Source organism: Neorhizobium sp. P12A (assembly GCF_008365395.1).
In the GTDB taxonomy this organism is placed as follows: domain Bacteria; phylum Pseudomonadota; class Alphaproteobacteria; order Rhizobiales; family Rhizobiaceae; genus Rhizobium.
Window position 1 is genome coordinate 790,443 of sequence record NZ_QOVX01000002.1, and the last position, 56,706, is coordinate 847,148.

The 56,706-nt window shown below is 59.8% G+C and carries 50 protein-coding genes and 1 riboswitch (1 of these 51 cut by a window edge); of the genes, 28 read left to right on the forward strand and 22 right to left on the reverse strand.

Features of this window, described 5'->3' with window-relative positions:
- Both DTW90_RS09860 and DTW90_RS09865 read right to left on the reverse strand, forming a co-directional pair.
- Positions 1 to 272, reverse strand: partial view of a ribonuclease HII gene (locus DTW90_RS09860; RefSeq protein ID WP_132521510.1) — the 5' portion only. Its footprint begins 403 nt before the window's first position; 272 of the gene's 675 nt are visible here — the first part of the coding sequence; its start codon is at positions 270 to 272; the stop codon falls past the left edge of the window.
- A gap of 114 nt (positions 273 to 386) precedes the next feature.
- Positions 387 to 1,544 (reverse strand): PA0069 family radical SAM protein, encoded by a 1,158-nt coding sequence (locus tag DTW90_RS09865; RefSeq protein ID WP_132521512.1) that lies wholly within the window; start codon positions 1,542 to 1,544, stop codon positions 387 to 389.
- Between the two features lie 141 nt (positions 1,545 to 1,685).
- On the opposite strand from DTW90_RS09865, the gene DTW90_RS09870 reads away from it, so the two are divergent.
- Complete coding sequence (locus DTW90_RS09870) at positions 1,686 to 2,204, forward strand: glycosyltransferase (RefSeq protein ID WP_132521514.1); 519 nt, start codon at positions 1,686 to 1,688, stop codon at positions 2,202 to 2,204.
- Between the two features lie 2 nt (positions 2,205 to 2,206).
- Here the strand turns inward: DTW90_RS09870 and moaB are convergent, their stop codons facing one another.
- The 4 genes from moaB to DTW90_RS09890 form a co-directional block, all read right to left on the reverse strand.
- Entirely contained in the window at positions 2,207 to 2,755 is a 549-nt protein-coding gene (moaB, locus tag DTW90_RS09875; protein WP_132521516.1) for a molybdenum cofactor biosynthesis protein B, read from the reverse strand.
- Entirely contained in the window at positions 2,755 to 3,669 is a 915-nt protein-coding gene (locus tag DTW90_RS09880; RefSeq protein WP_132521518.1) for a 4-(cytidine 5'-diphospho)-2-C-methyl-D-erythritol kinase, read from the reverse strand. The genes moaB and DTW90_RS09880 overlap by 1 nt, the downstream gene beginning before the upstream one ends.
- Positions 3,670 to 3,675: 6 nt before the next feature.
- Positions 3,676 to 5,520 carry a tetratricopeptide repeat protein gene (locus DTW90_RS09885; protein ID WP_132521520.1) on the reverse strand — a complete coding sequence of 615 codons (1,845 nt, stop codon included), beginning with the start codon at positions 5,518 to 5,520 and terminating at the stop codon, positions 3,676 to 3,678.
- A 122-nt stretch (positions 5,521 to 5,642) separates the two neighbouring features.
- Positions 5,643 to 6,659: a polyprenyl synthetase family protein gene (locus DTW90_RS09890; RefSeq protein WP_132521522.1), complete on the reverse strand. Its 1,017-nt coding sequence runs from the start codon at positions 6,657 to 6,659 to the stop codon at positions 5,643 to 5,645.
- A gap of 108 nt (positions 6,660 to 6,767) precedes the next feature.
- On the opposite strand from DTW90_RS09890, the gene DTW90_RS09895 reads away from it, so the two are divergent.
- From DTW90_RS09895 to DTW90_RS09910, 4 genes are all read left to right on the forward strand, one after another.
- On the forward strand, positions 6,768 to 6,998 hold the full coding sequence (locus DTW90_RS09895) for a DUF2007 domain-containing protein (RefSeq protein WP_132521524.1): 231 nt from the start codon (positions 6,768 to 6,770) through the stop codon (positions 6,996 to 6,998).
- Positions 6,999 to 7,007: 9 nt separating this feature from the next.
- On the forward strand, positions 7,008 to 7,787 hold the full coding sequence (locus tag DTW90_RS09900) for a methyltransferase (RefSeq protein ID WP_149337958.1): 780 nt from the start codon (positions 7,008 to 7,010) through the stop codon (positions 7,785 to 7,787).
- Positions 7,788 to 7,883: 96 nt separating this feature from the next.
- On the forward strand, positions 7,884 to 8,747 hold the full coding sequence (locus DTW90_RS09905) for a S49 family peptidase (RefSeq protein WP_149337960.1): 864 nt from the start codon (positions 7,884 to 7,886) through the stop codon (positions 8,745 to 8,747).
- Between the two features lie 16 nt (positions 8,748 to 8,763).
- A complete protein-coding gene (locus DTW90_RS09910; RefSeq protein ID WP_149337962.1) occupies positions 8,764 to 8,955 on the forward strand; it encodes a hypothetical protein in 192 nt (63 codons plus the stop codon).
- A 31-nt stretch (positions 8,956 to 8,986) separates the two neighbouring features.
- Here the strand turns inward: DTW90_RS09910 and DTW90_RS09915 are convergent, their stop codons facing one another.
- A complete protein-coding gene (locus DTW90_RS09915) occupies positions 8,987 to 9,301 on the reverse strand; it encodes a type II toxin-antitoxin system RelE/ParE family toxin (RefSeq protein WP_149337963.1) in 315 nt (104 codons plus the stop codon).
- Positions 9,291 to 9,581: a ribbon-helix-helix domain-containing protein gene (locus DTW90_RS09920; RefSeq protein WP_149337965.1), complete on the reverse strand. Its 291-nt coding sequence runs from the start codon at positions 9,579 to 9,581 to the stop codon at positions 9,291 to 9,293. The genes DTW90_RS09915 and DTW90_RS09920 overlap by 11 nt, the downstream gene beginning before the upstream one ends.
- A gap of 102 nt (positions 9,582 to 9,683) precedes the next feature.
- Between DTW90_RS09920 and DTW90_RS09925 the strand changes: the two genes are divergently transcribed.
- From DTW90_RS09925 to DTW90_RS09960, 8 genes are all read left to right on the forward strand, one after another.
- The gene (locus tag DTW90_RS09925; RefSeq protein WP_149337967.1) at positions 9,684 to 10,646 is read left to right on the forward strand and encodes a glycine--tRNA ligase subunit alpha; all 963 of its coding nucleotides are present in this window, start codon (positions 9,684 to 9,686) and stop codon (positions 10,644 to 10,646) included.
- 228 nt (positions 10,647 to 10,874) lie between these two features.
- On the forward strand, positions 10,875 to 11,324 hold the full coding sequence (locus tag DTW90_RS09930) for a hypothetical protein (RefSeq protein WP_149337969.1): 450 nt from the start codon (positions 10,875 to 10,877) through the stop codon (positions 11,322 to 11,324).
- 130 nt (positions 11,325 to 11,454) lie between these two features.
- The gene (locus DTW90_RS09935) at positions 11,455 to 12,006 is read left to right on the forward strand and encodes a LemA family protein (protein ID WP_149337971.1); all 552 of its coding nucleotides are present in this window, start codon (positions 11,455 to 11,457) and stop codon (positions 12,004 to 12,006) included.
- Between the two features lie 108 nt (positions 12,007 to 12,114).
- Positions 12,115 to 13,377, forward strand: a complete 1,263-nt coding sequence (locus tag DTW90_RS09940; protein ID WP_149337973.1) for a 3-phosphoshikimate 1-carboxyvinyltransferase — start codon at positions 12,115 to 12,117, stop codon at positions 13,375 to 13,377.
- A gap of 58 nt (positions 13,378 to 13,435) precedes the next feature.
- Positions 13,436 to 15,364, forward strand: a complete 1,929-nt coding sequence (locus DTW90_RS09945; protein ID WP_149337975.1) for a DUF2207 domain-containing protein — start codon at positions 13,436 to 13,438, stop codon at positions 15,362 to 15,364.
- A gap of 170 nt (positions 15,365 to 15,534) precedes the next feature.
- Complete coding sequence (locus tag DTW90_RS09950) at positions 15,535 to 15,990, forward strand: DUF559 domain-containing protein (RefSeq protein WP_149337976.1); 456 nt, start codon at positions 15,535 to 15,537, stop codon at positions 15,988 to 15,990.
- A 1-nt stretch (position 15,991) separates the two neighbouring features.
- Complete coding sequence (gene glyS, locus DTW90_RS09955) at positions 15,992 to 18,169, forward strand: glycine--tRNA ligase subunit beta (RefSeq protein WP_149337978.1); 2,178 nt, start codon at positions 15,992 to 15,994, stop codon at positions 18,167 to 18,169.
- Between the two features lie 54 nt (positions 18,170 to 18,223).
- On the forward strand, positions 18,224 to 18,988 hold the full coding sequence (locus DTW90_RS09960; protein WP_149337980.1) for a DUF695 domain-containing protein: 765 nt from the start codon (positions 18,224 to 18,226) through the stop codon (positions 18,986 to 18,988).
- Positions 18,989 to 19,106: 118 nt separating this feature from the next.
- On the opposite strand, the gene DTW90_RS09965 is transcribed toward DTW90_RS09960, so the two are convergent.
- From DTW90_RS09965 to purD, 3 genes are all read right to left on the reverse strand, one after another.
- Positions 19,107 to 20,936 carry a methyl-accepting chemotaxis protein gene (locus DTW90_RS09965; RefSeq protein WP_132521554.1) on the reverse strand — a complete coding sequence of 610 codons (1,830 nt, stop codon included), beginning with the start codon at positions 20,934 to 20,936 and terminating at the stop codon, positions 19,107 to 19,109.
- Between the two features lie 309 nt (positions 20,937 to 21,245).
- The gene (locus DTW90_RS09970) at positions 21,246 to 21,686 is read right to left on the reverse strand and encodes a plant virulence effector HPE1-like domain-containing protein (protein WP_149337982.1); all 441 of its coding nucleotides are present in this window, start codon (positions 21,684 to 21,686) and stop codon (positions 21,246 to 21,248) included.
- A gap of 122 nt (positions 21,687 to 21,808) precedes the next feature.
- A complete protein-coding gene (purD, locus tag DTW90_RS09975; protein ID WP_149337984.1) occupies positions 21,809 to 23,080 on the reverse strand; it encodes a phosphoribosylamine--glycine ligase in 1,272 nt (423 codons plus the stop codon).
- Between the two features lie 172 nt (positions 23,081 to 23,252).
- Between purD and DTW90_RS09980 the strand changes: the two genes are divergently transcribed.
- Positions 23,253 to 25,565: a Tex family protein gene (locus tag DTW90_RS09980; protein WP_132521560.1), complete on the forward strand. Its 2,313-nt coding sequence runs from the start codon at positions 23,253 to 23,255 to the stop codon at positions 25,563 to 25,565.
- A 143-nt stretch (positions 25,566 to 25,708) separates the two neighbouring features.
- Positions 25,709 to 26,968, forward strand: a complete 1,260-nt coding sequence (locus DTW90_RS09985; RefSeq protein WP_132521562.1) for a cyclopropane-fatty-acyl-phospholipid synthase family protein — start codon at positions 25,709 to 25,711, stop codon at positions 26,966 to 26,968.
- 92 nt (positions 26,969 to 27,060) lie between these two features.
- Here the strand turns inward: DTW90_RS09985 and DTW90_RS09990 are convergent, their stop codons facing one another.
- A complete protein-coding gene (locus tag DTW90_RS09990; RefSeq protein ID WP_132521564.1) occupies positions 27,061 to 27,489 on the reverse strand; it encodes a hypothetical protein in 429 nt (142 codons plus the stop codon).
- 420 nt (positions 27,490 to 27,909) lie between these two features.
- Between DTW90_RS09990 and DTW90_RS09995 the strand changes: the two genes are divergently transcribed.
- Together DTW90_RS09995 and ubiA are read left to right on the forward strand one after the other, a co-directional pair.
- On the forward strand, positions 27,910 to 28,662 hold the full coding sequence (locus DTW90_RS09995; protein ID WP_245512653.1) for a MipA/OmpV family protein: 753 nt from the start codon (positions 27,910 to 27,912) through the stop codon (positions 28,660 to 28,662).
- Positions 28,663 to 28,724: 62 nt separating this feature from the next.
- Entirely contained in the window at positions 28,725 to 29,684 is a 960-nt protein-coding gene (gene ubiA, locus DTW90_RS10000) for a 4-hydroxybenzoate octaprenyltransferase (RefSeq protein ID WP_149337986.1), read from the forward strand.
- A 62-nt stretch (positions 29,685 to 29,746) separates the two neighbouring features.
- On the opposite strand, the gene DTW90_RS10005 is transcribed toward ubiA, so the two are convergent.
- The gene (locus DTW90_RS10005; RefSeq protein WP_132521570.1) at positions 29,747 to 30,313 is read right to left on the reverse strand and encodes a DUF6101 family protein; all 567 of its coding nucleotides are present in this window, start codon (positions 30,311 to 30,313) and stop codon (positions 29,747 to 29,749) included.
- 322 nt (positions 30,314 to 30,635) lie between these two features.
- Here DTW90_RS10005 and DTW90_RS10010 point away from each other — a divergent pair, with 322 nt between their 5' ends.
- The 3 genes from DTW90_RS10010 to DTW90_RS10020 all read left to right on the forward strand — a co-directional run bounded on the left by DTW90_RS10010 (position 30,636) and on the right by DTW90_RS10020 (position 36,500).
- Positions 30,636 to 32,867 carry a DUF1217 domain-containing protein gene (locus tag DTW90_RS10010; protein WP_149337988.1) on the forward strand — a complete coding sequence of 744 codons (2,232 nt, stop codon included), beginning with the start codon at positions 30,636 to 30,638 and terminating at the stop codon, positions 32,865 to 32,867.
- Between the two features lie 267 nt (positions 32,868 to 33,134).
- Entirely contained in the window at positions 33,135 to 35,945 is a 2,811-nt protein-coding gene (locus DTW90_RS10015; protein ID WP_132521574.1) for a DNA translocase FtsK, read from the forward strand.
- Positions 35,946 to 36,146: 201 nt separating this feature from the next.
- Positions 36,147 to 36,500 (forward strand): hypothetical protein, encoded by a 354-nt coding sequence (locus DTW90_RS10020; protein ID WP_132521576.1) that lies wholly within the window; start codon positions 36,147 to 36,149, stop codon positions 36,498 to 36,500.
- A 60-nt stretch (positions 36,501 to 36,560) separates the two neighbouring features.
- On the opposite strand, the gene DTW90_RS10025 is transcribed toward DTW90_RS10020, so the two are convergent.
- From DTW90_RS10025 to DTW90_RS10035, 3 genes are all read right to left on the reverse strand, one after another.
- The gene (locus DTW90_RS10025) at positions 36,561 to 37,985 is read right to left on the reverse strand and encodes an FAD-binding oxidoreductase (RefSeq protein WP_149337990.1); all 1,425 of its coding nucleotides are present in this window, start codon (positions 37,983 to 37,985) and stop codon (positions 36,561 to 36,563) included.
- Between the two features lie 10 nt (positions 37,986 to 37,995).
- Positions 37,996 to 38,970, reverse strand: a complete 975-nt coding sequence (locus DTW90_RS10030) for an L-threonylcarbamoyladenylate synthase (RefSeq protein ID WP_149337992.1) — start codon at positions 38,968 to 38,970, stop codon at positions 37,996 to 37,998.
- 66 nt (positions 38,971 to 39,036) lie between these two features.
- Entirely contained in the window at positions 39,037 to 39,648 is a 612-nt protein-coding gene (locus tag DTW90_RS10035) for a DUF6656 family protein (protein ID WP_149337993.1), read from the reverse strand.
- Positions 39,649 to 39,965: 317 nt separating this feature from the next.
- Positions 39,966 to 40,167, forward strand: a riboswitch (cobalamin riboswitch).
- A gap of 110 nt (positions 40,168 to 40,277) precedes the next feature.
- Between DTW90_RS10035 and DTW90_RS10040 the strand changes: the two genes are divergently transcribed.
- Positions 40,278 to 41,519 carry an aromatic ring-hydroxylating dioxygenase subunit alpha gene (locus DTW90_RS10040; RefSeq protein WP_149337995.1) on the forward strand — a complete coding sequence of 414 codons (1,242 nt, stop codon included), beginning with the start codon at positions 40,278 to 40,280 and terminating at the stop codon, positions 41,517 to 41,519.
- Between the two features lies 1 nt (position 41,520).
- Positions 41,521 to 42,612 (forward strand): hybrid-cluster NAD(P)-dependent oxidoreductase, encoded by a 1,092-nt coding sequence (locus tag DTW90_RS10045; protein WP_149337997.1) that lies wholly within the window; start codon positions 41,521 to 41,523, stop codon positions 42,610 to 42,612.
- Positions 42,613 to 42,624: 12 nt separating this feature from the next.
- On the opposite strand, the gene DTW90_RS10050 is transcribed toward DTW90_RS10045, so the two are convergent.
- Positions 42,625 to 43,623 carry a glycoside hydrolase family 25 protein gene (locus DTW90_RS10050; protein WP_149337999.1) on the reverse strand — a complete coding sequence of 333 codons (999 nt, stop codon included), beginning with the start codon at positions 43,621 to 43,623 and terminating at the stop codon, positions 42,625 to 42,627.
- 176 nt (positions 43,624 to 43,799) lie between these two features.
- Here DTW90_RS10050 and DTW90_RS10055 point away from each other — a divergent pair, with 176 nt between their 5' ends.
- A complete protein-coding gene (locus DTW90_RS10055; protein ID WP_132521590.1) occupies positions 43,800 to 44,279 on the forward strand; it encodes a BA14K family protein in 480 nt (159 codons plus the stop codon).
- Positions 44,280 to 44,356: 77 nt separating this feature from the next.
- Here DTW90_RS10055 and DTW90_RS10060 read toward each other — a convergent pair whose 3' ends face one another.
- On the reverse strand, positions 44,357 to 45,355 hold the full coding sequence (locus tag DTW90_RS10060) for a transporter (protein WP_132521592.1): 999 nt from the start codon (positions 45,353 to 45,355) through the stop codon (positions 44,357 to 44,359).
- Between the two features lie 208 nt (positions 45,356 to 45,563).
- Between DTW90_RS10060 and DTW90_RS10065 the strand changes: the two genes are divergently transcribed.
- The 3 genes from DTW90_RS10065 to DTW90_RS10075 all read left to right on the forward strand — a co-directional run bounded on the left by DTW90_RS10065 (position 45,564) and on the right by DTW90_RS10075 (position 50,170).
- Positions 45,564 to 47,342: an acyl-CoA dehydrogenase gene (locus DTW90_RS10065; RefSeq protein WP_149338416.1), complete on the forward strand. Its 1,779-nt coding sequence runs from the start codon at positions 45,564 to 45,566 to the stop codon at positions 47,340 to 47,342.
- Positions 47,343 to 47,351: 9 nt separating this feature from the next.
- Positions 47,352 to 48,110 carry a crotonase/enoyl-CoA hydratase family protein gene (locus tag DTW90_RS10070; RefSeq protein ID WP_149338001.1) on the forward strand — a complete coding sequence of 253 codons (759 nt, stop codon included), beginning with the start codon at positions 47,352 to 47,354 and terminating at the stop codon, positions 48,108 to 48,110.
- A gap of 233 nt (positions 48,111 to 48,343) precedes the next feature.
- Positions 48,344 to 50,170: a HAMP domain-containing methyl-accepting chemotaxis protein gene (locus tag DTW90_RS10075; RefSeq protein ID WP_149338418.1), complete on the forward strand. Its 1,827-nt coding sequence runs from the start codon at positions 48,344 to 48,346 to the stop codon at positions 50,168 to 50,170.
- 44 nt (positions 50,171 to 50,214) lie between these two features.
- Here the strand turns inward: DTW90_RS10075 and DTW90_RS10080 are convergent, their stop codons facing one another.
- Positions 50,215 to 51,183 (reverse strand): magnesium transporter CorA family protein, encoded by a 969-nt coding sequence (locus DTW90_RS10080; protein ID WP_132521598.1) that lies wholly within the window; start codon positions 51,181 to 51,183, stop codon positions 50,215 to 50,217.
- Between the two features lie 798 nt (positions 51,184 to 51,981).
- Between DTW90_RS10080 and DTW90_RS10085 the strand changes: the two genes are divergently transcribed.
- Complete coding sequence (locus DTW90_RS10085) at positions 51,982 to 52,401, forward strand: hypothetical protein (protein WP_149338003.1); 420 nt, start codon at positions 51,982 to 51,984, stop codon at positions 52,399 to 52,401.
- A 674-nt stretch (positions 52,402 to 53,075) separates the two neighbouring features.
- Here the strand turns inward: DTW90_RS10085 and DTW90_RS10095 are convergent.
- A complete protein-coding gene (locus DTW90_RS10095) occupies positions 53,076 to 53,996 on the reverse strand; it encodes an alpha/beta fold hydrolase (protein WP_132517991.1) in 921 nt (306 codons plus the stop codon).
- Between the two features lie 158 nt (positions 53,997 to 54,154).
- Here DTW90_RS10095 and DTW90_RS10100 point away from each other — a divergent pair, with 158 nt between their 5' ends.
- Entirely contained in the window at positions 54,155 to 54,616 is a 462-nt protein-coding gene (locus DTW90_RS10100; RefSeq protein WP_149338004.1) for a helix-turn-helix domain-containing protein, read from the forward strand.
- A 75-nt stretch (positions 54,617 to 54,691) separates the two neighbouring features.
- On the opposite strand, the gene DTW90_RS10105 is transcribed toward DTW90_RS10100, so the two are convergent.
- Both DTW90_RS10105 and DTW90_RS10110 read right to left on the reverse strand, forming a co-directional pair.
- The gene (locus DTW90_RS10105; RefSeq protein ID WP_149338006.1) at positions 54,692 to 55,942 is read right to left on the reverse strand and encodes a class I SAM-dependent RNA methyltransferase; all 1,251 of its coding nucleotides are present in this window, start codon (positions 55,940 to 55,942) and stop codon (positions 54,692 to 54,694) included.
- Positions 55,939 to 56,688: a TlyA family RNA methyltransferase gene (locus DTW90_RS10110; RefSeq protein WP_149338008.1), complete on the reverse strand. Its 750-nt coding sequence runs from the start codon at positions 56,686 to 56,688 to the stop codon at positions 55,939 to 55,941. The genes DTW90_RS10105 and DTW90_RS10110 overlap by 4 nt, the downstream gene beginning before the upstream one ends.
- Between the last annotated feature and the right edge of the window lie 18 nt (positions 56,689 to 56,706).

Below are 56,706 nucleotides of genomic sequence, written 5' to 3' on the forward strand. Positions count from 1 at the left end.
ACCGTTGCCGTCTGAATGATCACTTCGAACAGCTCTTCGCGTCGCTGTGCCGAAAGCTGCTTCGAATCGTTCAGGCCGTCGGGAATGCAGTCGGGATCGAGGATGACTGCAGCAGCGACTACAGGACCGGCCAGCGGCCCGCGCCCGGCCTCGTCAGCACCCGCGACAGGCCAGTGCCCGGCCTTGCGCGCGGAGAGTTCCAGCGTGAAATCCGGAACGAGAGGAACGTCCTCGAAAAGCAGAGGAGAATCGGGTGGCGTGCGACGTGTCATGCGGCGGACCCTCGCACGCCAGCCCGATCTCCTGCAAGCCCCCGGCATCAGGGCGGCGGTCCGGGGGCTATATCGCGGGCAGGGATTGGAACTACCCGCGAAACTTGAAGATTGTCAGAGCAGCGAAAGCTGCACGCCGCTGCCATTGGGCGGCACGAAGAGATCGTCGCGCAGATGGATGCTGCGGCGGGTCAGCCCCAGCCGCTTCACGGCCAATTCGAAGCGCCGGCTGATCTGCCAGGCATAGGGGCCCGCACCTTTCATGCGCTTGCCGAACTCAGCGTCATAATCCTTGCCGCCGCGCATGGAGCGGACCAGCGACATCACGTGCCGGTAGCGGTCGGGATAGTTCTGCAGCAGCCAGTCGCGGAAAAGCGGGCTCACTTCCAGCGGCAGCCGCAGCATCACATACCCGGCTTCCAGCGCGCCAGCTGCCTTGGCCGATTCGAGGATGCGCTCCAGCTCATGGTCGTTCAGCGCGGGGATCATCGGCGCTGCCAACACCGAGGTCGGAATGCCCGCCTCAGACAGCGCCTTGATCGCCTGCAGCCGTCGTGTCGGCGTCGCCGCGCGTGGCTCCATCGTCCTCGCCATCTTGCGGTCGAGCGTCGTAATCGATAGCGCCACGCGCGCGATGTTCTTCGCCGCCATCTCCTGCAGGATGTCGATGTCGCGGATTATGAGGGCCGACTTGGTGACGATCGAGACCGGATGATTGGCCCTGTTCAGCACTTCGAGGATCTGGCGCATCACCTGCCATTCCTTCTCGATCGGCTGATAGGGATCGGTATTGGTGCCGATGGCGATCACCTTCGGCTTGTAGCCGGGCTTGGCAAGCTCGCGCTCCAAGAGCTTCGGCACATCCGGCTTGGCAAACAGCTTCGCCTCGAAATCGAGGCCAGCGGAGAGCCCCATATAGGCGTGCGTCGGCCGCGCGAAGCAATAGATGCAGCCATGCTCGCAGCCGCGATAGGGATTGATCGAGCGGTCGAAGGAAATATCCGGAGAGGTGTTGCGCGTGATCGCCGTACGCGGCTTTTCCACCTGCACTTCCGTCTTGAAGGGCGGGAGGTCTTCCAGCGTCTGCCACCCGTCATCGAAGCTCTCGCGCTGCGAGGGCTCGAAGCGGCCGGTTGGGTTCAGGCCGGCGCCGCGACCGCGCCTGCGATCGACCTCGATCCTGAGGCCCGCCGCTGCGATCATGGCGTCGGCAACGTCTGCCGTGTTGGCAGGTGCAAATGCAGCCTGCCCCGCGAGGGACTGTGGGTTCATCGATAGCTCCAAGGCGGCGGATGCTGTTGCATCCCGTTTCGACCTTGATTAAATTCCTATCGAGAAAACGAGAACAATGCAAGAACAAAAAGCGGAAATCCGCCGCTGGCAATTAATTGGGCAACGCTCTATAAACAGGCAATGTTGACAGTCATTATCGAATGCCAGGATCAGGAACCCGAGCTGGCGCAGACATTGGCAGCCCTTGTGGCGGGCGCGGTAGAGGGCCTCGTCTGCGACGTCGTCGTGCTGGATCATGGCTCTGGCGACGGCACCGAGCGGGTGGCCGACGCAGCCGGCTGCCGCTTTTATTCTGAGTGGGATATCAAGGACATCCTGCACTCTGCCCGCGGCGAATGGCTGCTTCTGGTCGAGCCGGGCGCACGGCCTCAGGCCGGCTGGATCGACGAGATTGCCGAATACGTATCGCTGAACAAGGTGCCCGCCCGGTTCACGGCTTCGCGCGGCTATCGCCGGCCGTTCCTGAAGCGAATGGGCCGCGCGCGACCGCCGCTGGAACTCGGATTTCTGGTCTCCAAGCGTCAAGCGATCGCGACCGCGAAAACAGGAATGCGGCTTGCGGAATTCACCAAGGGACAAAAGGCGCGCAGGCTGTCGAGCGAGATGATCCCATCCTGGGTTGCCCGGGCCGCGAGATAGGGTCAGCTGCCGCCGCGTTTCAGGTGCTCGTCGAGCCGCGGCATGATCTCCACGAAATTGCAGGGCATGTGCCGGTAGTCGAGCTGCGCCTTAAGGATGCCGTCCCAGGCGTCCTTGCAGGCACCGGGAGAGCCGGGCAGCACGAAGATGAAGGTGGCGTTGGCAACGCCGCCGGTCGCACGGGACTGGATGGTGGCCGTACCGATCTTGTCATAGGAAATACGATGGAAAACCTCCGAGAAGCCGTCCATGCGCTTCTCGAACAGAGGCTCCAGCGCCTCTGGCGTGACATCGCGACCGGTGAAGCCGGTTCCGCCAGTGGTGATCACCACATCGACCGAATCATCCAGTGTCCAGGCCTCGACCTGCGTCCTGATCCGCACCTTGTCATCGGGGACGATGGCGCGGGCTGCGAGACGATGGCCGGCCTCTCCGATGCGCGCGACGAGTGTATCGCCGGATTTGTCATCGGCCAGGGTCCGGGTATCCGAAACTGTCAGCACTGCGATGCCGACAGGAATGAAGGCGCGCGATTCATTTGTATTTGCCATCATTCGTCTCCTGAAATCGTCTCCGTCGCCTGGAAATACCAGCCCGGCTTCTGCCTGTGAAGCAATTCCGCCGCGGTTTCCGCCCGCGCGCGACCCGCAAATATCCCAAAGCAGGTGGCGCCGGATCCCGACATGCGCGTCAGCAGCGCGCCTGATTCGCTGAGCATCCGGGAGATGGCGGCAATGTCGGCACAAAGCGTCCTTGCCGGCGCCTCAAGGTCGTTGCGCAAGCTGCCAACCACGTCGAGCCAATCTTGGCGGCGACGCTCCTGAAGCGGATCGAAATCGAATTTCGGGTTGTCCCGGCTTTCCAGCGCGCGGAACACGTCTGGCGTGGAGACACCCACGAGTGGGTTTCCGAGCACCAGCGACATGGATGGAAAACCGGGAAGCGTCATGATCTCTTCGCCGATACCACGCGCAATCAGCGGCCGGCTTGAAAGGCACATGGGTACATCGGCCCCGAGTTTCAGCGCGATCTCCGCAAGCTTTTCGCCGGGAAGCGTGACATTCCAGAGATGCATCAGGCCGCGCAGCGCCGCCGCTGCATCTGCAGACCCGCCCCCGATGCCCGAGGCAACGGGCAGGTTTTTTTCTAGATGGATATGGACCGCCGGCGTATCAAATCCCGCCGCCTGTACCGCATCCCGCAGCAGATCGCGTGCCTTCAGCACGAGATTGCTGCCGACAGGTGCGTCGGCTGAAAGCAGGGGTGCGAAACGCCCCGAAAGCGTGAATGAATCAGTCTTGGCACTGCGGAAGCCGAGGCGGTCGCCATGCCGTGTGAACGTCACCAGCATGTCCAGCAGATGGTAGCCATCCGCTCTCCGGCCCGTCACATGAAGGGCCAGATTGATTTTAGCCGACGCCTCTTCCGTCAGGTCGAAAGCGCCGGCTTCAAAGTCTGGCAACATGGAGCCTTAGGACTTCTTGTCGACAGCCGGTGGCGGCGTGGTGTCGGCGGGCGCCGGCTCCACCTGCTTCGACTTGTCGGCAGCCTTGGCGTCGTCGAGCGCTGGTAGTCCGTTGGCGATCTTTTCCTTGATCTTCGGAATATCTGCTTCTTCAGGTTGCGATGTCAGTGCGCGATTCCACTGATAGACCGCCTCGAGCTTACGCCCGACACGCCAATAGGCGTCGCCAAGGTGATCGTTGATCGTCGCATCGCCGGCCTTCAGCTGCGCTGCGCGCTCCAGTTCGTTGACCGAGTCGTCGAACCGGTTGAGGCGGAAATAGGCCCAGCCGAGCGAATCGACGATGTAGCCGTCATCCGGCTTCAGATCGACGGCCTTCTGGATCATCTTCAGGCCGTCGTCGAGGTTCTTGTTCATGTCGACCCAGGAATAGCCGAGATAGTTCAGAACCTGCGGCTGGTCCGGATTGAGCTCAAGCGCTTTCTTGAAGTTCGGTTCAGCCTGGTCCCACTTCTTCAGCCGCTCGTAGGCGATGCCGCGCTGGAAGAACACGGCCCAATCGCCCCGGTTCGGCACGCTGCCGATGATCTGGACAGCCTTGTCGTAATTGTCGGCCATCGCCTGATAGTCCTTGGCATCGGAAAGGACGCTGCCATAGGCCAGATAGCTGCGGATATCGTTCGGATCCGAATCGATCAGAGCCTTGAGATGCTTGCGCGCATCGTCGACCTTGCCGCTCTGGGCAAGGGACAGGCCGAGCTGCAGTTCCGAGATGCGGGCCATCGGAGAGGTGGCTGGCACCTGCTTGTAGAAGGCGATTGCCCGGTCGGTCTGGTCCTGCTTTTCGGAGATGCCGCCGAGCAGCACGAGCGTATCGGCGGCCTTCGGATCGAGAGTATTTGCCATCTGCAGATAGAGCGAGACCACGTCCTCCGCACCATCGCGATTGAGGGCAGCGCCGATGGAGAACAGCACCGAGGCAGCACCCTCTACAGCGTTGCTTACTTCCTGATCGGGAACGGTTCCCTTGTTGATGCTGTCGCGCAATGCGTTGAGCGGAGCATAGTTGCTGATCAGATTGTCGCCGACGGAGACGGCGTCCAGTGCCTTCTGCTTGTTGCCTTGCGAGGCTTCAAGTTCGGCAAGCGCCATGACGGCGCGCATGAACGTGTCGGGCGCGGTTGCCCCGCCTTCCTTGTCGGTAACGGCGTCGTTCAGGTGGCTTCGCGCCGATTTCACATCACCATTGAGAATGGCGATCGCACCGGCATGGTAGTTCTTGAAGATGTTGAACCAGGCCGGTCCCTGCATCTTGTCGATGGCTGCGAGCGCTTCCTTGCCATGGCCCGCGCCAACCTTTGCCCAGGCAAGCAGGAGGTCATTCATCATACGGTCGAGATCGTTCGGCCCGCTATACTTGAGGACAGACTGCGCCGTCTTGTAGTCATGGCGACGAATGGCATCGGTGCCGCGAACGATGGTCGTGATGCGCTCCACGGTCGGATCGCTCTTGAGCTCGTTGGCGTATTTCACGCCTTCCTGGATGTCTCCGTTGAGAAGGAGAGAGATCATCAGTCGCTGGCGGATTTCCGGATTTCCGGGCTCGATCAGCAGCGCCTTCTTGTAGAGCGCGATAGCCGTATTGTAGTCGTGGTCGACATCAGCCGTGCGGGCAGCAAGAAACGCGCCCGCGAACGTATCGACAGTATCGGTATCGAAGGTCGCTGCCACATCGGTTGCACTATCGGGCTTTGCGACATCTTCCGCGCGGCCCGCATTGACGGCCGTCAGCGAAAGGATCGCGGCCAAGGCAGCGCCCGAGAGGAAACGAATGGCAAGTCTCTGCCGCATTAGGAAACCTTTCTCCAGGACGGCCGGTGGGAGGCCGGCTGCCACACTTCAATTGTGGCGAGTCATGCACAACAGGATGGCTTTTTTGAAGCCGTCCTGCAAGAAATTCAGCCTATGGCCCGTTAATTGACGCGTTCGATGCAGAAATCGATCACTTCCAGGAGAGCCGATTTCCACGGCGTATCGGGCAGCGGCGCCAGTGCGTCGCGGGCGATCGTGCCGTAGTGAACGGCCCGTGCGATGGTATCGCTGAGCGCGCCGTATTTGGTGATCAGGCCCATCGCCTTTTCGAGATTTGCATCATTGCTGTTGCCGTTCTCGATAGCGTCACGCCAGAAGGCACGCTCGTCTTCCGTGCCCCGGCGATAGGAGAGGATGATCGGAAGCGTGATCTTGCCTTCGCGGAAATCGTCGCCGACATTCTTGCCGAGATCGGCCGCCTTGCCGCCGTAATCGAGCGCATCGTCGACCAGCTGGAAAGCGAGACCGAGATTGGTGCCGTAGGACTTGAGCGCGTTGCGGCCAGACTTGTTGGCATTGGCGATGATCGGGCCGACTTCGGCTGCCGCAGCAAAGAGGGCCGCCGTCTTGGCGCGAATGACGGAGAGATAATCGTCTTCCGTCGTTTCCATATTCTTGGCGACGGAGAGCTGCAGGACCTCACCCTCGGCGATGACGCAGGCAGCCCCGGAAAGGACATCGAGCGCTTCCAGCGAGCCGACATCGACCATCATGCGGAAAGCCTGGCCGAGCAGGAAGTCGCCCACCAGAACGCTTGCCTGGTTGCCCCAGATCATGCGGGCCGTCGAACGCCCGCGACGCAGGTCGCTTTCGTCGACGACATCGTCATGCAGCAACGTTGCGGTGTGCATGAACTCGACCGATGTCGCGAGCTTGACGTGGTTGTCGCCCTGGTAGCCGAACAGTGCTGCGGATGCGATCGTCAGCATCGGTCGCAGGCGCTTGCCGCCTGATGAAATCAGATGTTCGGCCACTTCGGGGATCATCTGCACGTCGGAGCCGGCCTTGGACAGGATCAGCTGATTGACGCGTTCCATATCCGCCTTGGTCAAATCCACCAAGGGCTTGACGGATGCCTGTTTGTTTTTGCTTTCTTCAAGCGGTATCACGACGCCCAACGGTCCGGACTCCTGTTCATTTGTTGGAAACGACAATAAGAAGGGGCAGGTGATGCGGCAAGTGGCGATTTGTCCCGTCGCGCAAATTTGACAGGAATCTCAGTGTCCATGCACGAACTTATCCGCACCAATGACCCCGTTCTTCTCTCTTATGCGGAGAGCTTGATGAAGGATGCCGGAATACATTGTTTCATCGCGGATCAGGCAATGAGCATTCTCGAGGGTTCGCTTGGCATGTTGCCGCGCCGCTTCATGGTCGAGGAAGACAGGGCTACTCAAGCCCGGAGAATCCTTATCGATGCCGGGCTCGGCGACGAATTGCGTCCCGCCAAGAGCTGAGTGAACGCCATGACCGATGAGAGCGAAACGGTCGACGCCTTTCACCGTGGTGCCTTTCACATCGTTCAGCCCAGGGGCAGGGGGCATCGATCAGGCATGGACGCCATGCTCCTGGCAGCGCTTGTCGACGACGAACGCCCCATCCGCGTTGCCGATCTCGGCGCGGGCGCAGGTGCAGCCGGTCTTGCGGTTGTCTCCCGGCTTGATCGCGCCGAGGCCGTATTGTTCGAGCGCTCTTCCGATATGGCGGCCTTTGCGCGCAAAAGCCTGATGCTGCCCGAGAATGCCCGCCTCGCTAACCGGGTTTCCGTGATCGAGGCGGATGTAACCTTGATCGGCAAGGCCCGCAACGAGGCCGGCTTGGTCGACGACAGTTTCCATCATGTCATCATGAACCCGCCTTTCAACGACGCCAGCGACCGCCTGACGCCGGATGCGCTGAAGGCCGAGGCGCATGCCATGACGGACGGATTGTTCGAAAGCTGGGTGCGCACGGCGGGCGCAATCATGATTCCCGGCGGCCAGCTTTCGCTGATCGCCCGCCCGCAATCGATCGGCGAAATCATCGCCGCCTGCGGCAAGCGCTTCGGCGGCATGGAAATCACGCCCATCCATCCGCGCGAAGGCGAGAATGCGGTACGCATCCTGGTGACGGCGATCAAGGGCTCGCGGGCGCGCCTTGCGCTGCGTGCGCCGCTCGTCATGCATGAGGAGGGCACGCATAAATTCTCCGCCTTCGTTGATGATCTCAACAACGGCCGCGCAGCGTATTCAAGGCGCGGACGATAAAGCGCATCCCAACAGAAAATATCTGAGCCGGCATTGCGTTTGCCCTCCGTATGCATACATCACAACCTACTGCTCACAGCAATTCAGGGATGACGAATGGCCGGTTTTCTCAAGCGCATGCTTCCGAAGCGTTTTCGCAAGGAAGGAACCGTCATTCCGGTCGTGAAGTTGAGCGGCGTCATATCGGCCGGAGGCAGCCAGTTTCGCCCGGCGCTCAATCTCGCCAACGTCTCGCTGGCACTCGACAAGGCCTTCGCCTCGAAATCCTCTCCCGCCGTTGCCATCGCGATCAATTCGCCGGGCGGCTCCCCGGTGCAGTCGCGGATGATCTACAACAGGATCCGCGAACTCGCCCGCGAGAAGCAGAAGAAGGTTTTGGTCTTCGTCGAGGATGTCGCCGCGTCCGGCGGCTACATGATCGCGCTGGCCGGTGATGAAATCATTGCCGACCCGACCTCGATCGTCGGTTCGATCGGCGTCGTGTCGGGCGGCTTCGGTTTTCCGGAATTGCTGAAGAAGATCGGCGTCGAACGCCGCGTCTACACAGCTGGCGAGAACAAGGCGATCCTTGATCCCTTCCAGCCGGAGAAGGAAAAGGACATCGAATATCTGAAGAGCCTGCAGCTCGAAATCCACCAGGTCTTCATCGACATGGTGCGCGAGCGCCGCACCGGAAAGCTGAGGCAGGGTGACGATACCGTCTTTTCCGGCCTGTTCTGGAGCGGCAAGCGCGGCCTGGAACTTGGCCTGATCGACGGGCTCGGCGACATGCTGCAGGAACTCAAGAAACGCTATGGCAAGAAGACCAAGCTCGAACTGGTAACCACCCCGCGCAGCCTCTTCGGTCGCAAGGCACCGGGCGTCTCTCTGCCCGGCCTCGGAGGCATCGGTGCAGACCTCGCTTCCGGGCTTGCGGAAGTGGCGGAAGAAAAGGCATGGTGGGCCCGATACGGACTTTAGGATCGGGAGGGGCGCCATGCCGCAACTCATATTCATCATCATTGTAATCGGCGGCTGCTGGCTGCTCTACAAACGCTTCGTTCGCGATGCACAGCGCCTGCAGCGCAAGATGCATCGCCAGGAAACCGAACGCCGCACCGGCGCGATCGGAACGCTGGTCAAGGACCCAGCGACGGGGGAATATCGCGTTAAACGGGATGATGAGTAATGGCTGATGGAGGTGCCGTATCCTGAACGGATTAGCCGCGCTCCTTGACGCGAGCCTGCCAATCGGCTCCGGCATAGCTGATGCAGACGATGAAAATCGACATCGTTTCGTCATTGACCGTAAAGCAGATAACTGCCTTCTCTGCGGAGATTGCGATCCGAAGATCTTTGTAGATTTCGTCCCGTCTGTTTCCGATATGGGGAAAATCGGTCAGCGAATGGAGCGTTTTCTCGATCTGCTCGATTTTCGCTTCGGCTAGATCATAGCCGGCATATTCACCGATAAAAATGGTGATGTTGAGAAGATCGCTTTTGACAAGAGGATGCCGAACAACCTCATACGGCATCTTTCTTCCCTTGTTTACGGCTTCGGATAAGTGCACGAACTTCGTTGAACATGTCGTCTCCCTTTAGCGGAATCCATTGATCCCTAGGAAGCTCCATGCGCCGGCGGATTTCGTCTGCCATTCCGGTAAGCGGGTCCACGGCATCGTGGCGCTCGGATATCAGTCGCCGCGCAGCTTCCTCCAGCACATCGGAAAGCGAGGCGTATTCGCCTTTTCTCACGAGTTCTTCTGCCTCGCGCAGCGTGCTTTCAGATAGGCTCACCGTAGTCTTGACGTTCATGACCGTCTCCGTTTCAACGCTGCCGCATCATACGTTAAGTATTGACCCCTGTCCCCCGCCGTGGCACCTGTCGCCCACATTTCGCGAATTCGGACAGATCCCATGACCGCAGCCACCGTTCCCGACCACATGAACCCGAAGCGCTCCTTTCAGGCGCTGATCCTGACGCTGCACAATTACTGGGCCGACAAGGGATGCGCGGTTCTTCAACCCTATGACATGGAAGTCGGCGCCGGCACGTTTCATCCGGCAACGACGCTGCGTGCGCTCGGCCCGAAACCATGGCGCGCCGCCTATGTTCAGCCGTCGCGGCGCCCGTCTGACGGCCGCTATGGCGAAAACCCGAACCGCCTGCAGCATTACTACCAGTACCAGGTCATCCTGAAGCCGAACCCGCCGAACCTGCAGGAGCTTTATCTCGGCTCGCTGAAGGCGATCGGCCTCGATCCGTTGCTGCATGACATCCGCTTCGTCGAGGACGATTGGGAAAGCCCGACGCTCGGCGCCTGGGGCCTCGGCTGGGAATGCTGGTGCGACGGCATGGAAGTCTCGCAGTTCACCTACTTCCAGCAGATCTGCGGCATCGAATGCTCGCCCGTTGCCGGCGAGCTGACCTATGGTCTTGAGCGTCTTGCCACTTACGTCCAGGGCGTCGATAGCGTCTACGATCTGAACTTCAACGGCCGCGAAGGCGCCGAGAAGATTTCCTACCGCGATGTCTTCCTGCAGGCCGAGCAGGAATATTCCCGGCACAATTTCGAATATGCCAACACCGAAATGCTGCATCGCCATTTCATCGATGCGGAAAAGGAATGCCAGGCGCTATTGGCCGCCGGCGCGCCCGGCGACAATGCCAACCAACTGCTGCACAAATGCGTCTTCCCGGCTTACGACCAGTGCATCAAGGCCAGCCACGTCTTCAATCTTCTGGACGCACGCGGCGTGATCTCGGTCACCGAGCGCCAGAGCTACATCCTGCGCGTAAGAACGCTCGCCAAGGCCTGTGGCGAGGCTTTCCTGCTGACTGATGCCGGTGGTGCGAACTGGAATCGCGCAGCGGCTTGAAGTACGCGACCGGCTGATTTTGCATTGATTTAAGCGCTATGCCATCGGTGTTTGCGCTATTGAGTTTCCGGTTTCTTCTTCCTATGGTTGCGCTATTGGGGCGATCTTGGTGGGGCAAACATCGTGTGGACTTATCTGCTTTTGGCGACTGCTTTAGCTGCTACCCCGCAGGCGCCGACACGTTCCTTCGATCAGGATTTTCGAACGGAGGACCCTTCCTGTAGGGCGATGAACGACGCCTATATAGCCACTGGTAAGGCGCTGGAATATGTCGATAACCTTAGCCAACTTAGGCCTGACGGCACGCTGAAGTCTTACGCAGAGACACGCGTCGGGCCGTCCGGAGCCTACGAAAAGCTTGTGATTGCAACACAGTGGAGACAGATCGACTGGCCGTTCGTATCTACGTTCGATCGCTACGGCCCTGTTTTCACCTCGTGCCGGCTGCTCGGTCATGAACCTGTCAATGGCTACGATACCGATCATTATTCCGCGACTTGGCATAGTTTTCCATTTTCGCCGTCCTACGACATGTGGGTGTCTGTGGCGAACGGGCGAGTGATCAAGGTGGTTCGCGACTATTCCAAGACCACATGGGAGTTTTCATTCCCTATTGCGGTCGATCTTTTTGACTACAGTCACAAAGCTGACGCAGAGCCCAAGGGTTCGACGCAGTAAGCCGTCGAGATCGAAGATGTCGGGAAAAAGAACGCCCATAGCCAGGGCATAAAGCTGAATCCGCAGGTGACAATATCACGAGACCCGCATAGTCTCCCCCGCCAATTCGTCATCGTTTTGGGGGTTCGCGGTGTACATCATTCTTGGCGTTGTCGTTCTTGTCATTCTCTATGCCATCTTCGTCTATAACGGGCTCGTGCGCGCCCGCCAGATGGCTGGGGAGGCATGGTCCGGCATCGACGTCCAGCTCAAGCGTCGTGCCGATCTCATTCCGAACCTGATCGAGACCGTCAAGGGTTATGCGGCCCATGAGAAGGGCACCCTGGAAGAGGTGGTGGAACTTCGCAACAAGGCTCAATCCATCCCGTCAGGCGATGTTGCGGCCCGCGGCCAGGCCGAAGGCCTGCTCGGGGCGGCACTCGGCCGCGTACTGGCGCTTGCCGAGGCTTATCCCGATCTCAAGGCGAACCAGAATTTTTCCGAGCTGCAATCCTCGCTGGAAACCATGGAAAGCGAGATCCAGATGGCGCGCCGTTATTACAACGGCGCTGCCCGTGATCTGAACGTCAAGGTCGAGAGCTTCCCCTCCAATCTCGTCGCCGGCCAGTTCGGCTTTTCCAAGCGCGATTATTTCGAGATCACCAACGAGGCCGACCGCGCGGTTCCATCGGTCAAGTTCTGACCCATCCGCGCTTGAACCTTCAGCCGCCATTGGACCTTTGATCGAGAAGGTATTAAGAGCGCTGTTGACCGCGGCCGGGCCGCGCACAGCGACGGAAGAGACAGCATCATGGCCAGAGAAAAACTAACGATCATCCCGCCGGGCAAGCCGCTGACAGGACGCGCCATGCCGCCGGGCTCCAAGTCGATCACCAATCGCGCGCTGCTGCTCGCAGGCCTTGCCAAGGGCACGAGCCGGCTGACCGGCGCGCTGAAGAGCGATGACACGCGCTACATGGCGGACGCCTTGCGCGCCATGGGCGTTGCGATCGACGAACCCGACGACACCACCTTCGTGGTGACCAGCAGCGGCAAGCTGCAGGCGCCGAAGGAGCCTCTGTTCCTTGGCAATGCAGGCACCGCGACACGCTTCCTGACGGCGGCCGTTGCCAGCGTCGAGGGGACCGTTGTCGTCGATGGCGATCAGCACATGCGCAAGCGGCCGATAGGACCGCTCGTCTCGGCCCTGAAATCGCTGGGCATCGATGCAGAGGCGCCAACCGGTTGCCCACCAGTGACCGTGCGCGGCAACGGCTATTTCAGCTCCGGCCGGGTTGAGATCGATGCCGGATTGTCCAGCCAGTATGTTTCGGCACTGCTGATGGCGGCGCCGCTTGCGGCGCCCGGCGCCAACCGGCCTTCCACGGTCGCGCTGACCGGCCCCGAGATTGGCGCACGCGGCTATGTGGACCTGACGCTTGACGCCATGCGCGCCTTTGGTGCCAAGGTCGAGCAGATCGACAGCGCCACCTGGCGCGTCGAGCCATCAGGCTATACCGCGACTGATTTCGTCATCGAGCCGGATGCGTCCGCTGCAACCTATCTTTGGGCGGCGGAGGTGCTCACCGGTGGAAAGATCGATCTCGGCACGCCGGCGGAAAAATTCTCGCAGCCCGACGCCCGCGCCTATGACATCATCGCGCAGTTCCCGCATCTGCCCGCCGTCATCGACGGTTCGCAGATGCAGGACGCCATCCCGACGCTCGCGGTCCTCGCAGCTTTCAACGAAACGCCGGTGCGCTTCGTCGGCATCGCCAACCTGCGCGTCAAGGAATGCGACCGTGTCCGTGCTCTGTCGAGCGGCCTGTCGCGCATCGTTCCTGGTCTCGGCACGGAAGAGGGCGACGACCTGATCGTCGCCTCCGACCCGAGCCTTGCCGGCAAGCATCTGGAAGCCAGCATCGATACCTTCGCCGATCACCGCATTGCCATGAGCTTCGCGCTCGCTGGCCTTATGATCGACGGCATCACCATTCTCGATCCCGATTGTGTGGCCAAGACCTTCCCGAATTACTGGGATGTGCTGGCTTCGCTCGGGGTGACTTACAAATGAAGACGGTTCCAGCAAGCGCCGGGTAGGTACCGAACAGGTAAACCCTGGGGGAGGGGATATGGTGACGCGTTGGCTGACGGCTTTTTGCATGGCGCTGGTGGTCTTTACGGCCCATGCTGCCTCAGCCGCGGAAGTCATCAATGCCTTCGACCAGGCGATCACCCTTGACCGCGACGGCTCGATGCTGATCACCGAAACCATCGCGGTCAATTCCGAGGGCGACAAGATCCGTCACGGCATTTTCCGCGACTTTCCGCTCACCTTTCGCGATGCGAAGGGCAAGACATCCTATGTCGATTTTAGGGTTCAGTCGGTCGAGCAGGATGGTGCGCCCGCCGAGTGGAAGCAGGAGGGTATCGCCGGCGGCGCCCGCGTCTATGTCGGTTCTGCGGATACCTATGTCAGCAACGGGCCGCATACATATCGTCTGACCTACCGTACCGATCGCCAGTACCGCTATTTCGACGATCACGGCGAACTCTACTGGAACGTGACGGGCAATGGCTGGCTGTTTCCCATTCTTCGCGCCTCGGCAACCGTGGCGCTGCCTGATGGCGTGACGCCTGAGCAAACCGCATTCTTCACCGGCCCTGTCGGCGCAACGGGGCAGGATGCAAGGGTAAGCCAGCAAGCGGGAAAAATTATTTTCACGACCACCCGGCCGCTGCGCCAGGGCGAGGGGCTGACCATCGCCGTCAAGCTGGCGAAGGACGCGATCGCCGCACCCACGGCATCGCAGCAGCAGATGTGGTTCATCGAAGACAATCTCGACATCATCATTGCCGGCGGCGGCCTCATCCTCGTCTTTGCCTATTATCTGAGAAGCTGGTTTGCGGTGGGCCGCGACCCGCCGCGCGGCGTCATGGTGCCCCGCTGGGATCCGCCAGACGGCATCTCGCCGGCGCTCGTCAACTATATCGATAACAAAGGCTTTTCCGGCGCCGGCTGGACCGCGCTATCGGCAACCGCGCTCGATCTCGCCGTCAGGGGCTATGTGGTTCTCGAAGACCTGAAGAACAGCATCGTCATTCGCCCAGGCGAGAAAGCCGCCTCGGCGAAGGTGGATGCCGGCGAGAAGGTGCTGATGGGCGCGATCGGCCCGTTTTCGCCGCTCGTGATCGACGAGGCCAATGGGACGAAGATCCAGAAGATCGGCGAAAAATTCCGCAACGCGGTCGAGCGCGAACATCGTGGCGAGTTTTACAAGGCGAACACTCTTTACGTGATCGGTGGCGTGATCCTCTCGGTTTTCGTCCTTGGCGCCATCATCGTCTTCGGACGATTGCATGAGAACGCGCTGCCGCTGATTATTGTGCCTGCCTTCCTGTCCATATTCGGCACTGTCATCACAACGGCTCTCGGCCGTGTCTTCCGCCGTCAGTCGAGCCTTGCCTCGCGCATCATGTCGGTGGTTGTCTTCGCCTTCATGGGCTTCGTCGCAGTGTCGATCTTTGCGAGCGTCATCGCGGCTGCCGCCGTCTCGGCCGACATGAGCGAGGAAATGCCGCTGCTCGTCGCCATCGTCGGCATCTTCGCCGTCAATTTCGTCTTCTTCTTCCTGATGGGCGCGCCAACGCCGATCGGCCGAAAGATGATGGACGGCATAGACGGCCTGCGCCAGTATCTGACGCTCGCCGAAAAGGACCGGATGAATATGGCCGGCGCGCCGACCATGTCGCCGCAGCATTTCGAAAAGCTGCTGCCCTATGCCGTGGCCCTCGGCGTCGAAAAGCCCTGGTCGCGCACCTTCGAGACCTGGCTTGCCGCAGCAGCTGGCGGTGCCGCCGCAGCCTACGCGCCCGCCTGGTACATCGGCTCCTTCGGCAACGGCAATTTCTCCGACCGCATCGGCGGCTTCTCCTCCTCGATGGCCTCAACCATTGCATCCACCATTCCCGCCCCGGTCTCCAGCTCGTCCTCCGGCTTTTCCGGCGGCGGCGGCTCGTCCGGCGGTGGCGGAGGCGGCGGTGGCGGCGGAGGCTGGTAGCGTTTACCTCCCCTTGAGGGGGGAGGTCGCAGCTAAGCTGCGGGTGGGGGTGACCCGCCACGAATGAGAACGCCGCTGGTCACCCCACCCCGGCACTGCGTGCCGACCCTCCCCCTCTAGGGGAGGGTGTTTTGCATCGAACCGCTCGTCTCCTCATTTTCGGGACACATATGCCGAAAAAGCCATCTCCTCTCGATCGCTTCAAGATTGCCAACAGCCGCCGTCTTCGCGCCGGTGCGACTGATGCCGAAGCGAAGCTGTGGAGCCATCTTCCTCGTATTCCCATCGACGGCACGCATTTTCGCCGGCAGGTTCCAATTGGTCGATATTTCGCGGATTTTGCCTGCCACCAGATTGGCCTTATCATCGAACTCGACGGCAGCCAGCATGCCGAGGATACCGCGAGACGGTACGATGCTGAGCGCACCGCCTTTCTTGAGACGCAGGGCTATCAAGTCCTCCGCTTCTGGAATGCCGAGGTACTGCAAGAGACCGAAGCTGTCCTAGACACGATATTTGCCATTGTGCAGCAACGGCAAATTTTGCTAGCAGAGGCCGACCGTTTTCACCCCATACCGGCACGGCGTGCCGACCCTCCTCTTCGACGGGAGGGTGAGGAACAGTGACATGCCCGATCTCCTTCTTGAACTTCGCTCCGAGGAAATCCCCGCACGAATGCAGCGCAAGGCTGTGGGCGATCTGAAGAAGCTTGTCACCGACGCGCTTGTGGAGGGCGGGTTGTCCTATGAGGGTGCGCGCGAATATTGGACGCCGCGCCGGCTGACGCTCGATATCAGAGGCCTGACGGCCCGCTCCGCCGATGTGCGTGAGGAAATCAAGGGCCCCTCGACCAAGGCGCCGGAACAGGCAGTGCAGGGTTTCCTGCGCAAGGCCGGACTGTCGTCCGTTTCCGAAGCGCAGGTCGTCAGCGACCCGAAGAAGGGCGATTTCTACGTCGCCGTCATTTCCAAGCCCGGTCGCCCGACGGAAGAGATCGTCGCCGACATCATGCCCGGCATTATCCGTGATTTCCCCTGGCCGAAATCCATGCGCTGGGGTGCTGCGTCTGCCAAGCCCGGCTCGCTGCGCTGGGTGCGCCCGCTGCAGTCGATTGTCTGCACCTTCGGCACGGAACACGAGGAAACGGTCGTGATCCCCTTCGAGATCGACGGCATCGTCGCTTCGAATGTCACTTACGGCCATCGTTTCCATGCACCCGAGGCAATCACCGTCAAGCGTTTCGACGACTATGTCGCGAACCTGGAAAAGGCGAAGGTCATTCTCGATGCCGAGCGCCGCAAGGATATCATCCTGCATGACGCCCGTGACATCGCCTTTGCCAGCGGCCTGGAGCTGGTCGAGGATGAAGGCCTGCTCGAAGAAGTCTCCGGCCTTGTCGAATGGCCGCAGGTGCTGATGGGCTCCTTCGAGGAAGACTACCTTTCGATCCCGTCCGAGATCATCCGCCTCACTATCAAGACGAACCAGAAGTGTTTCGTCACCCGTCCGACGGGTGGACAAACCCTGTCGAACAAGTTCATCCTCGTCTCCAACATCCAGGCGACGGATGGCGGCAGCGAGATCATTCACGGCAACGGCAAGGTCGTTCGCGCCCGCCTGTCGGACGCGCTGCATTTCTGGAAGCGCGACCAGGGCGACCTGCCGGATCTCGAAACACTCGAAGCCTCGGCGAAGAAGTTCGACCTCGATCTGAAAAAGCCGCTCGACCAACGCATGGCCAAGCTCGATGCGCTGAACGTCACCTTCCATGCCAAGCTCGGCAGCCAGGGCGAGCGGGTGCAGCGCCTGCGCGCGCTGGCCGCAAAGTTCGCTCTTCCCGTCGGCGCCGACTACAAGCTGGTGGACCGCGCAACCGTGCTCGCCAAGGCGGACCTGCGCACGGAGGCCGTCGGCGAATTCCCGGAACTGCAGGGTCTGATGGGCCGCAAATATGCAGTGCTGCAGGGCGAGGATGCCTCGGTCGCAGCAGCCATCGAGGATCACTACAAGCCACAAGGTCCTTCCGACCGCGTGCCGGAAGACAAGGTCGCGATTACGGTCGCGCTCGCCGACAAGCTGGATACGCTCGTCGGCTTCTGGGCGATCGATGAGAAGCCGACGGGCTCGAAGGACCCATTTGCACTACGCCGTGCGGCTCTGGGCGTCATCCGCATCCTGCTCGAGCGCCGCGTGCGCCTGCCGCTCATGCCGCGCATCAATTCGCATATGCTGCGGACCGATGCTGACATCGGCAGCAAGACCGATGCCGAGAACCTGTCGCGCCAGCTCGATCTCCTCGCCTTCTTCCATGATCGTTTGAAGGTCTATCTTCGCGATCAGGGCGCCCGCTACGATCTCATCGATGCCGTCCTAACACCCGAGACTGACGACCTCCTGATGGTTGCCCGTCGCGTCGAGGCGCTGACGGCCTTCATCACTTCCGAAGACGGCACGAACCTGCTTGCCGGCACCAAGCGCGCCGTGCAGCTTCTGGCCGCTGAGGAGAAGAAGGGCACCGTCGTTGCCGACGGCGTCTCGGAAGCGCTGCTGAAGCTCGACGCGGAGAAGGAACTTTTCACGGCAATCACCATCGCTTCCACAGAGGCCTCCGATGCGATCGCCAAGGAAGATTTCCGCTCCTCCATGGCAGCGCTCTCCAAGCTCCGTGCCCCGGTTGACCGCTTCTTCACCGATGTCCTCGTCAACGACGAAGATGCCGCCATCCGCGCCAACCGTCTCGCGCTGCTGCGGCTGATCCGCAAGGCGACGGCAACGGTTGCCGATTTCTCCAAGATCGCGGGATAGCTGTTCAGCCTGCTATGACCGGCATCAGGAATTGACGCAAAAGGGAATGTCAGAATGGCAGCCGATTGGGGCGTCTACATGAACAACGACCTCGGTCACCTGGCATCAGTTGGCGTCGATCTTGAATATCGAGATACCGGGCCGGTTTCTTCGTATCCGACACTCGTGATTGTGGGGATGAGGTTTAAGGCACCGCGTCAAAATGGTCTTCCGCAAAAGGATGAGCTGCAGATCGTCTATGCAATAGAGGACCGACTGTCCGACCTACTGGGCAACAAAACCAATAGTCGATATGTCGGCCGCAAGCTTTCAGACGGCTCGGTAAAATTCTTTTTCTATGCGTCGGATGCAGCCGTCGTCACGGCTGCGGCTAAAACTGTCGGCGTCGATTTTTCAGCCTATCCTTTTGATCTGCAGGTCGTTCCGGACACGAGTTGGTCCGTATACCGAACATCTTTGGTTCCCAGTGGGGACAATATCCAGCAGGTTGAGGATAACAAGGTGATTCAAGTGCTCACCAACCACGGTGATGACATAGCCCAACCCAGGATAATCGACCACTTTGCATATTTTTCGGAAGTGGAAGGGCTCCAATCATTCAAATCCGCTATTTTGAGCCGACAGTTTCATGTTGATGACGAAGCGTCGCCCGCTCAGATCAAGGGTAAGTGGTTGGTAAAATTTTATCGCCTTGATATTCCAGACGAAATTACATCGGTTACCGTCGAGCTTGCGCACCTCGCCGAAGAGTACAACGGTGAGTATGATGGCTGGGAATGTGCAGTAACACCTGCCCACTCGATGCCGACTAAGCCATGAAAACCCGGCCTACTGGGTAATCAATCGAAATTGCATCGCCCCAAAAGGCAGGGCCGCCGGATTTCTCCAGCGGCCCCTAAGAGTTTCGTACTGAAATCGCCTTGAGTGTTCTGCGTGATTAAGCCGCCCTGCGTCTCTGCTGGTGCGATGCCTGAGCAGCACCGCTGCCATTGTTGACGCGGAAGCCTCTGATAAGATCGAGAAGGTCCTCGGTATCGGCTGCAAGCGTCTCTGCCGATGCGGTGGTCTCTTCGGCCATGGCGGCGTTCTGCTGGGTTGCGGCATCGAGCTGGTTCATCGACGACGAGATCGAGCGCAGCGTGGTGTCCTGCTCGGACGCGCTGTGGGCGATCTTCGAGACGATCTCGTTGGCGGCCTTGATCTGGTCGGAGATGCGCTTCAAGGCTTCGCCGGCCTCGCCGACGAGGCGAACGCCCTGGTCGACCTGGCCGGAGGAGCGGGCGATCTGGTCCTTGATCTCCTTGGCGGCAGCAGCAGACCGCTGGGCAAGCTCGCGCACTTCCTGGGCGACGACGGCAAAGCCCTTGCCGCTTTCGCCGGCACGGGCTGCCTCGACGCCGGCGTTGAGGGCCAGCAGGTTGGTCTGGAAGGCGATCTCGTCGATGACGCCGATGATCTTGCCGATTTCTTCCGAGGACTTCTCGATGCCGCTCATGGCCTCGATCGCCTGGGCAACGACGGCGTCGCTGCGCGATGCTTCGGTCGAGACGGAATGGACGCGCTTGGAAGCCTCGTGGGCACCATCTGCGGTCTGGCGGACGGCAACGGTGAGCTCGTCGAGGGCCGCCGAGGTTTCCTCCAGGCTTGCGGCCTGGCGTTCGGTGCGCTGCGACAACTCGTTGGAGGCGCGGCGGATCTCTTCCTTGGAGAGGCCGATATCGTTGCCCTTGGCATTGACGCGGCCCATGGCGGCTTCGAGATGGGAGAGCGCATCGTTGAAGTTGTTGCGCAGCCCCGCATAGCCCTGGCCGATATCGCCGCAGCGGATGGTGAGGTCGCCGCCTGCGAGCTGTTCCAGCGCCTGGCCGATGGTGGAGACGACGCGGGCCTGGATCTGGGCCTCGTCCTGCTGCTGGCGCAGGTTCTGCTGGCGTTCGCTGTCGAGGGCCAGTTCCTGCTCTGCCTGGCGTTCCGCCATGGCATGGCGTTCGCGCACCTTCTCCTGCAGCGACGCCGTCGCCTTGGCCATCTTGCCGATCTCGTTGCCCATTGACGTATGCGGGATGGCGATCTTGACGTCTTCGTCGGCAACGGCCTTCAGGGCCTCATGCACGTCGGCCAAAGGCTTCGAGATGCCGCGGATGATAACCAGTGAAGCGCCGAGAGCCAGCACGAAGAGGCCGAACATCCAGGCCGCTGTCGTCAACATCTTCATGCGGACCTGCGCGTCTAGGTCATCCATATAGACGCCGGTTATGACCACGACCTTCCAGGGATCGAAGGCCTTTGCATAGGCGGTCTTGCGGAAGGTAGCGTTGGCAGGCTCATTCGGCTTGCTGGCGTAGAAATCGGAAAAGCCGCCGCCATCCTGGCCGATCTTGACGAGTTCCTCGCGATAAAAATGGTTCGTCGGGTCCGGTTGGCCCTTGAGGCTCACGCCAACCTTCGACGGGTCGAAGTGGAAGACCATCTTGACGTCATAGTCGTAGCCGAAGAGATAGCCGTCCGGCGTATAGAGCATATGCGCCGCAGCGTTATAGGCCATGGTTCTGGCCTGATCCTCGGTCAGTTTGCCGGCCTTTTCGAGACCGTAATAGTATTGCAGGACGGAAATGCCGGATTCGACCTGCGTCCGCAGCATTCCGTAGCGTTCCTGATAGATGGAATTCGCGGCGGACTGCATCTGCACATAGGCCATTATTCCGAATGCAACGATAAGTCCGGTGACAAGCAAAATAAGTTGCTTTGAAATTTTTAGATTTTTCATGGGCAATCCTTCGCAACCGAATAAAATGATTAAATTCCGGTGCGGTGTGATACCGCCTATGCGATCGCGTCGGCGGAGCCAACGAATCTGACGCTGCTTAAAATGACATGCGGCGACCGGCAGCGGTAAAAATGGCCAGATTTCAATAACAAAGCTTTAAGTAAGGCAGCTTTCGGCATCACTTCAGGGTGAAGAGAAAGATGAAAAACAAATGCGCCCCTGCTTCTCTCAGGGGCGCATTGATCCGTCTTGCGACGGGACCCCCAGCGACTGAAATTCGTCGGGCGGGGCAGGGAACGTCCGGGCTCTCTATTTCAGGCGAAGGTCGAAGCCGGAAAGATCGAGCGGCTTCTGAGCAGGTGCCGCACTGGCAGCCTTGATATCCGGCGTGACGGCAGCCGTTGCGGTCGGGTCGATACCGTCGGTTGATACGCCTGCGGCAGCGAGCGCTTCCGGCGTTGCCTTGGAAATGAAAGTCACCGGCGAGCCGCCCATCCAAGCCTCGATGCGCACCACTTTCCGCTCGCCGTTGATATCGCGAATCTCGGTGGTCTGCGTGCCCGTCTGCAGCTCGGGTACGACATAGCTCTTGTTCTTCAGCTTCGGCTTCGGCGGCGGGCAATGATCGCAGGTCTCGGAAATGATGCTGCCGGCATTGTCGTTCGGGTTGCTTTCCACCGGCAGGATCGAGGAGGCCATGGCGGAGCCACCAGCCAGTACAAATGCTGCGGTGAGGATGATCGAACGCATGCGAACTACTCCGTCTCTCGATAGTGAGAACAGCAATAGCGGCGCTTCCTTTCCATCCCGTCAGAAGAAAAGGTAAATATTTAGAAGAACGGTATTTCGAGACAGGATTTTTTAGCCGGTAATCAGCTTTTCTCGCGCTCGATTGCCCGCCAGCCGATATCGCTGCGGCAGAAGCCGTTGTCCCAGACCACCTTGTGGACCAGAGCATAGGCCCTGGCCTGGGCTTCCCCAACGGTCTTGCCCGTCGCCGTGACATTGAGGACGCGTCCGCCGGTCGCGACAAGTGCACCATCCTTCAATGCAGTCCCGGCATGAAACACCTTGGCACCGTCTTCATCGGCGGGCAGGGCGGCAATCGGCGTATTCTTCTCATAGGAGCCCGGATAGCCCTTCGAGGCCATGACGACGGTCAGCGCCACGTCGTCGCTCCATTCCACTGTGACCTGATCGAGCGTGCCGTTTGCGGCTGCAAGCAGCAGCGGCAGCAGATCGCTCTTCAGCCTCATCATCAGCACCTGGCATTCCGGATCGCCGAAGCGGACATTGTACTCGATTAGTTCCGGACCCTTTTTGGTGATCATCAGGCCGGCGAAGAACAGGCCGGAGAAAGGATAGCCGCTTTCTGCCATGCCGCGCATGGTCGGCTCGATGACTTCTTTCATGGTTCGCTCGACCATGTCAGGCGTCATGACCGGCGCAGGCGAATAGGCGCCCATGCCGCCGGTGTTCGGGCCGGTGTCGCCGTCGCCGACACGCTTGTGATCCTGTGCTGTTGCGAGCGCCAGTGCATGCTTGCCGTCGCTGAGGCAGAAGAAGCTTGCTTCCTCGCCATCAAGAAAGGCTTCGATGACAACTTCAGCGCCGGCAGTCCCAAAGGCGCCTTCAAAGCAATCGTCGACGGCAGCAAGCGCCTCATCGACTGTCATGGCGACTGTCACGCCCTTGCCGGCTGCAAGCCCGTCTGCCTTGACGACGATCGGCGCGCCCTGTGCCCGGATATAGGCCTTGGCCTTCGGAGCATTGTTGAAGCGCTGGTAGGCGCCGGTCGGAATATTGTAGCGGGCGCAGATATCCTTGGTGAAACCCTTGGAGCCTTCGAGCTGAGCGGCTGCGGCGGAGGGGCCGAAGACGGCAATTCCGCCGGCGCGAAGCGTATCGGCCAGTCCGGCGACGAGCGGAGCCTCGGGGCCGACGACAACGAAATCGATCGCCTTCTCCTTGCAGAAGGTAAGGACCGCGTCGTTATCCTCGGTGCTAAGGTCGACAAGCCTTGCATGTTCGGCGATGCCGGGATTGCCCGGAGCCGCGAAGAATTCCGTCATCAACGGCGACTGCGCCAGTTTCCATGCCAACGCATGCTCGCGGCCGCCCGACCCGATCAACAGGATTTTCATGACCAGTCCCCTTATTGCTGCTGTCTGGCGGTTAAGGAGCGTGGCATAAAAGGTCAAGCGCAAATCCTGTGGAACCGGTAAACGTCGATGGTTCGGATCATTGCCTTGCCTTTATGCTTGGCTATGGTTCCGCCACTTTGGTTCGAAGTAAAATAGAAAATAAGAGAATCCCATGGCCGCTGACATTCGCTCCCTCGCTGCAACCATCTCCGCCGAGATCAATTCCCGACCAGATCAGGCGGTGGCCGCAATCGAGCTTCTCGACGAGGGGGCAACGGTGCCGTTCATCGCCCGCTACCGAAAGGAAGTGACAGGCGGTCTGGACGACGGCCAGCTTCGCACGCTGGCAGAACGTCTTGTCTATCTCCGGGAACTCGAGGCACGGCGCGCGTCGATCGTCGAGTCGATCTCCAGTCAGGGCAAGATGACCAACGAGCTGATGGGCAAGATCACGGCGGTTGCGACCAAGGCCGAGCTCGAAGATCTCTACCTGCCCTACAAGCCGAAACGCCGTACCCGCGCGGAAATCGCAAGGGAGCGCGGACTGGGGCCGCTGGCCGACACTATACTCGCCGATCGGGCAAAGGAGCCTGCTGTCGTCGCGGAAACCTACCTGACGGCAGAGGTCGCCGATGTGAAGGCGGCGCTCGAAGGCGCGCGCGATATCATAGCGGAAGGCATTGCCGAAAATGCCGACCTGCTCGGCAAACTGCGCAGCTATATGAAGCAGAACGCGATGCTGCGCGCCAAGGTCGTCGACGGCAAGCAGGAGGCGGGCGCGAAATTCTCCGACTATTTCGATCACAACGAACGTTGGGCAACAGCCCCCGGCCACCGTGCGCTTGCCATGCTGCGCGGCTGGAACGAGGAGATGCTGACGCTTGTCATCGATGTCGATACCGATATGACCTCGCCGAACAAGCCGGTCGAGCGGATGATCGCAACCGCCTACGAGATCGGCAATAGCCGCCCGGGCGACCGCTGGCTGATGGACGTTGCAAGCTGGACTTGGCGCGTAAAACTCTCCATGTCGCTGTCGCTCGACCTGATGCGCGAGTTGCGCGAAAGGGCGGAAGAAGAGGCGATCCACGTCTTTGCCCGCAATCTGAAGGACCTGCTGCTCGCAGCTCCCGCCGGCTCTCGCGCCACGATGGGGCTCGATCCCGGCATCCGTACCGGCGTCAAGGTCGCGGTCGTGGATGGCACCGGCAAGCTGCTCGAAACCACCACGGTCTACCCATTCCCGCCGAAGAATGATGTCCGCGGCACGCAGGCGACGCTTGCGGCTTTGGTGCGCAAGCACAAGGTCGAGCTGATCGCGATCGGCAACGGCACCGGCAGCCGCGAGACCGAAAAGCTGGTGACGGATATGCTGGGCGACCTGCCTGCACCCAAACCGACCAAGGTCATCGTGTCAGAGGCCGGCGCGTCCGTCTATTCGGCGTCGGAAACGGCAGCGCTTGAATTTCCCGGCCTCGACGTATCGCTGCGCGGTGCTGTCTCCATCGCCCGCCGCCTTCAGGATCCGCTTGCCGAATTGGTCAAGATCGAGCCGAAGTCGATCGGCGTCGGGCAGTACCAGCACGACGTCGATCAGCAGAAACTCTCGCGTTCGCTTGATGCCGTCGTCGAAGACGCAGTGAATGCAGTCGGTGTCGACCTCAACACCGCATCCGCGCCGCTGCTCGCCCGCGTATCCGGTCTGGGTCCCTCCATTGCCGATGCGATCGTCCGCCATCGCGACGGGGAGGGGCGCTTCGAGAGCCGCAAGGATCTCCTAAAGGTGGCCCGGCTCGGAAACCGCACCTTCGAGCAATGCGCCGGCTTTCTGCGCATCCCCGATGGCAAGGAGCCGCTGGATGCCTCCTCCGTGCATCCTGAAGCCTACGGCGTCGCCAAGAAGATCGTTGCCGCCTGCGGGCGCGATCTTAGAAGCCTGATGGGGGACAGCGCCACGCTGAAGGCCATCGATCCCCGCGCCTTCATCGACGACAAGTTCGGCCTGCCGACGGTGCGAGACATCATCGCCGAGCTCGAGAAGCCCGGCCGCGACCCGCGTCCCAGCTTCAAGACCGCAACCTTTGCCGAAGGCGTGAACGAGATTTCCGACTTGAAGCCGGGAATGGTTCTTGAGGGCACTGTTACGAATGTTGCCGCTTTCGGGGCCTTCGTCGACATAGGCGTCCACCAGGACGGTTTGGTCCACGTGTCGCAATTGGCCGATCGTTTCGTGAAGGATCCGCACGAAGTCGTCAAAGCCGGCAACGTCGTAAAAGTCCGTGTCGTTGAAGTAGACGCCAAGCGCAAGCGAATCGCGCTGTCGATGCGCAAGGACGACGGTTCGGCCGCCTCTACCCCCGCGCGCGAAAAGACCGGTGGCGCAGCCATGCGGCAGGCGGGAGGCAGATATGAGGACAAGCGCAAGGAGCAGAGTAGCCAAGGCAGTTTCGGTGCTGCGCTGGCGGATGCGTTCAAGCGAAAATAAGGGCTTAGCCCCTAGTGATGCAGAAAAGTCACACTCTGGCAGCGTTGTCGCCAGAGTGCTAGCCGCTGCCGTTTGACGATCTTGCCAGATGTCGGGGAGGCGCTAAAGTTGCCTTACTGTCATGTCAAAATTGCGAGGCCTCCATGGCGTCGGCACTCTTAAAGATTGTCAAGAAAATCATCAAAACCGGCTCCCTCCGGTTGACGCTCGCCGATGGCGAGACGTTCACCCTGGGCGACGGGTCCGGCGACCTTGTCGCAGCGCGTTTTGCCGATCAGGAGGCAGAGGATGCGGTTGGAACCGATCCGACGCTGAAACTCGGCGAAATGTACATGGAAGGTCGCTTCATCCTCGAGCAGGGGAACATCTACGATTTCCTCGAGCTCGTTAAGAAAAATACGACCGATGAAATCTTCGATTTCAAAATTGCAATGCGTCTGCTTGGACGCATTGCCTGGCAGCAGATCAAGAGTCGTTCGCCGATCAACCGCAACAAGCACAATGTTGCGCACCACTACGATCTCTCTGCCAAGCTTTTCGATCTGTTCCTCGACGATGACTGGCAATATTCCTGCGCCTACTTCGAGCCGGCAGGCATCAGTCTGGACGAAGCGCAGCTTGCCAAGAAGCGCCATATCGCCGCCAAACTTCTTCTTGAGCCGGGCCAGAGCATCCTCGAAATCGGCTCGGGCTGGGGCGGTATGGGCATGTATCTTGCCGAATCCGCCGAAGGCACCGATTTCACCGGCATCACGCTCAGCGAGGAGCAACTGAAAGTTTCGCGTGGCCGCGCGGCCAAACGCGGACTGACGGACCGAGTCCGCTTCGAGTTGCAGGACTACCGCTACATGAAGGGCAAGAAGTTCGACCGGATCGTTTCGGTCGGCATGTTCGAACATGTGGGTATCGGCAACTACGGCAAGTTCTTCAGCAAGGTGTCTGATCTGCTTGCCGATGACGGTGTCATGGTTCTGCATTTCATCGGCCGGCCGAAGCCGAGCTTCGCGACGAATGCCTTCATCGAGAAGTACATCTTCCCGGGCGGCTATATCCCGTCGGTCGCCGAGACCATGCCGGCACTCGAAAAGGCCGGCCTTCTCGTCAAGGACATTGAAATCCTGCCGATGCACTACGCTTATACGCTGCGCCACTGGCGCGAACGTTTCGTGGCGCGAAAGGCGGAAGCTGTCGCCCTTTACGACGAGAAATTCTTCCGCATGTGGGAGTTCTACCTGGCCGGCTCGGAAATGGGCTTCCGCTGGGAACAGCTCTTCATCATGCAGATCCAGATCGCCAAGAACCAGTTCGCCGTTCCCGACAACCGTAACTACATCGCGGAGCGGGAAGCCAAGCTGAAGGAATTCGAGGCCACCCGCGCTCCGCTGGAGAAGGTGACGTTCTGAAACCCTATGGATGCTTGAAAGTTGAAGCCGATCTTACCCTGGTAAGGTCGGCTTTTTGCATGTGCGCTTTGCCGAAATCGCCTTGACGGCGGTTATTTCACGACTGTGACCGTGACGTTATCATCATCGACCCTGGCCACACGCAGAGCGCTGAGGCGGATCGTAAACTGGTCGGTGCCCGTATAGCCGGGATCGGGCGTGTAATAGACCGCATTTCCTTGGACGGGCTTGCCACTGCAGACATAGCCAGGACCGTCCTTGGGGTAGTGCACTCGGACTTCTTCGTGAACGACCTCGATCTTGCCATGCGCCGGTTGCTTGATGGCCGCCGTATAGGGATAGCCGGCAAATTCACAATCCGCCTTGATATGGGCGGTGGAGCCGATCTTGGTACGTTTGCCCGACACGGCTGTCGCTTTGGTTTCCCTTACCTTCGCTGTCGGATCGGGCAGGCCCGCACAGCCCGATAGAACCAACGTAGTCGATGCGCAGAAGATTATCGCAAAAGAAGAAAATTTCATGATTCGGCCCCAGCAGATATTGCATTCTGCTTGCCTTAATTACTTGTCGCGCCGAAATCTCTTTTAAAATTCTATATATAGTTGCGTCTTCTTGTCGCTGATATCCATTGTTCGAAGCCGCTGTAACCGCTCGAATTGCGGCTAGCCGCCGGCACTTGCGTCTTCTTATTTTCCAGACGCAGCGGCACCCTTAATCCTTTGTTGGTTCTTTTCTAACATTTTGGCCTCAGTCATCGAATTCTTCCGGGAACGTTAGCAGAGTGTTTCAGGTGGCGTCCCTGCTCGCGCGTATAACCCGACCGATTTGATATAATGTTCCGGGCTGTCCGCGGCCCTCTGTATTGCGTTTCGTGGAGTATTTGCGTGTTTTTCAAATCTTGCTCATTGCTTTCGATCGGCCTTTTGCTGGGTTCGGCCACCATGGCTTCCGCTGGAGATGGCCGCCCGTGGTGGTCCGGCGACTGGTATCTGAGCGTCGGCGCAGCCGGTTTTGTCGCCCCGAAATTCCAAGGCGGCCGCCACGACAAGCTGCAGTTTCAGCCTCTGATTTCTTTCGGCAAGCAGGGTGGCGGCTCGCGCTTCACCTCCCGCAATGACAGCCCGTCCTTCTCGCTGCTCGACAATGGCGCGGTCCGTGCCGGTCTCGTCGCCAAATATGATCCAAGCCGCGATGCCAGCGACGATCACGCGTTGAAGGGCCTGAAGAAGGTGAAATGGGGTGCGGAAGCGGGCGGCTTCGTCGAGGTCTATCCAACCGACTGGCTACGCGCCCGCGCCGAAGTCCGCCAGGGCATCCGCTCGCATAGCGGCCTCGTCGCCGACACCTCGATTGATGCCTTTACCGATATCCTGCCGGATCTGCAGCTCTCCGGCGGTCCGCGCGCGACCTGGGCAACCGGCAACTATTTCGACACTTATTACGGGGTGAACGCCAAGGAATCGGCTGCGAGCGGCCTCAGCCCCTACAATCCGGGCGGCGGATTGGAATCGGTCGGTGTCGGAGGTGCGCTGACCTGGAAGGCCACGCGCAACCTGACCACCAGCTCCTTCGTAGAATACAAGCGTCTTCAGGGTCCGGCCGCCGACAGCAGCCTCGTCAAGGAGAAGGGTTCGCGCAACCAGCTCCTGATCGGTCTTTCCGCGACCTACAAGTTCAATTTTACGCTGAACTGAGACACTCCTACTTAGTCGCCGCCGCTTGACCGCGGCGGCCGGCGCTCGCTACTACTGCTGCCATGCAGAAGATGAGCGATTTGAACGGGCGCGTCGCCGACGCCCCCTCCGGAAACTGGGTATATCGGATCCTGCCGCCTTGGTTGTGGCCCTATGCGCAGCTGGCGCGTTGGGACAGGCCGATCGGCTGGCAGCTTCTGATGTGGCCCTGCTTCTGGTCGGTCACCCTGGCGGCCAACGCCAAGGCTGCCTCCGGTCAGTGGGTCGGCGGGATGCTTGTTTATCATCTCGTGCTTTATTTCATCGGCTCCGTCGCCATGCGGGGGGCCGGCTGCACCTATAATGATCTCGTCGACCACAAGATCGACATGGAGGTTGCCCGCACGCGGTCGCGCCCCCTGCCGTCCGGGCGTGTCAGCCGCACACAGGCAAAGATCTTCATCGCGCTTCAGGCCCTGGTCGGCCTGGTGGTCCTTCTGCAGTTCAATCTGTTCGCGGCTATTCTCGGCCTGCTGTCGCTCGCGATCGTCGCCCTCTACCCTTTCGCCAAGCGCTTTACCGATTGGCCGCAGTTCTTCCTCGGACTTGCCTTTTCCTGGGGCGCTCTCATGGGATGGGCGGGTGTCTATGGGACATTGTCCTTCGCAGCCGTGCTGCTCTACATCGCCTCGATTCTATGGACGATCGGCTATGACACGATCTATGCGCACCAGGACAAGGAAGATGACGAGCTGATCGGCGTTCGCTCCACGGCAAGACTGTTCGGCGATAACACACGTCTCTGGCTGATTGGTCTCTATGGCGCAGCGCTGGTTCTGATGTTTATCGCCTTTGCCTTGGCTGATGCGGGCGGCCTGTCCTATATCGGGCTTCTCGTTGCCGGCGGCATCTTTGCCTATCAGATCGCGCGGCTTGATATCAACGATCCGGAACAATGCTTGGCACTGTTCAAGTCTAACGGCAATGTCGGCGCCATCATCTTTGCCGGCCTGTTTGTCTCGGTTCTGTTTCTCATCCCGTAATCAAACAGAAAGCCCGACACTTGAAGGTATCGGGTTTTCCGGAAGAATGTGCCGTTTTTGGCTCAGCTGCGGGCGATGATTTCCCGGCCCTGGATCTTCATCTTAACGCCGAGCTTGCCGGTCGTGCGACGGACGAGGAAGCGGGGGCGGCGGTTGGCGAAATAGGAATGACGCCGGCGCGGACGCATTTCCTGCGTGCGGATGCCGCCGAGATGCTCTTCGAGCGGACGGGCGATGCCGTCGGCCTCGACCATAAGCATGGGAATCTGGAAGGCTTCCGACCAGGAACGCCAGTCGGCGGCGATGTCGCTGAGATCGTGGGCGACGAGCAGCGGAATGCAGAGATCGGGATCGTCGTGATGCAGTTCCAGCGTGACCGTAACCTCACCATCGCCATGGTCGATGGCCCGGGCTGCAACGCCTTTGAATGCTCGCTTCGGCAGTGCAATGGAGAGCGGCAGTCCGCTGGACTGCAGGATCTTGCGCAGCACGGCGCCACGCTCGTCTATCGTGATACTGACATCTCCGGATGAGCCACGCATGGCGTAGCTGACTTGCTGCGGGAAACGGTGAGGATCCAGCCGCAGTGTCGTTCCAGCCCATGCGGGCTTCAAGACGGTATTTGTCATCGATTTTCTACCCTTGTCTTACCTGAGAGCCGGTTTTCCGGTCTTCTTTCGGGAGGGCTTTCGTCCTCTCGATACGGCAAGACTAGGCGGTCGCTCTTCCAGACAGCTTAAAAATCGCGGTTAAGAAAACTTTGCGTCGCCAGATGGTTAGCAAAAGCGAAGCCGTCAGGGTTTCCATTCCGTGAACGCTCGGCGGCATTCGGCTGTGTCGATCCGGGGCAGTGGGGGAACAAGTTCCTGTAAGTCTCGGGTAAGGTTTCGGCGAGATAATGGGCCATAGATTCGTTATGCATACTTTAGAGACATATTGAAGGATCTCGCTATGGTCTCGACCTATCTTGGCTATACCAATGCCACAAAGGATATGACGACAACGCTCAATCGCGTCGCGTCGCAGTCGGACATCAAGCGACAACAGGCCTATTACGACGCCAATATAGGCAGCGTAAAAACCGTCGACGACTTCCTCAATAACTACCAGATCTATAGCTATGCAATGACGGCCTATGGTCTTGGCGATATGATCGACTCCAAGGCCATGATGAAGGAAGTTCTGACGAGCGATCTCAGCGATCCGAACAGCTTCGCAAACAAGTTGTCCGATCCCCGTTACAGGGAGTTTGCTGCAGCCTTCAATTTTGGTGTCAGCACCGCCGCCAAGCCGGTACAGGATACGGAGCAGGCCTCGACGCTGACCGATCTCTATACCCAGTCTTTTTCCACCGAGGAGACTGATGCGGCAACTGCGACTTCCTATTACGACACCCAGGTCGACAAGGTGAAGAATGTCGACCAGCTTCTGGCCGACCCGCAGCTCAAGGACTACGTGCTCAAGGCATATGGCATCGATCCGACCTATGCTTCGGACAGCTATCTCAAATCCGTTCTGACCAGCGACCCCAATGATCCGAACAGCTTCCTGAACAAGAACGGGACCGACGCTTACAAAGCGCTGGCCGCACAATTCAGCTTCAATAGCGACGGCACCATTTCCGGGGCGACGGCGCAGACGGCGGCTCAGAAGGCGGCCGTCGAAAGCCAATATAACTACGCTGTCCCGTCATTTACGACCGCTGTGGGTGCGAAGGACAACACCCAATATTATCAAAGCAAGATCGGCTCCATTACGTCAGTCAGCCAGTTGACGAGCGATACCCGGCTTTTCGACTATGTTAAGGGCGCCTACGGCCTGGATCCCAAAATGAGCGCGCTCGCCTTTTCCGAGGTTATGGCCAGCGATCCGAACGATCCCACTTCATTCGCAGTTTCGATCGGCGCCACTGCCGTGCTTGGCAAATTCAATTTCAATGCGGACGGCTCGGTGCCGTCAGGCGAGTCTGCTCAGACCGCCGCCGAGGTGACCGCGACCACAAAGAATTACACTGCCAACTACGATAGCGCTCACCAGACGGATATAACGACCGCCGTCAAGAATTATACGACCAGGATCGCCGGCATCACCAATATCAAGGACTTCTTCGTCAGCAACGCCAGCGACAAGAATCTGCTGAACGACGACGATCCAGAACTCTATCAGATGGCGTTGCAGGCCTATGGAATAGATCCAACACAGGTCTCGCAGAGCGAATTCACAAAGATCGTAGAAAGCGATCCCTACGATCCGAAAAGTTTTGTGAGCTCGCTTAAGGATCCTCGCTATACCGATCTTGCCAAAGCGTTTGATTTTGACAGCTCCGGAAAGGCGCAGGCGCCGGTCCAGCCGCTGTCTCAGACCACCATCAATAATTACGTGAGTGAAAACGAAGGTCTCGCTACGATTGATCTGAGCGGCCCCGACTTGACCAAGGCCGAAACCGACTCCAAGAACGATGCGACCTATTTCGCCCAGAACATATCCAAGGTCACGACGGTCTCCGACTTCCTGAAGGACAGCAAGCTCGTCGATTTCGTCCTGACCGCCAACGGGATCGATCCGAAGAGCGTCACGACAGATACGCTGAAGAAGGCTTTCGCCTCCGACCCGACCAAGTCCAACAGCTTCATCAACACACCCGACGGAGCGCAGTTCAAGGACATCGTCGATTCGTTCAATTTCGATACGAAGGGCAATCTGACGAACGCGAAGATAGGCACGGCTCAGGATCAGGGCAATCAGATCCAGACCGATAATCTCTACCTGCATCAAAACCTGGAAGAGCAGGACGGCGAGACCGATGAGGGCGTCCGCTTGGCCCTCTATTTCCAGCGTAACGCGTCCAAGGTCCACAACATGTACGACATCATGGGCGACACCGCGCTTTACCAGGTCATTACGACGACCTTCAGCCTTCCCTCTGGCCTATCGTCCGAAGATACCGACACCCAGGCGAAGGTGCTTGCCAAATATTTCGACGTGAAGGACCTGCAGGACCCGACCAAGGTCGACACGCTTCTGAAGCGCTTTTCGGCAATGTATGACCTGCAGAACAGCAATGGCTCGTCGCCGGCCCTAAGCATTCTGCAGGGCTCCTCCTCTTCCTCTTCTTCCTCGGGTGCCGGTGCCGGCGTCAGTAGCGACACGCTTCTGTCCATTGCCCAGCTTTCCTCCAGGTAATCTTCTCGACCGGACCTGATTCGCAACGATCCTGCCTTTTGGGGGGCGGGACCGATCGAATGCGACCGTCATTGGGACGTCCGCCAGCCCGGACGTCAGTCTTCCCGTGGCCGCACTTTCCTTGCTCGTCAGCGACTTGGCAACACTCCTCTGCGAAGCGTGTCTTCTCCTGTTCACGACGGCTTCTTTTGAAAGAACTTATTAACCCTCCTTGCCCTATTCGAATGAGGAAGCCATCGGCAAATCAATGACTGGATTGCAGGTCTCATGCGTTTTCCCAGAAACAACTTCTCCAACATGACAATGGGCCATCCGCAGGATGACAACGAGGCCGATCAGGCCCTGGCCGAAGCCCGCAGAGCCGAGGAAATCGCCCAGCGTCGTGCCTATCTGGAACAGAAGATTTTCCAGGCGCGTGAAGCCAAGCGTCGGGCAGCGGAAGCGCAGGCACAGCAGGCCTCCCAGCAGCCGTCTCAGCCGCAGGCGCCGGTACCCAATCCGGATATGGCGGCCTCGCAGCAGCATGTCCGCCAGACGACGCCATTGGTGCCTCCGCTGGTCCCCGCGGAAGCCGTTGTCGCGCCGGACTGGCAGCGAGCCTTCTCGCTCGCGCCGAATGTTCGTTTCACCCGTACGCCGGAAAGCCAGATCCCCCGCCGCAACGTTCCGGATCCGCGGACGCTCCTTGCCGCCAAAAGGGCCGAAGCGTTGCGACAGTCCACTCAGGTACAGCCGGCAGAAACACCTGTCCCAGCAGTCGAGGTTCAGCCAAATCAGGCCGCGTCCTTGCCTGATTCGCTCGCCGGTTCTTCCGTGCCGCAGCCATCCTACGTTCCCGCTGACGTTCTGCCTCCGGAATTGACGCCGCGGCCCATGGAAGCAGGCCTGGAATTTGCTGCTCCGGTTCCGGAAGTGCAGTCCGCCATCAGCTTGGCCGGCGTCCTTGCTACGGAAGCATCGAATCCTGTGTCCCGCCTCGCCAATCTCTCGGACTTCGCCTTCTGGGACGTCATGCCCTTCGACGAGAGCTTCGCGCCGATCCCGGAAGCACCTTTCATCGCGCCGCCGCATCAGATCGCACCTCGAATCGAAATCGCACCGGAATCGATCCTTTCGCTTTATCGGATCATCGAATGGCATCACGGCCTGCGCCAGAGCGTCGATATTCCCGTTCTGCCACAGGTAGTGGCTGAGCCGGTTCCGGTTCCCTCATTTCAGCCGGTACAGGCAGAGGCGATCCCTGTCGTCGCCCCGGAGCCGATGATAATTCAGGAGACCGCACCGCAGCCCGTCATCGTGGCGCCGCCCGTTGTCGAACCCATCGCTATCGCGGCCCCGGCTCCGGCACCCCTGCCGCCGCAGCCTACCGTGCAGGATGTTGCGCCGGTCGCTGAATCCCCCATTGTTGCCGCCCAACCTGCGTCCGTTGTCAGCGCGCGTCTTCAGCCGCCTCCCGCGCGTCGCGACCGTCCCGTCGCCCCAGCGCCGATGGAATGGCGGCCGGTTGCAGTGACCAGCGACGGCGACTACCAATTTCCGCCACGCGAACTGCTGCAGGAACCTGTGGCGCGCACGGGCGTCATCATGACCCAGGAGACGCTGGAACAGAATGCCGGCCTTCTGGAAAGCGTTCTGGAGGATTTCGGCGTCAAGGGCGAGATCATTCATGTTCGCCCCGGTCCCGTCGTCACGCTCTACGAATTCGAGCCCGCGCCCGGCGTCAAGTCCTCGCGCGTCATCGGCCTCGCTGACGACATTGCCCGCTCCATGTCGGCGCTGTCGGCTCGCGTCGCCGTCGTGCCTGGCCGCAACGTCATTGGCATCGAGCTGCCGAATGCGCTGCGTGAAACGGTCTATTTCCGCGAGCTTATCGATGCGCAGAGCTTCGAGAGTACCGAATTCAAGCTGGCGCTCTGCCTCGGCAAGAATATCGGTGGCGAGCCGATCATTGCCGAGCTGGCCAAGATGCCGCATCTGCTTGTCGCCGGCACGACAGGCTCGGGCAAGTCCGTCGCCATCAACACCATGATCCTGTCGCTGCTTTACAGGCTGACGCCGGAACAATGCCGCCTGATCATGGTCGATCCGAAGATGCTCGAACTCTCCGTCTACGACGGCATCCCGCATCTGCTGACCCCTGTCGTTACCGATCCCAAGAAGGCCGTCATGGCGCTGAAATGGGCCGTGCGCGAGATGGAGGATCGTTACCGCAAGATGTCGCGCCTCGGCGTGCGCAATATCGATGGCTACAATTCCCGCGTCCGTCTGGCGCGTGAGAAGGACGAGACGATCAACGTCGTCGTCCAGACCGGCTTCGACAAGGGCACCGGCGCCCCGATCGAGGAAAGCCAGGAGATGGACCTGACGCCGATGCCCTATATCGTCGTCATCGTCGACGAAATGGCCGACCTGATGATGGTCGCCGGCAAGGAGATCGAAGGCGCGATCCAGCGTCTGGCGCAGATGGCGCGCGCGGCCGGCATCCACCTGATCATGGCAACACAGCGGCCCTCGGTCGACGTGATCACCGGCACGATCAAGGCGAATTTCCCGACCCGAATCTCCTTCCAGGTGACGTCGAAGATCGACAGCCGCACCATTCTTGGCGAGCAGGGCGCCGAGCAGCTCCTCGGCCAGGGCGACATGCTGCACATGGCGGGCGGCGGCCGTATTTCCCGCGTCCACGGTCCTTTCGTGTCAGACGAGGAAGTCGAAAAGGTAGTGGCTCACCTCAAGACCCAGGGACGTCCCGAATATCTCGACACCGTTACTGCAGGCGAAGACGAAGAAGACGATGAGGACGAAGGCGACAGCGCCGTCTTCGACAAGACGTCGATAGGCTCCGAGGACGGCGACGATCTCTACGAGCAGGCGATCAAGGTCGTCATGCGCGACAAGAAGTGCTCGACCTCCTACATCCAGCGCCGCCTGGGCATCGGCTATAACAGGGCCGCCTCGCTGGTCGAACGCATGGAAAAGGACGGTCTCGTCGGTCCGGCCAATCATGTCGGCAAGCGCGAGATCATCTCGGGCAACCGCGATGCAGCCCCAGCCGTACGGCACGAGGACATGGACTGATCGTCGATCAATTGGCCTCGAACGGACGAACTGTGCCGGCATGAGGTGCCGGCCGGACGTCCTGCCACCGGCAGCAAGTCGCCAATTTGCCACGCCGAGATAATAAACGGCGTGGTTGTGCATCTGGACATCGTATCAAATTGACAGCTGTAGTTTCTCCCGAATATTGATTGGCCAATCAAACTTCGTCGGGGGATATTCATGAAGTTTTTCACTTGCCTTGTTTTATCGGTTTTCATTGCAAATTCAGCGTTAGCTGCCGGAAGTAGCTATACTTGGTCCAAGGCTGAATATGGCTACAACAGAAATGTTCTGGGCGATCCCTGGGTCTACAATCGAGTGTTGGAAAATTGCATGAAAGAGTCGCCACCCAAAGCAACTCTAGAGAAGCTTTCCGCCTTCATGCATGTACCCGTCTCGCAGGTGACGAGCTTGTATTGCCGACGTACCTTGAAAGCATATGAGTCCGGCAGGATTTCTTATGATGACTATCACAAGCTCCAGGCTGAGCATGTAATGTCGCCAACTATCGCCAAGGTGATTCAGGGCAAGTAAGCTCCGGCTTATCAAGCCGCTGTCAGCGGCTTGATGTTGGCAGCGGGCCCTTTTGCCCGCCTAAACGTTCACCACTTTGCCTGGGTTCATGATCCCCGCCGGATCGAACGACCGTTTGATCCGGCGCATCAGGTCCATTTCGATCTCGGACCGGATCGAGGCCAGCTCGTCGCGCTTCAGCTGCCCGATACCGTGTTCGGCGGAGATCGAGCCCTGATGCGCAAGGACGAGGCCGTGGACGATCTCGTTCATTTCATGCCAGCGGCCGATGAATTCCGCCTTGTCGGCGCCGACCGGCTGGGAGATGTTGTAATGGATGTTGCCGTCGCCCATGTGCCCGAAGGCGCAGATGCGGGCGCCGGGAATCGCAGCCATGACGGCCTCCTCCGCCTTGCGCATGAATTCGGGGATGTCAGAGACAGGCACCGAGACATCGTGCTTGATCGAACCGCCCTCGGGCTTCTGCGCGTCGGACATGCTTTCGCGCATGTGCCACAGCGCCCTTTGCTGTGTCTCCGAACTGGCGATCGTCGCATCCTGCACCAGTCCTGCCTCAAAACCCTGTTCGAGAAGCGCGGTCATCATTCGTTCCGCCGTCTCGGCTGAGTCGGACGTGGAGATGTCGATCAGCAGATACCACGGATGCGCTGTTTCCAGCGGATCGCGGACGCCCGGAATGTTGCGGACGGTGAATTCGACGCCGATGCGCGGCATCAGTTCGAAGCCCGTGAGAGCCGGCCCACAAAGGCTGGAGGCATTCTTGAACAGGGCCAGCGCATCCTCGACAGACTGGATGCCTGCAAAGGCAACCTGGTGGCCGAGCGGCTGCGGGAAGAGCTTCAGCACTGCCCCGGTGATGATCCCGAGTGTCCCTTCCGCGCCGATGAACAAATCGCGCAGATCGTAGCCCGTATTGTCCTTCTTCAGCCGCCGGAGTCCATTCCAGATCTCGCCGGTCGGCATCACGACCTCGAGGCCGAGGCAAAGCTGGCGCATGTTGCCGTAGGCGAGGACGGCAGTACCCCCTGCATTGGTCGAAAGGTTGCCAGCAATCCGGCATGAGCCCTCGGAACCGAGTGACAGCGGAAACATCCGGCCATGCTCTTCGGCTGCCTTCTGCACATCGGCAAGGATGCACCCGCCGTCGACGACCATGACGTTGGCGACCGGATCGATGTCGCGGATACGGTTCATGCGTTCCAGCGAGACAATGATGTCGGAACTGCCCTCGCGAGGCGTCTGGCCGCCGACGAGACCGGTGTTACCGGTCTGTGGCACGATCGCCGTGCCGGTTTCCGACGCAAGCGTCAGGATGGCCGAGACTTCTTCGACCGAGCCGGGCTTAAGGAGCAATGGTGAGGAGCCGTGATAAAGGCCGCGATTTTCAATCAGATGGGGTGCCAGATCGGCCTCGTCGCGGAGCGCATGGCTCGCGCCCACGATGGCGATGAAACGGTCGAGAAGGGCGGGAGAAAGGCTGCTCATCGATTGATCCTTATTCGCGAGGTGCTGCGGCGCGGCTCAGCCGATCGTTGATCGCTTCCCCCAAACCTTCGTTCGGGATCGGGGAAAAGGCGATCGTCTCCGCCCCGCTGGCATCGGCCTTCTTCATATAGTCGAAAAGATTGGCTGCCGCCTCGGCCAGATCGCCGCGGGGGCTGAGATTGAGCACTGTCTTTGCGCGATTTGCGCCTTTTATCTCGGCTGCGCCGAACAGGATCAGGGCTTCGTCAGGCTCGACTGCGGTAGCGGCAAGACGAACCGCGGCACCGGGCGCGTAGTGCGACGCCAGCATGCCCGGCGCCTCGATGGCTGCCGACGCCTTGCCGGAACGCAAAAGCCGCTGGCCGGCGACGCGTTCGATCTCCGAGGCCGCCAGTCCGCCCGGCCGCAGCAGCCGCAGCTTGCCGTCCTCGACCTTGACGATGGTGGATTCGACGCCGACCGCGCTCGCCCCGGCATCGAGGATGAGCTCAATCTTCTCGCCGAGATCCTCATCGACATGGGCAGCGCTGGTGGCGCTGATCTGGCCTGATGTATTGGCGCTCGGTGCGGCGAGCGGTCTGCCGAAAGCTTGGATGAGGTTGCCGGCAAAACCCTTGGGCACGCGGATGCCGACCGTATCGAGACCGGCCGTTGCCAGCGAGTGGATATTGCTGTCCGGTTTCAGCGGAACGATGATGGTAAGCGGTCCCGGCCAGAAGGCTTCGGCAAGACGACGCGATATCGGATCGAATTCGGCATGCTGTTCTGCCATGGCGAGATCGGCCATATGGCAGATCAGCGGATTGAAGCGCGGGCGGCCCTTGGTTTCATAGATGTGGGTAATGGCGACAGGATTGGTCGCGTCGGCAGCAAGTCCATAGACCGTCTCGGTCGGCATGCCGATCGGGAAGCCTTGCGCCAGCACTGCGCATGCTTCCTTTATCGCTGCATCGGGGCTTTTCAGGATGTCGATATGTCTTGCCATGACCTGCCGTTTCCGTTCAGGCAGTCATTAGTCCGATCGCAATGGCCGATCAATCCGAAAGGCCGCTCAAAGTTGCCGGATGATTTCCCGAAGCTGCTCGTTTCGCGCGCCCAGCAGCAGGACGTTGCGGATAGCGACTTGCGGGTCGTGGGTGCGGAAAAGGACGCCGTTGCTGCGGATCGTGCGGTCGATCGTCAGCGACTTGTCTTGCGAGTCTTTGTTGGGCTGGACCGCAACCGCGAAATACATGCGCGACATCCTGAGGTCTATTTCCTCGAAGAAATTATCGTTCTCGCCGATCTTGGCAAAGAAGTTCGCGATGTAGAAGGCCCAGTTCACATGGTCGAACTTGGCAAATTGCGTCCGTGATGCCGTGACATGGCAGTAGCCGAGATGGGGACTGTCCGCCAGCGTGCGATGAAAGATCATCTTCGGAAACTGGATGGCGCGGTGAAAATTGTTCAGCCGGTCATGCGTCTTCTCGCCGGCTGCCTGCAGCTTCGCGGCCGTCCTCTCAGCAACCTCTTCATGAGTGAGATAGCGGCGCTCCTCGGAAAGCCAGTTGGCCTTGGTGCGAATGATGCGGCCCGTTCGGAGGAATTCGGAGTGTACCGCGGCGGGACGTTGCTGCTCGGCTTCGTACGGCTTGCGTGCATCGAAATATCTGAGCTTTGCCATGATCGTCACTCGCCGCAATTGGTATCTCTATTCAGGATAGGGGCCTTGCCTTAACCCGGGCTTAAATCGGCTCGCGCGTCCTGCGTTGTTATTCGGGTCGGAAAGACCCGGTTTCCAGCGGCTGTCGCAAACGCGATATGAAGCCTGGCGATACATGGGAAATCATTGTCCGGAACATCCGTGACCCGCCGAGCATACCGTCTAATACCCTGATTGTGTTGCAATATATGCGGATGTGCAGCGGCAGGATCGCTTGCGTCGTCAATTTCGAAGTCGATGTCGCATTGCAGCCACGCGCCGCCACCGGCTGATGATTATATGGGACGAAATCTCAAGGTGCCGCCTGCTAGGGGAGGCGGAGAATTGGGAAGCCGGTCAAATTCCGGCGCTGCCCCCGCAACGGTGGTGGAGTGGATCGCGGCAATAAGGCCACTGGGCGAAACGCCTGGGAAGGCGCCGCGAAGTTCCTACGGGAACGGCTCCTGAGCCCGGAAACCAGCCATTGGGAGCATGTTTTGACCTGAACTGGTCGCGGTGGGCGGCCGGAGGCAGTTTGGCACCGGCACGCAGCCGGCCGTCCAACCATGTCCTCCGTCTCCAGAGCGGCGAAAGCGCATGAGGATATGACAATGGATATTCGCAATACCGTTCTTCGGCAGCTGAAGAACCGCCGTGAAGGCTTCAGCCTGGAGCAGCCCTTCTACATCGACCAGGACTATTTCAAGCTCGACATGGAACTGATCTATTATCGCGACTGGCTGTTCATCGGCCATGACTGCGAGATCCCGAAGGCCGGCAACTACTTCACGGTCCAGATCGGCGATTACCCCATCGTCATCGTCCGCGGTCGCGACGGTCAGATCCGCGCGCTGCACAACAGCTGCCGCCACCGCGGCTCCCGCGTCTGCACGTCGGAGCGCGGCTCGTCGGCAAAGCTTGTCTGTCCCTACCATCAGTGGACCTACGAGCTCGACGGCTCGCTGCTCTTCGCCCGTCAGATGGCCGAGGATTTCGACAAGACACAGTTCAACCTCAAGCAGGTCCATTGCGAGAGTGTCGGCGGCTATATCTTCATCTGCTTGGCGCAGAACGCACCTGACTTCGCCCCCGTCCGGGCCTCGATCGAGCCCTACATGAAGCCGCATCGCCTCAGCGAGGCGAAGGTCGCCTTCCAGAGCACGATCATCGAAAAGGGCAATTGGAAGCTCGTCTGGGAAAACAACCGCGAATGCTACCATTGCGCCGGCAACCATCCGGAGCTCTGCCGCACCTTCCCGGAAGCACCGACCGTGTCGGGCGTCCAGGGCGCGATGAGCGACCCTGTTATCGTCGCCCACTGGCAGCATTGTGAGGCCGCCGGCCTGCCAAGCGAATTCAAGCTCTCCGCCGACGGCCAGTACCGCACGACCCGCATGCCGCTGATCGAGGGTGCTGAAAGCTACACGATGAGCGGACAGCGCGCCGTCAAGCGCCAGCTGTCGGATGATGTCAGCCTCGGTGGCATCGGCACCATGCTTCTCTTCCACTATCCGACCACCTGGAACCACGTCCTCGGAGACCACGCGATCTCTTTCCGAGTCCTGCCGCTCAATGCCGAGGAAACGGCCGTTACGACCAAGTGGCTCGTCCACAAGGATGCGGTCGAAGGCGTCGATTACGATCTCGAGGAACTGACCCACGTCTGGACCGAGACCAACGATCAGGACCGCCGCATCGTCGAGGAAAATGCCTTCGGCATCCATTCCCCGGCCTATGAGCCCGGTCCCTATTCGGAAATGCACGAAGGCGGCGTCATGCAGTTCGTCGAATGGTATTCGAACTTCATGATCAATCGCCTCCAGGGCGATCAGAAACTGTCGGCGGTGGCGTGAGATGAACATGGCGCTTTCGGTACGACACCAGCACCTGGACGAGATGAAGCCCTGGAGCGACAGGCAGCATCTCCTTGAATGCCTGTCGGCAACGCCGGAGGCGCCAGACGTGATGACCTTCACGTTCCGCTCCGATAAGGACAACTGGTTCCGCTATCTGCCGGGCCAGTTCGTCACGCTTGAAATTCCGGTCGGACCGGAACAGTCGGTCATGCGCACCTATACGCTGTCCTCGACCCCATCGCGGCCCTTCTCGATCGCGGTCACGGTCAAGGCGCAGGCAAGCAGCATCGGCACGCGCTGGATGTTCGAGAACCTGAAGCCCGGCATGCGCATTCGCGCCTTCGGGCCGCTCGGCGATTTCACCCATATCCGCCATCCCGGCGAAAAATACCTGCTGGTCTCGGCCGGATCCGGCATCACGCCGATGATGTCGATGACGCGCTATATGGCCGACACCGCGCCGATGTCCGACATCACCTTCATCAACTGTTCGCGCGGGCCATCGGAGATCATCTTCCGGTCGGAGCTGGAATATCTCGCCCGCTTCATGCCGAACCTCAACCTCGGCTTCATCGTCGAGGCCTGCGCGCGCACCGACCTGTGGTCCGGCCTCAAGGGCCGCATCGACAAGGCGAAGATCGCGCTGCTGGCGCCCGATTTCATGGACCGCACGATCTTCTGCTGCGGCCCTGAGGTCTTCATGGACAGCGTCCGGTCCATGCTGGAAGCGCATGGTTTCGATATGGAACGCTACCATCAGGAAAGCTTCCAGCCGGCTCAGGCCCCGACGCCGCTCGCCGAGGTCAGCGACGACGGCGCCGCGCAAGCTGCGACCTCCATCCGGTTCACCATGGCCGGCAAGGAGGTTTCCTGCCCGTCGGGCCAGACGATCCTTCAGGCAGCCCGCGGCGCCGGCGTGCGCATCGGAGCCGCCTGCGAATCCGGCCTCTGCGGCACCTGCCGCGTGATGAAGCTCTCGGGTGACGTCGAGATGAACCACAATGGCGGCATCCTCGACGACGAAATCGACGAGGGTTATATCCTGGCCTGCTGCTCGCGCCCGAAGTCGAATGTCGAGATCGAGGCCTGAGCGCTCGGTATTTCAGAAGTCCTGATAATTGAGTTCGTTGATCTCGGCTGGACGATGCACGGCCACGGCGGCCGTCAGGATCGGTTCCAGCGAGATCGGCGTCAGCGGCTGCGGCGAGTTGCAGGTCTCCGCCTTGGCGATGATCATCGGCGCGGGTTCCGGTTTCGCCGGCAGCAGATTGCCCTGCGGCCAGACCCTCGCAAGCTCCACCTTGTTCATCGGCGATACGTTCACATCGATATCGGTCAGCGTTCCCGCCACGCGGTAGGGACAGTTTTTCTCCGAGCAGTTATCTCCGGATGAGAACTGCCACATCGTGTAACCGTCCCAGTTTCCGAGCGGGAAGGTGCCGCTGATATCGGGCCGGTAGCGGGCATACCAGAGCGGAAGCCGCGAAAGGATCGGATAGTCGTCCCGATGGTCGGCGATATATCTGGCGACCACGTTGTTGGTGTAGAGAATCGGGTAGCGGCCGGTCCTCGTCTTGATGTGGCCCACGAAAACCTGGGCATCGGCCAGCGACATGAACTCGCTGACATCCAACCCGTCTATGTCGAGCGCCATCAGCTCGTCCGGTTGCGGGTCTGCATAGTCGAGGAAGTGGTTGGCCTGATCGACCGGATTGCCGGGCCGGCCGAGATGATAGGCGCCCCAGAGCAGTCCGTTTGCCTTGGCGACCAGCCGGCGGGTGCGGAAAAGCTCACGGCTGACCGCGTATTTGCGCCACATGGTCCGGCAGTGCGCCACCGTGTCGCCGCCGTGATCGCCGGTGCAGGAGAAGCTTTCGGGCAGTCCGTCGGAGGCTTTGGAGATGAAGGCCGCGATCCGCTTGTCCTTCAGCAGCTCGTCCCAGTCGATCGTATTCAGTTCATAGGCATCGACGATGATCGAATGTTGAGGGTCGCGCCAGGCTGCGCGTTCGGCGGCCCAAGTTTTGCCATTCGGGCCGACAACTGTCAAAGCCAGCAGGAAACTGCAAATCAGAATGCGAATCCGATAGTATCCCCTCATAGAACGATCGTAAGCAGTTGTGGTTAATGTCTGGTTAAGATTCAAACCTTTACCAATTGATGATGTGTGTTCGCTAACACCCGTTACGGAACCTTCCTCGCGCGCCCGCGTTGCCTTGTAGCACAAAATGACGCTGGGAATGAAAGCATAATCTTTAACAGGGAATGGAGATATAAATGTTCAGTTTGAGTACGAAGGTCGCAACGCTTGCAATCTCGGCTGCAATTGCGCTGACGAGCTTCTCCCCGTCATTTGCGATGCCGGCTCCGGCCGCGCCTGCTGCTTCCCCGGCAGCCTCGACGTCGCCCGACGTTCAGCAGGTGCAGTGGCGTCACGGCTATGGCGGCTATTATGGTCGCGGCGGCTATTACCGTCGTGGCTGGTACGGCGGCTATCGCGGCTATCCTTACTATCGCGAGGGCTATCGCCGTTGGGATGATGGCTATTGGTATCCGCTCGCAGCCTTTGGCGCAGGCGCCATTATCGGCGGCGCTATTGCCAGCCAGCCGCGCTATGTGGAGCCGGCACCGTCCAACGGCATCAATCCGCGTCACTATGAATGGTGCGCGAACCGTTACCGGTCCTATCGCGCGTTCGACAACACGTTCCAGCCGAACAATGGTCCGCGCCAGCAGTGCCTGTCGCCATACTATTGATCCGGTCTGATCGGATGTAGAATTGCCAGCCGCCCGGGTCTCGTCCCGGGCGGTTTTGCATCAACCCTATACCGGTCTCAGAGAATCTTGACCTTCTTCAACAGCCACCAGGCGAGCAGAAGAGAAATGATGATCAGGCCGATCGCATATTCCGTGCCGTTCGTTCCATTCGCGAAGGGCAGGGCCGACGTGTTCATGCCGAAGAAGCCGGTCACCAACGTAGGCGGCAGCAGGAAGGCGGTCATGATCGACAGGATGTAGAGATGCCGGTTGGTCTCCGAGGAAAGCTTCGAGTCGATTTCTTCATGCAGCAGCCGCGCCCGCTCCTGCAGCGCATAGACATCCTGATCGACGGTTTCGAGCCTGCCGGTCAGTCGGCCGGCCACATCATCGAAGCCCAGGGGCATTTCGTCATCGTCGGAGGCTGCCGCGCGTCTCATGAGCGAGAGAATTGTTCTGAGATGGCGATGCAGGCGCACCATGGTCCGGCGTACCGGCGCCAGCCGCCGGCGCTCGTCGCGCTCCGCATTCTCGTAGACGAAGTCCTCGATGAGATTGAGTTCTTCCGTAATCTCGATGACAAGTGAAATCAGTGTCCGCTGGAACTCGATGACCAGCAGCTCGAAAATATCGAGCGGTCGCTGAAATTTGATCGGGTTCTTCTCGACTGTCGCCCGCGCCCGTTCGACACTGCGCAACGGCTGCAGCCTGGTGGTGATGATGAAGCGATCCGAAATGGCAAAGTGCAGCCAGCCGAGATTGCGCGTGTCCTGATCGAAGTCGCGCTGGAAATCGACCAGCGTGCCGAACACCATCTGCTCGTCGACGGTGATCGTTCCATGCGTTTCGTGGGTGGTCAGCGCCGTCCGCGCCGCTTCGGTCAAGCCTGGGAATTCATCTAGGAAGGCGCCGACGCGGGCGTCCACCAGGCTCAGATGCAGCCATATGAAGCTGCCATCGGAGCAAAGCTCCTCTCGCGCGGTCGTATCCGCAAGTCGCTCGAAAGCATTGGAGCCGACCCCGAAGCGATAGGCCCATACGAAACCCGGTATTGTGGCAATGGATATCTGGTGCATGGTCACTTCGGTCTGATCGTCAACATATTTGCGTACTCATTATTCATGACAATTGTTTGCGCAAGCGGTGAGTTGTGATCATTCGCACTCGAGATCCAAGTCTTCTGGAAAATTGACGTGTACGTAAAAATAAATTAGCCAATAGTGAAAGCATCTCGGCATGCCGGTGACGCGGCATGTCGGGGAGCGAGGCGCGGAGGAGGCAATGATGTACAAGGCACCGGTCGATGAGATTGCGTTTACGCTCAAGCATGTCGCTGGCCTGAAGCGTGGCATGGATGAGGGCTTGTTCGGCGATCTTAGCGAGGATGTCGTCGATGCGGTTCTCGCCGAGGCAGGGCGCTTCGCTGCCGAGGAGATTGCTCCCTTGGGAGCGATCGGCGATACGCAAGGCGCACGGCTGATCGAAGGTCAGGTCAGCCTGGCGGACGGATGGCGCGAGCTTTTTCACAAATGGGCCGAGGGCGGCTGGAACGGACTGACCGCGCCGGAGGAATTCGGCGGGCAGGGTTTGCCGAACATGCTGAACGTTGCCGCATTGGAGATGTGGAACGCCGGCTCCATGGCCTTTGCCCTTGCGCCGACGCTGACCATGGGAGCGATCGAAGCGCTGATTGCCCACGGCAGCGAGGAGCTGCAGGACCGCTACCTCGCAAAGATGATTTCCGGGGAGTGGAGCGGCACGATGAACCTGACGGAGCCGCATGCTGGCTCCGACGTGGGCGCGTTGAACACCCGCGCCGAACGTCGGGATGACGGCACCTACCGCATTTTCGGCCAGAAGATCTTCATCACTTGGGGCGAGCATGACGGCACTGAGAACATCGTCCACTTCGTGCTCGCAAGGCTGACGGACGCGCCTGCCGGCACGCGCGGCATATCGCTCTTTCTGGTCCCGAAATTCCTGGTCAATTCCGATGGATCCCTGGGCTGGCGCAACGATCTCCACGCCCATTCCATCGAGCATAAGCTCGGCATTCATGGTTCGCCCACCTGCACGATGATCTATGGCGACGGCAGGTTCGGCGATGAGAAGGGCGCCGTTGGCTATCTGGTCGGCGAGGAGAACAAGGGCCTCGCCTGCATGTTCACCATGATGAACAATGCCCGCCTTGCCGTCGGCATGCAGGGGGTCGCCATCTGCGAGGCGGCAACGCAGCTGGCCATCGCCTATGCCAAGGAGCGCACCCAGGGCAGGGCGCCCGGCTGGACCGGCAGCGGCATGAGTCCGATCATCGAACACCCCGATGTCGCTCGCATGCTGTTGACCATGAAGGCGCTGGCGCAGGGCTCGCGCGCGATCACCTATGCCTGTGCCCACGCGATCGACATGGCGCATCGGGCAGGCGAGGATGTGCAGCACTGGCAGGACCGCGCAGCGCTGTTGACGCCGATTGCCAAATCCTTCCCCACCGATTGCGGCGTCGATGTCGCCTCTCTCGGCATCCAGGTCCATGGCGGCATGGGCTATATCGAGGAGACCGGTGCGGCCCGTCTGTTGCGGGATGCCCGTATCGCCCCGATCTACGAGGGCACGAATGGTATCCAAGCGATCGACCTCGTCATGCGAAAACTGCCGTTGTCTTCGGGCGATCATGTCCGCGGTTTCATCGCCGAGTTGAAGGAGATTGCCGAAGAGGTCCATCGCTCCGATCTCGACGGTTTCGGCGAGACCGCAAAGCGTCTGGATATCGCGCTTGCCGATCTCGGCGCCGCCACCGAATGGCTGCTCGCGACGCAAGGGGAAGGGCGAACTGTCGAAGCGCTTGCCGGCGCCACGCCCTATCAGCGGATGTTCGGTCTCGTCCTGACCGGCTGCTATCTCGCAAAGGGCGGCCTTGCGCGTGGGCAAGATGGCAAGGACGAACGTCGCGCAGCACTTTGCCGCTTTGCCGCCGAAAACCTGCTCGCAGAGACTGCGGCGCTGCGGGACCGGGTGGTGAAGGGCGCCGACAGCCTCGAAGCTGCCCGCTCGGTACTGGATTGAGGGAAAAGCATGACCGACCACATACTGATCGAAACACCCGAGGATGCGCCCGGCGTCCAGATCATCCGCTTCAACAGGCCGGACAAGAAGAATGCCATCACCCGCGCCATGTATGCCCGCATGACGGAAGCTCTGCAGGCTGCCAACGAAACGGCGTCCATTCGCGTGAACGTCTTTCTCGGTACCGAAGGCTGTTTCTCCGCCGGCAATGATCTTGCGGATTTCCTGGCATTCGCCATGGGCGGCAGCATGGGTAACGAGGTCTTCGATTTTCTCGGCGCCTTGGCGAGTTCGCAAAAGCCGGTGGTATCGGGCGTCGACGGTCTCGCGATCGGTATCGGCACAACCATGCACCTGCACTGCGACCTGACCATCGCATCCGATCGGAGCGTATTCCGGACACCATTCGTCGACCTGGGGCTCGTCCCCGAAGCAGGCTCCAGCCTTCTCGCCCCGCGGCTGATGGGCAATCAGCGTGCCTTTGCGCTTCTTGCGGCAGGCGAGACCTTCACCGCCGCCGAGGCGAAGGACTGCGGTTTGATCTGGAAGATGACGGCGCCTGAAGCCGTGGAGAAGGAAACGCTGGCTCTCGCCGCCAAACTTGCCGCCAAACCGCCCGAAGCCCTGAAGATCACTCGAGACCTGATCCGCGGCCCTGTCGAAGAGATCCTTGCAAGGATCGATGAGGAGGCAAGGCTCTTCGCGGCACGGCTTAAGAGCGCCGAAGCCCGCGCTGCATTCGAGGCCTTTCTCAGCCGCTCGAAATAAAAAAGTATGATAATTTCGCCGACTACCGGGTGAAGTTAATGGAAATTATACAATTTTAAGTAATTTCTCACGGTAGCTGCATGACGTGGCTGCTTCGTTGGGACGAAGCTCCTCTGTTTTTCGCCAAGCCGGATATTTTTGAGATCGCGCCCCGTCAGGGCGGCGCGCCTCTCGTTCGTCCCGGCGCGAATATTGTTGCCCTCGCCGATAGTCAGAAAAGTTTGGTAACCCGAATGTTCAAGCTGAAGATCAAGACCCTTCTTCCCCTGCTTTTCGTCGCCTTTGTCGGCATCGTTTTGGTGCAGGGCGTGATCGCTGCCAGTTCGCTTAGCAATCTGGATTCCAATATTCTCCTGATCGGCACGCACAATATTCCGCGCACCGAGAAGCTGAACAACATCCTTTCAACGGTTGACGATGTCCGGCGCAGCTATGCTGACTATCTGCTTGCCCAGAACAAGACGGACTATCACAACGCCGAACAGACGCTGAAGATCCGTCGGGCGCGCCTCGATAGCGCCGTTCAGGACTTCGTGCCGACCGCGACGAATGACTTCATGAAGCGCAATTTCGAACGCCTACAGATGGTGCTGAAGAGCGACGGCGCGCTTGCCGACAAGATCATCGCGCTTGCCCTCGACAATAAGAAAAGCCAGGCAAATTCGCTCTATCACGGCGAAATGGCCATGTCCTACAACAACATCCGCACGATCATCGACGGAATGATTGCCAAGGACCATCAGACGACGGACAACAATCTCGATGGCGCCGAGTTCGACTACAATGTCGGTCTGCTTTCTGTTGCCGGCGGTCTTGTCGTTGCGCTTATCGCCGCCGCTGCTGCCGCCTTTATCGCCTGGAAGCGCATCTCGCGACCGATATCGGTCATCACGGAGCGCATGAATCGACTGGCTGGCGGCGAGCTCGCTCAAGAAATCCCCTTTGCCGGACGCCATGATGAGATTGGCGAGATGGCCGGTGCCGTCGCCATCTTCCGCGAAAACGCGATCGGCCGCCTCGCACTGGAACGCCAGGCCGAGGAAGGCCGTATGCGTGCCGATCGCGAACGCGAGGGACGCGAAGCGATCAAGGCGCATGAGGATGCGGAGCTGCGCGACGCCGTCGAAGCGCTTGCCGGCGCACTCGACGCTCTTTCGGAAGGCGATCTCGCCCATCGTATCGACCGGCCCTTCGCCGGCCAGCTGGACCGCCTCCGTTCCGATTTCAACGGTGCGGTCGAAAAGCTGCATGCGGCAATGCAGGCCGTCGGCGCCAATGCCCATGCGATCGATGCGGGAGCCGGCGAAATCCGCGGTGCGGCCGATGGTCTCGCCCATCGCACGGAACAGCAGGCTGCTACCGTGGAGCAGACAGCGGCTGCCCTCGAGCAGATCACCACCACCGTCAAGGACACGGCCCATCGCGCCGAAGAGGCCGGTGCTCTGGTCGCACGGACGCGCGCGGGCGCTGAAGAGTCTGGTAACATCGTCCGTAGGGCTGTCGACGCCATGACCGGCATTCAGCAGTCCTCTGAGAAGATCTCCGACATCATCGGCGTCATCGACGAAATCGCCTTCCAGACCAACCTTCTTGCCCTCAACGCCGGCGTGGAAGCTGCCCGCGCGGGCGAGGCCGGCAAGGGCTTTGCGGTCGTCGCCCAGGAAGTTCGCGAATTGGCGCAACGGTCCGCCAAGGCGGCAAAGGAAATCGAAACACTCATCACCACCTCGAATTCGCAGGTCCGCAGCGGCGTCTCGCTTGTGGACGATACCGGCAAGGCGCTGGATTCCATCGTTGGCCAGGTCCAGGAGATCAGCACCCATGTCAGCGCGATCGTGACCGCGACCCGCGAGCAATCGACCGGCCTCAACGAGATCAACCATGCCGTCAACGCCATGGACCAGGGCACGCAGCAGAATGCCGCCATGGTCGAGGAACAGACGGCGGCAAGCCATGGGCTGGCCGGTGAAGCGGAAAAGCTGATGCAACTCCTTGCGCAGTTCAAGCTTGCTTCAGGCCAGCACGCCTCTGCACCAGTTCGCACCCGCCGCGCGGCTTAAGATTTGCCCGGCACGACGATGGAATCGCCATGGTCATGCCGCGGCTAGAACCAGCCGCGACGCCAGAACCATACAAGCGGTAGTATCGTCGTCAAAATGATCACGCCCCAGGCGAAGGGGTAGCCAAAGGTCCAGTTAAGCTCGGGCATGAATTTAAAGTTCATGCCCCAGACACCAGCCATCAGGGTCGGCGGTACGCCGACGACCGAGGCAATCGTCAACACGCGAAAGATGTCGTTTTGCTCGATGGAGATGTAGCCGAGGATTGCATCAAGGAGAAACTGCGTCTTGTCGGACAGATGTGATTCGTAGGCGCTGAGTGATTCCACATCCTTGGACACCGCCTTGAGGCGGTCGTGAAATTCCTGCGAAAGCCAATCGTGGCCGACATCAGCCGTAAAGGAAGCAATGCGGCCGACACCCAACAGCACGTCACGCGCCTTCGAGAGCCGATCCCCCAGCGCCCCTAGCTTGGACAGCGCTCGTCGCAACCCCACCGAGGTTTGGCTTCTGATACGTCTCGTCGACAGGTCGCCACGAAAGACGTTCTTGGAAATTTCGTCGGCCGCAACCCCGAGATGCTCAAGCACATCGGCCCCGCGATCGATAATGGCCTCCAGTAGCGCCACGAAGATGCCAAGCGGCGTATCGAGTGCTGCCTCCTGTGTCAGGCGCTCCGCGACCAGGTCGAAGGTCGGCAACTCGGCATAGCGGATGGTAACGACGAGCTTGGCCCCGAGAACAAAGCCGGCCGGCGAGATTTCCGCATCCTCCATTGTCGAATTACCGATGATCGGCGTGCTGAGATAGAGGTGGTCGTCCCGCTTGGAGACACGGCTCGATTCTTCGATCTCGCTCAATTGCTCGCGTGTCGGCAGGCGAACGCCAATATGTTTGGAGACCGCATCCCGCTCGCGCTCGTCGGGATCGATCATGTCGATCCAAATGGCATCTTTCGGAATTTCCCCGGCTGCGGCCTTTATGCTTCCGGTTCTGCCATGGATTTCGATCATATGCCGCTGCCGAGTTTCCGATGCCTCAGCTGGAGTAAATAGGTTCCGATCACGCAAGGTCACGGGCTGGCGCTGTCGATTTCGCTGCTTTGCGGTTGGTCATCGGCGGTCGGCGATGGGGGGGACGGCATGGACGCGGCGCGGTCTGCGCCAGCCGCTCAGCTTGAGGTTTGCACAACACGGCGATGGAATGGCCGTCTTTGTGTTTCGCAATAGATTGATGTGGCTCCGGTTCGCGGTCTAGACCATCCCAGAAATTTCACATTCAAGACTATGATAACCTGCGTGACAGAATGCCACAGGAAGTTGACAATGACCTCATTCAAATAATACTCAAGTATTAGTTGCGGGTATTTATTGATGAGATTGCTACCAGTTTCCTTCGCCGCCGTTGTTTGCGGTGCGCTTCTGTCTGCTTGCGTTACTGCGAGCGGAGTAAGTGAAAACACTACGGACAAGCACGTTGTGTCCAATGTTCGAACCAAGATCGACACGTCGGTTGCGGTGAACAAAGATTGCACTTTCAAGGTTCTTCCACATGTCGCGGTTATACATGCGCCGGCCCATGGTACGATTGATAGTGCACATGAGAAGGTTTCAATAGGCGATACTCCCATTGCAAAGAGAAAGCCGGAATGCGCAAGCGGCAGGGTCGACGGAGTCGCTTCATACTATATTTCGAAGCCCGGATACGTTGGGCCGGATCGCGTTACGATAAGACATTCGTTCGGTGACGGCAGCCATGTGATCTACGACACGGTCAATATATCAGTAAGCAATAAATAATAGGGTTTGAAGTTGAAGCAGAAATTTGCGCTTATACTCCTTTGCATCTCGCCGTCACTAGTTCTTGCCGGCTGCGCTACTGATTCGGGTGGCCTGCGAACGCGCGAGGAGAACAAACTGGCGGTTAATGGCGAACGCACAAAGTTTGGCGCATTCTGGAACCTTCACCCTGATTGTTCAGCCGCGACATTACCAAACGTGAGGATCATAGAAAGACCGGCTCATGGCACGGCCGAGGTCGTAACGGAGGGCGTGTTTCCAAGTGGTGCAAAAGGAAAATATGCGAAGTGTAATGGAAAGGCCGTGAAAGGGCAGGAGATTTACTACACATCCACCCCTGGATACGTGGGAGATGACAGTATTAAGCTACGCTCGTCATATGGATTGGGCTACGTGGACGACGTTTCCATCCGTGTAAAAGTCGTAAAGTAGCCGTTTATTTCAGTGTTAGGCGATGTAAATGTTGAAGATTGTAAGCGGTACTGTATTTGGCCTTCTTCTATCGAGTTGCATTGCGCGAGCTGATGGTATTCATCGCTACGACGTAATGAAGACTGCAGTTAGCGGTGAACGGACGTTCATCGGAACTTCCTGGAAGCTCAAGAGCGATTGCAGCTTTGATGTTGTGCCGTCAGTGACAATTATAGACCCACCGCAACATGGAAGAGTTGAGCTTATTCAACAGAAGGTCGCGGCTCATCCGTCGGGCGAATATGCTAGATGTGGGACGAGGCAGGTGCAGGGTATTACCGCCTATTATACTCCGCGATCGGATTTTGTTGGACGGGAGACATTCTCTCTTAGGACTTCCTTCAAGAACGGCACAATGAATTTAGATACAATACACGTGAACGTTCTCAACTAGCGGCAATCGTTTCGTTTCCCTTTCGCGCATGACGTTGAAGACCATGCGCTACTTTTCCAGCGCTATCAGCACTTCGACATGCGACGTCCAGAGGAACTGGCCAATTGGCGTCACCTTGCTGGATCGCGGGGTCGGGTCCGAGAGTCAGCGGATTGCAGGACACGGCGATGATTCTCTTGACGGCGGGCGAGCAAACTCCTTGCATCGTAGTTCTTCAACTCCGCCGTGCCCCGCACATTGCTCACGCTCTATTCAGAAATCCCTTGATCAGCGACGAGATCTCCTCCGGACTATCCTCGAAGCAATAATGTCCGACCCCCGGCAGCCGTTCGATCGGTGCGTTGGGGAAAAGATCGGCGAAGAGTGGCAAGAAATGCTTCGCGTGAAGGGTATGGTCCGCTTCTCCCCATATCGCCAGTGCCGGCTTCCCTCGGATTTTGCTTATCGCAGCAGCATCCGGCGCCTCGAAGCGGTGGGTGCCGTTGGCAAAGCCCTTTGCCCAGCCAATCGCGCCGAGGCAATCGGCTGGATGTGCAAAGGGCGCGGCATAGGCATCGATGAAGCTGTCGGTGATGACAGTGTTGTTCTCGAAACCGTTGAGCTTCAGCGTGCTCAGGATGTTGTAACCAAGCTGCCCGAGAACGGTTTCGAGGATGCCCTCGGCCTCCGCCTTGAGGATCCATTGGAACCAAGGCGAGACGGCGGCATTTGCCGTGGCACGATCAAACATCTCCGCCTGGCCAAACGGCGTCGGTCCATTGGCCGAGACGATGCGGCGGATGCGATCCGGATGGCGAGCGGCAAGTCCCATGCCGGTCGGTCCGCCGAAATCATGCAGGACAAGCGTTATGCCCTTGAGATCCAGGGCCAGAACGAAGGCTTCCAGATTGTCGATGTGATCCTGAAGCCAGTAGCTGCGCTCGGAAGGTGTCTCGCTCTTGCCGAAGCCCATGTGGTCAGGGACGACCACGCGATGCGTCGGGCTTAGAGACGCAATGAGGTGGCGGAACAGATAGCCCCATGTCGGCTCGCCATGCAGGCAGAGCACGACCTCTCCGTCGCGCGGTCCTTCATCGACATAATGCATTCGGAAACCCGGCGCTTGGGTGAAATGCGGGGCAAATGGAAAGGTGCCGGCAAAATCGGCGTCAGCATGGATCATGATTACTCTCCGGTGTGGTTTTAGTTTGAAACCACAAGACCGATATCTCTTGTGGTTTCAACTTGCAACCGATATATCGATGTGGCGCTGCGGCGACCTCAGTCGCTCAGGCGCGCAATTCAACCCGCGGCTCGCGCTCGCACAGAGGCAGGTTCACGATGGCAAAAAGAATTAGTCACCAGAAATCCATGTGCGGCGTAGCGCGGCCTCTGGATGCGATCGGAGACTGGTGGTCGCTGCTGATTATTCGCGATGCGTTCGATGGGCTACGCCGCTTCGGCGAGTTTCAAAAAAGCCTCGGATTGGCAAAAAACATCCTGTCGGCACGCCTGCGCAACCTCGTGTCGCATGGAATCTTGGATACCGTGCCTGCGTCCGACGGTAGTCCCTACCAGGAATATGTCCTGACTAAAAAGGGGCGCGGTCTATTTCCGGTGCTCGTCGCTCTTCGGCAATGGGGTGAGGAATTCTTCTTCGAACCCGGAGAACCGCACGTGACATTAGTCGACAAAGAGAACGGCTTTCCGGTGCAACGTCTGCGGCTTCTGGCTGAAGACGGTCGTCTCCTGGGACCAACCGATACTGTCATCACGTTTCCGGAAGCTGTGGTCGCCGACTGAAGGTGAGATCAGCGACCATCCAATGACGCTGTTGCGATGCCCCGGCAAAGCTGTTCAGGTCTAACCGCGTCCGCCCTACTTCTCCAGCGCCACCACCACTTCGACATGTGACGTCCAGAGAAACTGGTCGATCGGCGTCACCTTGGTGATGCGGTAGCCGCCTTCGACCAGGATTGCGAGGTCGCGGCCCAGTGTCAGCGGATTGCAGGAGACGGCGACGATCTTCTTCACGGCGGAGCGGGCGAGTTCCTTGCACTGGAATTCGGCGCCGGCGCGCGGCGGGTCGAAGACCACGGCGTCGTAATGCTTTAGCTCTGCCGTCATCAGCGGCCGGCGATAGAGATCACGCCGCTCGATGCTGACCGGCTTCAGCCCTTGAGTGTTGCGGGCGGCATGGTCGAGCGCGGCCAGCGCCTTGTCCTCGGCCTCGACGGCATGAACGCGGCCGATCCGCGCGAGCCGTAGCGAGAAAGTGCCAGCGCCGGCAAAGAGGTCGGCGATGCGCTTCGCCTTGCCGACATGGGCAAGAACCAGCTCAGCCATCGCATCTTCCGCCTGCTTCGTCGCCTGGGTAAAGGCGCCGGGCGGCGGGGAGACGGAGACGCCGCCGAAATCGAGCAGCGGCTTTGCCGGCTCCACGAGGATTTCATCGTTCAGCGAGACGCGTGCGATGCCTCTGAGCCGCAGCACGGTTTCGACCACGCCACGGCGCTGCGCATCCTCCAGCTTCTTGATGCCGTCGGCGGCGACATCGAGCCCCGACAGCGTCTCGATAACAGTCAGGCGGAAGGGCTCGGCATTGGGCGCGAGCGCCTTGGCTATGGCCTTGATCGCCGGCAGCTTGGAAATGATGCCCTGCGAGGAGATGGGACATTCCTCGATGGCAACGATGTGATGGCTTTCGGCCTGGTTGAAGCCGATCAGAATATCCTTTTCCGTCTTGCGGGCGGCAAAGACGACGCGCCGGCGCTCGCCCGGATGGGCCGCGACGATATCGCCGATCTCGGGCGTCAGGTCCTTGAAGGCGAGCGCATCGACAACGAGCTGGCGCTTGAAGGCGCGGTAGGGCTCGTCCGCCAGATGCTGCAGCGTGCAGCCGCCGCAAGCTCCGTTGACGCCATCAGGCCCGAAATGCCGACAGACCGGCTCCTGCCGCTCCGGCGAGGGCGTCGTGATCGACATGACCGTGCCCTGGTTCTTCACCCGCGCGATGGCGACCGTTTCGCCCGGCAGTGTGAAGGGCACATAGATCGGTCCTCCCGGTCCTTGAGCGATACCGTCTCCCTGTGCCCCCAGTTTCTGGATCGTGACCGTTTCGGTGCTCATGCCTTGCGCCCCGCGAGAAGAAATTCGTGATTGCCGTCGCCGCCTTCGATCGGCGAGGGAATAAGCCCCAGCGTCTGCCAGCCCATGTCCTCGCGCAGCCAGCGCTCAAGCTCGGCCGCGACATCAGGCGCGGAGGAGGGGTCCTTGAGAAGGCCAGACTTTGCGATCGCATCGCGCCCCGCCTCGAACTGCGGCTTGACGAGGAGCACGCAGTAAGCCTCCGGCTCGGCGATATCAAGCGCCGGCGCCAGCGCCAGCTTCAGCGAGATGAAAGAGACGTCTGACACAACGAACTCGATCGGATGGGCGACGTCCTCGGCCTCAAGGTTGCGCGCATTCAGTCCTTCGATGCTGGTCACGCGCGGATCGCTCTCGACGCGCGGATGGATCTGCCCGTGGCCGACGTCGATGGCGGTGACATGCGCCGCACCGCGCTGCAGCAGCACTTCGGTGAAACCGCCGGTGGAGGCGCCGATATCGACGCATTGCTTGCCCGAGGGGTCGAGCTTGAAATGGTCGAGCCCTGCTACGAGCTTTAGCGCTGCACGCGAGACGTAATCCTGTGCTGGATCGTCGATGGCGATGTCGACGTTATCCGCAAAAGTAAGGCTCGGCTTGGTGACGACCCTGCCGTCGACCTTGACGGTGCCGCGCTGCACGGCATCGCGCGCCCGCGACCGGCTGGCGAAAAGACCGAGCGAGACGAGCAACTGGTCCAGACGTTGTGTGTTCTGTTGTTCTGACATGGCCTGTCCATGACCGCC

Excerpts from the sequence above, each read along its gene's own strand:
- DTW90_RS10055 (WP_132521590.1), top strand. The coding sequence starts at position 43,800 with ATGTTCAGTTTGAGTACGAAGGTCGCAACGCTTGCAATCTCGGCTGCA.
- DTW90_RS09940 (WP_149337973.1), top strand. The coding sequence starts at position 12,115 with ATGGCCAGAGAAAAACTAACGATCATCCCGCCGGGCAAGCCGCTGACA.
- purD (WP_149337984.1), bottom strand. The coding sequence starts at position 23,080 with ATGAAAATCCTGTTGATCGGGTCGGGCGGCCGCGAGCATGCGTTGGCA.
- DTW90_RS09945 (WP_149337975.1), top strand. The coding sequence starts at position 13,436 with ATGGTGACGCGTTGGCTGACGGCTTTTTGCATGGCGCTGGTGGTCTTT.
- DTW90_RS09980 (WP_132521560.1), top strand. The coding sequence starts at position 23,253 with ATGGCCGCTGACATTCGCTCCCTCGCTGCAACCATCTCCGCCGAGATC.
- DTW90_RS09970 (WP_149337982.1), bottom strand. The coding sequence starts at position 21,686 with ATGCGTTCGATCATCCTCACCGCAGCATTTGTACTGGCTGGTGGCTCC.
- DTW90_RS09900 (WP_149337958.1), top strand. The coding sequence starts at position 7,008 with ATGACCGATGAGAGCGAAACGGTCGACGCCTTTCACCGTGGTGCCTTT.
- DTW90_RS09915 (WP_149337963.1), bottom strand. The coding sequence starts at position 9,301 with ATGCCGTATGAGGTTGTTCGGCATCCTCTTGTCAAAAGCGATCTTCTC.
- ubiA (WP_149337986.1), top strand. The coding sequence starts at position 28,725 with ATGCAGAAGATGAGCGATTTGAACGGGCGCGTCGCCGACGCCCCCTCC.
- DTW90_RS10070 (WP_149338001.1), top strand. The coding sequence starts at position 47,352 with ATGACCGACCACATACTGATCGAAACACCCGAGGATGCGCCCGGCGTC.
- DTW90_RS10050 (WP_149337999.1), bottom strand. The coding sequence starts at position 43,623 with ATGAGGGGATACTATCGGATTCGCATTCTGATTTGCAGTTTCCTGCTG.
- DTW90_RS09930 (WP_149337969.1), top strand. The coding sequence starts at position 10,875 with ATGAACGACGCCTATATAGCCACTGGTAAGGCGCTGGAATATGTCGAT.
- DTW90_RS09920 (WP_149337965.1), bottom strand. The coding sequence starts at position 9,581 with ATGAACGTCAAGACTACGGTGAGCCTATCTGAAAGCACGCTGCGCGAG.
- moaB (WP_132521516.1), bottom strand. The coding sequence starts at position 2,755 with ATGGCAAATACAAATGAATCGCGCGCCTTCATTCCTGTCGGCATCGCA.
- DTW90_RS10005 (WP_132521570.1), bottom strand. The coding sequence starts at position 30,313 with ATGACAAATACCGTCTTGAAGCCCGCATGGGCTGGAACGACACTGCGG.
- DTW90_RS10100 (WP_149338004.1), top strand. The coding sequence starts at position 54,155 with ATGGCAAAAAGAATTAGTCACCAGAAATCCATGTGCGGCGTAGCGCGG.
- DTW90_RS10025 (WP_149337990.1), bottom strand. The coding sequence starts at position 37,985 with ATGAGCAGCCTTTCTCCCGCCCTTCTCGACCGTTTCATCGCCATCGTG.
- DTW90_RS10060 (WP_132521592.1), bottom strand. The coding sequence starts at position 45,355 with ATGCACCAGATATCCATTGCCACAATACCGGGTTTCGTATGGGCCTAT.
- DTW90_RS09880 (WP_132521518.1), bottom strand. The coding sequence starts at position 3,669 with ATGTTGCCAGACTTTGAAGCCGGCGCTTTCGACCTGACGGAAGAGGCG.
- DTW90_RS10065 (WP_149338416.1), top strand. The coding sequence starts at position 45,564 with ATGTACAAGGCACCGGTCGATGAGATTGCGTTTACGCTCAAGCATGTC.
- DTW90_RS10080 (WP_132521598.1), bottom strand. The coding sequence starts at position 51,183 with ATGATCGAAATCCATGGCAGAACCGGAAGCATAAAGGCCGCAGCCGGG.
- DTW90_RS09865 (WP_132521512.1), bottom strand. The coding sequence starts at position 1,544 with ATGAACCCACAGTCCCTCGCGGGGCAGGCTGCATTTGCACCTGCCAAC.
- DTW90_RS09925 (WP_149337967.1), top strand. The coding sequence starts at position 9,684 with ATGACCGCAGCCACCGTTCCCGACCACATGAACCCGAAGCGCTCCTTT.
- DTW90_RS09870 (WP_132521514.1), top strand. The coding sequence starts at position 1,686 with ATGTTGACAGTCATTATCGAATGCCAGGATCAGGAACCCGAGCTGGCG.
- DTW90_RS09910 (WP_149337962.1), top strand. The coding sequence starts at position 8,764 with ATGCCGCAACTCATATTCATCATCATTGTAATCGGCGGCTGCTGGCTG.
- DTW90_RS09995 (WP_245512653.1), top strand. The coding sequence starts at position 27,910 with ATGGCTTCCGCTGGAGATGGCCGCCCGTGGTGGTCCGGCGACTGGTAT.
- DTW90_RS09895 (WP_132521524.1), top strand. The coding sequence starts at position 6,768 with ATGCACGAACTTATCCGCACCAATGACCCCGTTCTTCTCTCTTATGCG.
- DTW90_RS09985 (WP_132521562.1), top strand. The coding sequence starts at position 25,709 with ATGGCGTCGGCACTCTTAAAGATTGTCAAGAAAATCATCAAAACCGGC.
- DTW90_RS10010 (WP_149337988.1), top strand. The coding sequence starts at position 30,636 with ATGGTCTCGACCTATCTTGGCTATACCAATGCCACAAAGGATATGACG.
- DTW90_RS09950 (WP_149337976.1), top strand. The coding sequence starts at position 15,535 with ATGCCGAAAAAGCCATCTCCTCTCGATCGCTTCAAGATTGCCAACAGC.
- DTW90_RS09905 (WP_149337960.1), top strand. The coding sequence starts at position 7,884 with ATGGCCGGTTTTCTCAAGCGCATGCTTCCGAAGCGTTTTCGCAAGGAA.
- glyS (WP_149337978.1), top strand. The coding sequence starts at position 15,992 with ATGCCCGATCTCCTTCTTGAACTTCGCTCCGAGGAAATCCCCGCACGA.
- DTW90_RS10020 (WP_132521576.1), top strand. The coding sequence starts at position 36,147 with ATGAAGTTTTTCACTTGCCTTGTTTTATCGGTTTTCATTGCAAATTCA.
- DTW90_RS09990 (WP_132521564.1), bottom strand. The coding sequence starts at position 27,489 with ATGAAATTTTCTTCTTTTGCGATAATCTTCTGCGCATCGACTACGTTG.
- DTW90_RS09885 (WP_132521520.1), bottom strand. The coding sequence starts at position 5,520 with ATGCGGCAGAGACTTGCCATTCGTTTCCTCTCGGGCGCTGCCTTGGCC.
- DTW90_RS10110 (WP_149338008.1), bottom strand. The coding sequence starts at position 56,688 with ATGTCAGAACAACAGAACACACAACGTCTGGACCAGTTGCTCGTCTCG.
- DTW90_RS10045 (WP_149337997.1), top strand. The coding sequence starts at position 41,521 with ATGAACATGGCGCTTTCGGTACGACACCAGCACCTGGACGAGATGAAG.
- DTW90_RS10075 (WP_149338418.1), top strand. The coding sequence starts at position 48,344 with ATGTTCAAGCTGAAGATCAAGACCCTTCTTCCCCTGCTTTTCGTCGCC.
- DTW90_RS09965 (WP_132521554.1), bottom strand. The coding sequence starts at position 20,936 with ATGAAAAATCTAAAAATTTCAAAGCAACTTATTTTGCTTGTCACCGGA.
- DTW90_RS10015 (WP_132521574.1), top strand. The coding sequence starts at position 33,135 with ATGCGTTTTCCCAGAAACAACTTCTCCAACATGACAATGGGCCATCCG.
- DTW90_RS09960 (WP_149337980.1), top strand. The coding sequence starts at position 18,224 with ATGGCAGCCGATTGGGGCGTCTACATGAACAACGACCTCGGTCACCTG.
- DTW90_RS10040 (WP_149337995.1), top strand. The coding sequence starts at position 40,278 with ATGGATATTCGCAATACCGTTCTTCGGCAGCTGAAGAACCGCCGTGAA.
- DTW90_RS10030 (WP_149337992.1), bottom strand. The coding sequence starts at position 38,970 with ATGGCAAGACATATCGACATCCTGAAAAGCCCCGATGCAGCGATAAAG.
- DTW90_RS10095 (WP_132517991.1), bottom strand. The coding sequence starts at position 53,996 with ATGATCCATGCTGACGCCGATTTTGCCGGCACCTTTCCATTTGCCCCG.
- DTW90_RS10105 (WP_149338006.1), bottom strand. The coding sequence starts at position 55,942 with ATGAGCACCGAAACGGTCACGATCCAGAAACTGGGGGCACAGGGAGAC.
- DTW90_RS10035 (WP_149337993.1), bottom strand. The coding sequence starts at position 39,648 with ATGGCAAAGCTCAGATATTTCGATGCACGCAAGCCGTACGAAGCCGAG.